Annotated in this window: 61 protein-coding genes and 3 tRNA genes (1 of these 64 only partly in view); 25 read left to right on the top strand and 39 right to left on the bottom strand. The window is 60.8% G+C overall.

Annotated elements, in window-relative coordinates:
- The 4 genes from thrS to ACQKP1_RS09835 form a co-directional block, all read right to left on the bottom strand.
- Positions 1–1,239: the 5' portion of a threonine--tRNA ligase gene (gene thrS, locus ACQKP1_RS09850; RefSeq protein WP_427275090.1), read on the bottom strand. 759 nt of this gene lie to the left of the window's left edge; the window shows 1,239 of its 1,998 coding nt (coding positions 1–1,239); its start codon is at positions 1,237–1,239; the stop codon falls past the left edge of the window.
- Between the two features lie 118 nt (positions 1,240–1,357).
- Complete coding sequence (locus ACQKP1_RS09845; protein WP_427275089.1) at positions 1,358–1,780, bottom strand: DUF2267 domain-containing protein; 423 nt, start codon at positions 1,778–1,780, stop codon at positions 1,358–1,360.
- Between the two features lie 72 nt (positions 1,781–1,852).
- On the bottom strand, positions 1,853–2,221 hold the full coding sequence (yidD, locus tag ACQKP1_RS09840; protein WP_427275088.1) for a membrane protein insertion efficiency factor YidD: 369 nt from the start codon (positions 2,219–2,221) through the stop codon (positions 1,853–1,855).
- Between the two features lie 2 nt (positions 2,222–2,223).
- The gene (locus ACQKP1_RS09835) at positions 2,224–2,670 is read right to left on the bottom strand and encodes an iron-sulfur cluster assembly scaffold protein (protein ID WP_427275087.1); all 447 of its coding nucleotides are present in this window, start codon (positions 2,668–2,670) and stop codon (positions 2,224–2,226) included.
- A 270-nt stretch (positions 2,671–2,940) separates the two neighbouring features.
- Between ACQKP1_RS09835 and folE the strand changes: the two genes are divergently transcribed.
- From folE to ACQKP1_RS09820, 3 genes are all read left to right on the top strand, one after another.
- Positions 2,941–3,546: a GTP cyclohydrolase I FolE gene (gene folE, locus ACQKP1_RS09830; RefSeq protein ID WP_427275086.1), complete on the top strand. Its 606-nt coding sequence runs from the start codon at positions 2,941–2,943 to the stop codon at positions 3,544–3,546.
- A 14-nt stretch (positions 3,547–3,560) separates the two neighbouring features.
- Entirely contained in the window at positions 3,561–4,013 is a 453-nt protein-coding gene (hisI, locus tag ACQKP1_RS09825; RefSeq protein WP_427275085.1) for a phosphoribosyl-AMP cyclohydrolase, read from the top strand.
- 81 nt (positions 4,014–4,094) lie between these two features.
- Entirely contained in the window at positions 4,095–5,051 is a 957-nt protein-coding gene (locus tag ACQKP1_RS09820; protein ID WP_427275084.1) for a patatin-like phospholipase family protein, read from the top strand.
- A 48-nt stretch (positions 5,052–5,099) separates the two neighbouring features.
- On the opposite strand, the gene ACQKP1_RS09815 is transcribed toward ACQKP1_RS09820, so the two are convergent.
- Both ACQKP1_RS09815 and ACQKP1_RS09810 read right to left on the bottom strand, forming a co-directional pair.
- A complete protein-coding gene (locus ACQKP1_RS09815; protein ID WP_427275083.1) occupies positions 5,100–5,534 on the bottom strand; it encodes a CBS domain-containing protein in 435 nt (144 codons plus the stop codon).
- A 102-nt stretch (positions 5,535–5,636) separates the two neighbouring features.
- A complete protein-coding gene (locus ACQKP1_RS09810; protein WP_427275082.1) occupies positions 5,637–6,413 on the bottom strand; it encodes a rhomboid family intramembrane serine protease in 777 nt (258 codons plus the stop codon).
- A 313-nt stretch (positions 6,414–6,726) separates the two neighbouring features.
- Between ACQKP1_RS09810 and ACQKP1_RS09805 the strand changes: the two genes are divergently transcribed.
- From ACQKP1_RS09805 to ACQKP1_RS09780, 6 genes are all read left to right on the top strand, one after another.
- Complete coding sequence (locus ACQKP1_RS09805) at positions 6,727–7,338, top strand: PilZ domain-containing protein (RefSeq protein ID WP_203015947.1); 612 nt, start codon at positions 6,727–6,729, stop codon at positions 7,336–7,338.
- A 483-nt stretch (positions 7,339–7,821) separates the two neighbouring features.
- A complete protein-coding gene (locus tag ACQKP1_RS09800) occupies positions 7,822–8,430 on the top strand; it encodes a transglutaminase-like cysteine peptidase (protein ID WP_427275081.1) in 609 nt (202 codons plus the stop codon).
- Between the two features lie 203 nt (positions 8,431–8,633).
- Positions 8,634–9,428 (top strand): hypothetical protein, encoded by a 795-nt coding sequence (locus ACQKP1_RS09795; RefSeq protein WP_427275080.1) that lies wholly within the window; start codon positions 8,634–8,636, stop codon positions 9,426–9,428.
- A 97-nt stretch (positions 9,429–9,525) separates the two neighbouring features.
- Complete coding sequence (locus ACQKP1_RS09790) at positions 9,526–10,986, top strand: serine hydrolase (RefSeq protein WP_427275079.1); 1,461 nt, start codon at positions 9,526–9,528, stop codon at positions 10,984–10,986.
- Positions 10,987–11,034: 48 nt separating this feature from the next.
- On the top strand, positions 11,035–11,307 hold the full coding sequence (locus ACQKP1_RS09785; protein WP_246753964.1) for a hypothetical protein: 273 nt from the start codon (positions 11,035–11,037) through the stop codon (positions 11,305–11,307).
- Positions 11,308–11,323: 16 nt separating this feature from the next.
- Entirely contained in the window at positions 11,324–11,851 is a 528-nt protein-coding gene (locus ACQKP1_RS09780; RefSeq protein ID WP_203015935.1) for a gamma carbonic anhydrase family protein, read from the top strand.
- A gap of 10 nt (positions 11,852–11,861) precedes the next feature.
- On the opposite strand, the gene ACQKP1_RS09775 is transcribed toward ACQKP1_RS09780, so the two are convergent.
- The 3 genes from ACQKP1_RS09775 to znuC are packed head-to-tail and all read right to left on the bottom strand — an operon-like array spanning position 11,862 to position 14,002.
- On the bottom strand, positions 11,862–12,269 hold the full coding sequence (locus ACQKP1_RS09775; RefSeq protein WP_427275078.1) for a Fur family transcriptional regulator: 408 nt from the start codon (positions 12,267–12,269) through the stop codon (positions 11,862–11,864).
- Position 12,270: 1 nt separating this feature from the next.
- Positions 12,271–13,086, bottom strand: coding sequence for a metal ABC transporter permease (locus ACQKP1_RS09770; RefSeq protein ID WP_427275077.1), 816 nt, complete (start codon positions 13,084–13,086; stop codon positions 12,271–12,273).
- Positions 13,079–14,002, bottom strand: coding sequence for a zinc ABC transporter ATP-binding protein ZnuC (gene znuC / locus ACQKP1_RS09765; RefSeq protein WP_427275076.1), 924 nt, complete (start codon positions 14,000–14,002; stop codon positions 13,079–13,081). The genes ACQKP1_RS09770 and znuC overlap by 8 nt, the downstream gene beginning before the upstream one ends.
- A 100-nt stretch (positions 14,003–14,102) precedes the next feature.
- On the opposite strand from znuC, the gene znuA reads away from it, so the two are divergent.
- Both znuA and ACQKP1_RS09755 read left to right on the top strand, forming a co-directional pair.
- Positions 14,103–15,185 (top strand): zinc ABC transporter substrate-binding protein ZnuA, encoded by a 1,083-nt coding sequence (gene znuA, locus ACQKP1_RS09760; RefSeq protein ID WP_427275075.1) that lies wholly within the window; start codon positions 14,103–14,105, stop codon positions 15,183–15,185.
- Between the two features lie 93 nt (positions 15,186–15,278).
- The gene (locus ACQKP1_RS09755; protein WP_203015924.1) at positions 15,279–16,469 is read left to right on the top strand and encodes a GTP-binding protein; all 1,191 of its coding nucleotides are present in this window, start codon (positions 15,279–15,281) and stop codon (positions 16,467–16,469) included.
- Position 16,470: 1 nt separating this feature from the next.
- On the opposite strand, the gene lpxB is transcribed toward ACQKP1_RS09755, so the two are convergent.
- From lpxB to ACQKP1_RS09685, 14 genes are all read right to left on the bottom strand, one after another.
- On the bottom strand, positions 16,471–17,646 hold the full coding sequence (gene lpxB, locus ACQKP1_RS09750; RefSeq protein ID WP_427275074.1) for a lipid-A-disaccharide synthase: 1,176 nt from the start codon (positions 17,644–17,646) through the stop codon (positions 16,471–16,473).
- Positions 17,647–17,651: 5 nt separating this feature from the next.
- Positions 17,652–18,533 (bottom strand): LpxI family protein, encoded by an 882-nt coding sequence (locus ACQKP1_RS09745; RefSeq protein ID WP_427275073.1) that lies wholly within the window; start codon positions 18,531–18,533, stop codon positions 17,652–17,654.
- A 3-nt stretch (positions 18,534–18,536) separates the two neighbouring features.
- On the bottom strand, positions 18,537–19,352 hold the full coding sequence (lpxA, locus tag ACQKP1_RS09740) for an acyl-ACP--UDP-N-acetylglucosamine O-acyltransferase (protein ID WP_203015913.1): 816 nt from the start codon (positions 19,350–19,352) through the stop codon (positions 18,537–18,539).
- The gene (fabZ, locus tag ACQKP1_RS09735) at positions 19,349–19,816 is read right to left on the bottom strand and encodes a 3-hydroxyacyl-ACP dehydratase FabZ (protein WP_006728455.1); all 468 of its coding nucleotides are present in this window, start codon (positions 19,814–19,816) and stop codon (positions 19,349–19,351) included. Before fabZ ends, lpxA begins: the two co-directional genes overlap by 4 nt.
- The gene (gene lpxD, locus ACQKP1_RS09730) at positions 19,809–20,873 is read right to left on the bottom strand and encodes a UDP-3-O-(3-hydroxymyristoyl)glucosamine N-acyltransferase (protein WP_427275072.1); all 1,065 of its coding nucleotides are present in this window, start codon (positions 20,871–20,873) and stop codon (positions 19,809–19,811) included. The genes fabZ and lpxD overlap by 8 nt, the downstream gene beginning before the upstream one ends.
- A gap of 50 nt (positions 20,874–20,923) precedes the next feature.
- Positions 20,924–23,278 (bottom strand): outer membrane protein assembly factor BamA, encoded by a 2,355-nt coding sequence (gene bamA, locus ACQKP1_RS09725; RefSeq protein ID WP_427275071.1) that lies wholly within the window; start codon positions 23,276–23,278, stop codon positions 20,924–20,926.
- Between the two features lie 194 nt (positions 23,279–23,472).
- Positions 23,473–24,606: an RIP metalloprotease RseP gene (rseP, locus tag ACQKP1_RS09720; protein ID WP_427275070.1), complete on the bottom strand. Its 1,134-nt coding sequence runs from the start codon at positions 24,604–24,606 to the stop codon at positions 23,473–23,475.
- 65 nt (positions 24,607–24,671) lie between these two features.
- Positions 24,672–25,505 carry a phosphatidate cytidylyltransferase gene (locus ACQKP1_RS09715; RefSeq protein ID WP_427275069.1) on the bottom strand — a complete coding sequence of 278 codons (834 nt, stop codon included), beginning with the start codon at positions 25,503–25,505 and terminating at the stop codon, positions 24,672–24,674.
- Between the two features lie 8 nt (positions 25,506–25,513).
- Entirely contained in the window at positions 25,514–26,257 is a 744-nt protein-coding gene (locus tag ACQKP1_RS09710; protein ID WP_427275068.1) for an isoprenyl transferase, read from the bottom strand.
- A gap of 50 nt (positions 26,258–26,307) precedes the next feature.
- Positions 26,308–26,868, bottom strand: a complete 561-nt coding sequence (gene frr, locus ACQKP1_RS09705) for a ribosome recycling factor (RefSeq protein ID WP_076396563.1) — start codon at positions 26,866–26,868, stop codon at positions 26,308–26,310.
- Positions 26,869–26,927: 59 nt separating this feature from the next.
- Positions 26,928–27,650 carry a UMP kinase gene (gene pyrH, locus ACQKP1_RS09700; protein WP_054148019.1) on the bottom strand — a complete coding sequence of 241 codons (723 nt, stop codon included), beginning with the start codon at positions 27,648–27,650 and terminating at the stop codon, positions 26,928–26,930.
- 95 nt (positions 27,651–27,745) lie between these two features.
- Complete coding sequence (gene tsf, locus ACQKP1_RS09695; RefSeq protein ID WP_203015898.1) at positions 27,746–28,672, bottom strand: translation elongation factor Ts; 927 nt, start codon at positions 28,670–28,672, stop codon at positions 27,746–27,748.
- A gap of 258 nt (positions 28,673–28,930) precedes the next feature.
- On the bottom strand, positions 28,931–29,698 hold the full coding sequence (rpsB, locus tag ACQKP1_RS09690) for a 30S ribosomal protein S2 (RefSeq protein WP_427275067.1): 768 nt from the start codon (positions 29,696–29,698) through the stop codon (positions 28,931–28,933).
- A 189-nt stretch (positions 29,699–29,887) separates the two neighbouring features.
- Entirely contained in the window at positions 29,888–30,718 is an 831-nt protein-coding gene (locus tag ACQKP1_RS09685) for a cell envelope integrity EipB family protein (RefSeq protein ID WP_203015894.1), read from the bottom strand.
- Between the two features lie 116 nt (positions 30,719–30,834).
- Between ACQKP1_RS09685 and ACQKP1_RS09680 the strand changes: the two genes are divergently transcribed.
- From ACQKP1_RS09680 to ACQKP1_RS09665, 4 genes are all read left to right on the top strand, one after another.
- Positions 30,835–31,305: a RidA family protein gene (locus ACQKP1_RS09680; RefSeq protein WP_203015892.1), complete on the top strand. Its 471-nt coding sequence runs from the start codon at positions 30,835–30,837 to the stop codon at positions 31,303–31,305.
- Complete coding sequence (locus ACQKP1_RS09675; protein WP_203015890.1) at positions 31,302–32,033, top strand: glycerophosphodiester phosphodiesterase; 732 nt, start codon at positions 31,302–31,304, stop codon at positions 32,031–32,033. The genes ACQKP1_RS09680 and ACQKP1_RS09675 overlap by 4 nt, the downstream gene beginning before the upstream one ends.
- 10 nt (positions 32,034–32,043) lie before the next feature.
- Positions 32,044–33,243 (top strand): GNAT family N-acetyltransferase, encoded by a 1,200-nt coding sequence (locus ACQKP1_RS09670; RefSeq protein WP_427275066.1) that lies wholly within the window; start codon positions 32,044–32,046, stop codon positions 33,241–33,243.
- Positions 33,244–33,314: 71 nt separating this feature from the next.
- A complete protein-coding gene (locus tag ACQKP1_RS09665; protein ID WP_203015886.1) occupies positions 33,315–33,734 on the top strand; it encodes an HIT family protein in 420 nt (139 codons plus the stop codon).
- Between the two features lie 28 nt (positions 33,735–33,762).
- Here the strand turns inward: ACQKP1_RS09665 and ACQKP1_RS09660 are convergent, their stop codons facing one another.
- From ACQKP1_RS09660 to cysE, 8 genes are all read right to left on the bottom strand, one after another.
- Entirely contained in the window at positions 33,763–33,951 is a 189-nt protein-coding gene (locus ACQKP1_RS09660; protein WP_203015884.1) for a hypothetical protein, read from the bottom strand.
- Between the two features lie 90 nt (positions 33,952–34,041).
- Complete coding sequence (locus ACQKP1_RS09655; RefSeq protein ID WP_427275065.1) at positions 34,042–34,371, bottom strand: AzlD domain-containing protein; 330 nt, start codon at positions 34,369–34,371, stop codon at positions 34,042–34,044.
- Positions 34,371–35,153, bottom strand: a complete 783-nt coding sequence (locus ACQKP1_RS09650; protein WP_427275064.1) for an AzlC family ABC transporter permease — start codon at positions 35,151–35,153, stop codon at positions 34,371–34,373. The genes ACQKP1_RS09655 and ACQKP1_RS09650 overlap by 1 nt, the downstream gene beginning before the upstream one ends.
- Positions 35,154–35,226: 73 nt before the next feature.
- Complete coding sequence (gene clpA / locus ACQKP1_RS09645) at positions 35,227–37,704, bottom strand: ATP-dependent Clp protease ATP-binding subunit ClpA (RefSeq protein ID WP_427275063.1); 2,478 nt, start codon at positions 37,702–37,704, stop codon at positions 35,227–35,229.
- Between the two features lie 9 nt (positions 37,705–37,713).
- Positions 37,714–38,061, bottom strand: coding sequence for an ATP-dependent Clp protease adapter ClpS (gene clpS / locus ACQKP1_RS09640; RefSeq protein ID WP_054151297.1), 348 nt, complete (start codon positions 38,059–38,061; stop codon positions 37,714–37,716).
- Between the two features lie 241 nt (positions 38,062–38,302).
- Complete coding sequence (locus ACQKP1_RS09635; RefSeq protein WP_427275062.1) at positions 38,303–38,650, bottom strand: phasin family protein; 348 nt, start codon at positions 38,648–38,650, stop codon at positions 38,303–38,305.
- Positions 38,651–38,857: 207 nt separating this feature from the next.
- Positions 38,858–39,061 (bottom strand): DUF3126 family protein, encoded by a 204-nt coding sequence (locus tag ACQKP1_RS09630; RefSeq protein ID WP_006728476.1) that lies wholly within the window; start codon positions 39,059–39,061, stop codon positions 38,858–38,860.
- 125 nt (positions 39,062–39,186) lie between these two features.
- Positions 39,187–40,011, bottom strand: coding sequence for a serine O-acetyltransferase (cysE, locus tag ACQKP1_RS09625; RefSeq protein ID WP_203015870.1), 825 nt, complete (start codon positions 40,009–40,011; stop codon positions 39,187–39,189).
- A 71-nt stretch (positions 40,012–40,082) separates the two neighbouring features.
- Between cysE and ACQKP1_RS09620 the strand changes: the two genes are divergently transcribed.
- Positions 40,083–40,886, top strand: coding sequence for an enoyl-CoA hydratase-related protein (locus tag ACQKP1_RS09620; RefSeq protein WP_427275061.1), 804 nt, complete (start codon positions 40,083–40,085; stop codon positions 40,884–40,886).
- A 3-nt stretch (positions 40,887–40,889) separates the two neighbouring features.
- Here the strand turns inward: ACQKP1_RS09620 and ACQKP1_RS09615 are convergent, their stop codons facing one another.
- Complete coding sequence (locus ACQKP1_RS09615) at positions 40,890–41,675, bottom strand: alpha/beta fold hydrolase (protein ID WP_427275060.1); 786 nt, start codon at positions 41,673–41,675, stop codon at positions 40,890–40,892.
- A 162-nt stretch (positions 41,676–41,837) separates the two neighbouring features.
- Between ACQKP1_RS09615 and ACQKP1_RS09610 the strand changes: the two genes are divergently transcribed.
- Together ACQKP1_RS09610 and ACQKP1_RS09605 are read left to right on the top strand one after the other, a co-directional pair.
- Positions 41,838–42,083 (top strand): zinc-finger domain-containing protein, encoded by a 246-nt coding sequence (locus ACQKP1_RS09610; RefSeq protein WP_006728480.1) that lies wholly within the window; start codon positions 41,838–41,840, stop codon positions 42,081–42,083.
- A 29-nt stretch (positions 42,084–42,112) separates the two neighbouring features.
- Positions 42,113–43,276: an FAD-dependent monooxygenase gene (locus ACQKP1_RS09605; protein ID WP_427275059.1), complete on the top strand. Its 1,164-nt coding sequence runs from the start codon at positions 42,113–42,115 to the stop codon at positions 43,274–43,276.
- Between the two features lie 12 nt (positions 43,277–43,288).
- Here the strand turns inward: ACQKP1_RS09605 and ACQKP1_RS09600 are convergent, their stop codons facing one another.
- The gene (locus ACQKP1_RS09600) at positions 43,289–44,479 is read right to left on the bottom strand and encodes a cystathionine beta-lyase (RefSeq protein ID WP_427275058.1); all 1,191 of its coding nucleotides are present in this window, start codon (positions 44,477–44,479) and stop codon (positions 43,289–43,291) included.
- Positions 44,480–44,835: 356 nt separating this feature from the next.
- On the opposite strand from ACQKP1_RS09600, the gene ACQKP1_RS09595 reads away from it, so the two are divergent.
- From ACQKP1_RS09595 to ACQKP1_RS09580, 4 genes are all read left to right on the top strand, one after another.
- The gene (locus ACQKP1_RS09595; protein ID WP_427275057.1) at positions 44,836–45,864 is read left to right on the top strand and encodes an amino acid ABC transporter substrate-binding protein; all 1,029 of its coding nucleotides are present in this window, start codon (positions 44,836–44,838) and stop codon (positions 45,862–45,864) included.
- A 166-nt stretch (positions 45,865–46,030) separates the two neighbouring features.
- The gene (locus ACQKP1_RS09590; RefSeq protein WP_427275056.1) at positions 46,031–47,224 is read left to right on the top strand and encodes an amino acid ABC transporter permease; all 1,194 of its coding nucleotides are present in this window, start codon (positions 46,031–46,033) and stop codon (positions 47,222–47,224) included.
- A 2-nt stretch (positions 47,225–47,226) separates the two neighbouring features.
- Positions 47,227–48,378, top strand: coding sequence for an amino acid ABC transporter permease (locus tag ACQKP1_RS09585; RefSeq protein WP_203015856.1), 1,152 nt, complete (start codon positions 47,227–47,229; stop codon positions 48,376–48,378).
- A 17-nt stretch (positions 48,379–48,395) separates the two neighbouring features.
- On the top strand, positions 48,396–49,169 hold the full coding sequence (locus ACQKP1_RS09580; protein ID WP_006728486.1) for an amino acid ABC transporter ATP-binding protein: 774 nt from the start codon (positions 48,396–48,398) through the stop codon (positions 49,167–49,169).
- A gap of 85 nt (positions 49,170–49,254) precedes the next feature.
- Here the strand turns inward: ACQKP1_RS09580 and ACQKP1_RS09575 are convergent, their stop codons facing one another.
- From ACQKP1_RS09575 to ACQKP1_RS09550, 6 genes are all read right to left on the bottom strand, one after another.
- Complete coding sequence (locus ACQKP1_RS09575) at positions 49,255–49,986, bottom strand: nuclease (RefSeq protein ID WP_427275055.1); 732 nt, start codon at positions 49,984–49,986, stop codon at positions 49,255–49,257.
- A gap of 159 nt (positions 49,987–50,145) precedes the next feature.
- Positions 50,146–50,222: transfer RNA gene (locus ACQKP1_RS09570), tRNA-Arg, on the bottom strand.
- Positions 50,223–50,255: 33 nt separating this feature from the next.
- Positions 50,256–50,561, bottom strand: a complete 306-nt coding sequence (locus tag ACQKP1_RS09565; protein WP_069041465.1) for an ETC complex I subunit — start codon at positions 50,559–50,561, stop codon at positions 50,256–50,258.
- An 84-nt stretch (positions 50,562–50,645) separates the two neighbouring features.
- Positions 50,646–50,722 (bottom strand) — tRNA-Pro (locus ACQKP1_RS09560).
- Positions 50,723–50,826: 104 nt separating this feature from the next.
- A complete protein-coding gene (locus tag ACQKP1_RS09555) occupies positions 50,827–51,294 on the bottom strand; it encodes a DUF192 domain-containing protein (protein ID WP_040300882.1) in 468 nt (155 codons plus the stop codon).
- Between the two features lie 13 nt (positions 51,295–51,307).
- Positions 51,308–51,886, bottom strand: coding sequence for a cold-shock protein (locus ACQKP1_RS09550; RefSeq protein ID WP_006728490.1), 579 nt, complete (start codon positions 51,884–51,886; stop codon positions 51,308–51,310).
- 182 nt (positions 51,887–52,068) lie between these two features.
- Here ACQKP1_RS09550 and gloA point away from each other — a divergent pair, with 182 nt between their 5' ends.
- The 3 genes from gloA (at position 52,069) to ACQKP1_RS09535 (ending at position 53,833) form a co-directional block, all read left to right on the top strand.
- On the top strand, positions 52,069–52,509 hold the full coding sequence (gene gloA / locus ACQKP1_RS09545) for a lactoylglutathione lyase (RefSeq protein ID WP_076396231.1): 441 nt from the start codon (positions 52,069–52,071) through the stop codon (positions 52,507–52,509).
- Positions 52,510–52,614: 105 nt separating this feature from the next.
- Positions 52,615–53,598 carry a hypothetical protein gene (locus ACQKP1_RS09540; RefSeq protein ID WP_427275054.1) on the top strand — a complete coding sequence of 328 codons (984 nt, stop codon included), beginning with the start codon at positions 52,615–52,617 and terminating at the stop codon, positions 53,596–53,598.
- Positions 53,599–53,758: 160 nt separating this feature from the next.
- Positions 53,759–53,833: transfer RNA gene (locus ACQKP1_RS09535), tRNA-Glu, on the top strand.
- The last annotated feature ends 154 nt before the right edge of the window (positions 53,834–53,987 follow it).

The raw sequence follows: 53,987 nt of genomic DNA, 5'->3' as shown, positions 1-53,987 counted from the left end.
GATGCGCAGGCATTCGGCCGCCATTTGCTCTTCCGTGCAGAAGACGTGGGCATCGTCCTGGGTGAAGCCGCGCACGCGCATGAGGCCATGCAGAGCGCCGGAGGCTTCATAACGATGGACCGTGCCGAATTCAGCAAGACGGACAGGCAGCTCGCGATAGGATTTGAGGCCGTGCTTGAAGATCTGCACGTGACCCGGGCAGTTCATCGGCTTCAAGGCGAAGACCTTCTGGTCGGCTTCCTCGTCATCGGGGTTCATGAAGGCATGGGCCGATTTCACGGCGAACATGTTTTCCTGATACCAGCCCCAGTGTCCCGAGGTTTCCCAGAGAGACTTGTCGAGGATCTGCGGCGCGTTGACTTCCTGATAGGTGCCTTCGAGACGACGGCGCATGTAGGAGGTCAGCGTCTGGAACATGCGCCAGCCTTTGCCGTGCCAGAAGACGACGCCGGGGCCTTCTTCCTGGAAATGGAATAGATCCATTTCGCGGCCGAGCTTGCGGTGGTCGCGCTTCTCGGCTTCGGCCAGAATGTGCAGATAGTTGTCCAGCTGCTCCTGTTCGGCAAAGGCCGTGCCGTAGATGCGGGTCAACATCGGGTTGTTGCTGTCACCACGCCAATAGGCGCCGGCGACCTTCATCAGCTTGAAGGCCATGCCGATCTGCCCGGTGGATGCCATATGTGGCCCACGGCAGAGGTCGAACCAGTCGCCCTGATAGTAGATCTTGAGGTCCTGGTCGGCCGGGATCGCATCGACCAGCTCGACCTTGTACTTCTCGCCCTTGGAGGCGAAGACGTCCTTCGCCTTGTCGCGCGACCAGATCTCCTTGGTGAACGGCTTGTTGCGCTGGATGATCTCCTTCATCTTCTTTTCGATCTTCGGAAGATCGTCCGGGGTGAAGGGTTCGTCCTTGGCGAAGTCGTAGTAGAATCCGTTCTCGATCACCGGGCCGATGGTCACCTGGGTGCCCGGCCAGAGTTCCTGCACGGCTTCTGCCATGACGTGCGCAGCATCGTGGCGGATGAGTTCCAGCGCACGCGGATCGGTGCGGGTGACGATCTCGATCTTACCCTCGACAACCGGGTCGGAGAGGTCGCGGAGCGTGCCGTCGAGCGCGATGGCGACGGCCTTCTTGGCCAGCGACTTGGAAATGGATTCAGCGACCTCGGCACCGGTCGTGCCGGCTGCGTATTCGCGGATAGAGCCATCGGGGAAAGTGAGAGCTACGGAAGCGGACATAAACGTCTCCTGATCCAGTCCCGCCAACGAATGCGGGTGGTGAAAATTGCGGGGGTCAAAAACCCCGCCACGAACCGGCGCTTGATAGGCCGAAAGTGCTGATGAGTAAAGGATCTTGCTAGGCCGATCCCGTTGACCAGAAACCGCGGGCTTCAGCGGACAAGGTCCTCATAACGCGGTCGAAGGCAACAGGATCGACATGTCGCCTGATCGCTGACGTTACATCTTCGATCGCGGTTTCGGTCGACAAATTATGGTCGTGGCGGAAGGCGCGGACTTCTTTCATCAGCTCATCCCTTTCAGCAAAGGGTGACTTGGGCAGATCGACATCCCAGTCGCTGACGAAGATTGCGCGCAAAACGGGCGGCAGCACATTTGCGAAGGATAGGGCCTCGGCAAAGGTCAGCCGCCGCCGGAAGACCTGCAGCACAGCCTGCAACATCGTGTAGGCCTGATGAGACGATGTGAGCATCGAACTCGCGACCAGATCCTTCATGAAGGCATCAAAGTCGGCGGAGGCCTGGCGATATTCGAGGGGCATGGGTATGCGTCATCTCCCGAGCGATTCGGCATATCGATCCTAAGGCGAATTCCGGCCGCCTTTGAATTGGTATCAGGTCGCCCGCTTGCGTCCGAAGGTCCAGAGGCGCCAAGGGGTGTACCAGGTAAAACGCTGAGCCAAAGTTTCGGGCACGGGATCCGGACCCCAGGTGCCGCCTGGACCGCAGCGGACGACGCGAAAGAGGGTGAGCCAGCCACCCCGCCAGAGACCGTGCCGCGCTACCGCCTCGTAGCCATATTCGGAACAGGTCGGCATATGGCGGCAGGAACTGCCGACGATGCTGGAAAAGGTCAGCTGATAGAAACGGATAAATCCCATGCCGAGCAGCCGGCCCGGGGTCTTGCGAAAGGGGCCCTGCCAATTGCGGCTCTTCAGTCCGCCGCCTGCCGGCTGGTGGCCACAGTCGGGGCTGCCGCACATGATCAGCTTGCCTCGGCGGCGGCAGCCGGCGATTCGATCTGATCCAGACAGTCGACAACCGCATCGAAGGTCAGCATGGTGGAGGCGTGGCGGGCCTTGTAGTCCTTGACGGGCTTCAGGAAGCGCATGTCCTCGAAACGACCCGAAGGTCCCTCCCCGTCTTCCTTCAACATGGCCAGCATGTCCAGCCGCGCCTGACGCAGTTCGGCCGATGTCGCCCCGACCACATGGCGCGCCATGATTCCCGACGAGGCCTGGCCGAGGGCGCAGGCCTTAACCTCATGGGTGAAATCGGTCACCACGCCGTCGCGAACCTTCAGATGGACCCGAACCTTGGAGCCGCAGAGCTTGGAGTGTTTCTCCGAAACGGCATCGGCGTCGGCGAGTACGCCGATGCGACCGATGTTTCCCGCGAATTCGAGGATCTTGGTGTTGTAGATGTCGTCCATGGTCAATCCGGTTCAGCGCCTCTCCCGTATATAGGGAGTGGTTGCGACAATGCAGCCTTCATCATGTCGCAGCAGCCGTCTTTTTGTCGATCTCGCAGGACACTATATCGAAGCGACTGGCGCAGGACAAACGCAGGCCGGCCACGGACGAAACGATCTTCTCGGCTGAAACACCGATAACGGACTTGCATTATGAGCCGCATTACGCCTTTACAATCCGGCATAGCCAAACCAGCGGCTCGCCTCAAGCGGGACCGGGAGACCAAGGCCATGGATGCCATCGTGAAGAAACTGACCGCCGAACCTGCGCGGCCGACGCGCGAGGAAGCCGAACAGGCGGTGCGCACGCTTCTCCTCTGGGCCGGCGACGACCCGGAACGTGAAGGACTCCTCGATACACCAGCGCGGGTTACCAAGGCTTATGGCGAGCTGTTTTCCGGCTACAGCGCCGATATCGAGGACGTACTCGGCCGTACGTTCGAGGAAGTCGGCGGCTACGACGATATGGTCCTCGTTCGTGACATTTCCTTCTTCTCGCATTGCGAGCACCACATGCTCCCAGTCATGGGAAAGGCGCATGTCGCCTATCTGCCGAAAGGACGTGTGCTCGGCTTGTCGAAGATTGCGCGTGTCGTCGACGTCTTCGCCAAGCGTCTCCAGACGCAGGAAAACATGACCGCACAGATTGCCCAGGCGATCGACGAGACCCTGCTGCCACGCGGGGTTGCGGTGTTCCTCGAGGCCGAGCATATGTGCATGGCCATGCGCGGGATCCAGAAGACCGGCTCCACGACGCTCACCACAACTTTCACCGGCGCCTTCAAGGACAATGCCGCCGAGCAGGCGCGCTTCATGTCCATGGTTCGGAGCCGCTAAGACTGCGAGTACCCATGTCCGGTTTTGATTTCGACGCCCCCTCGGTAGACAAGAAGATCCTCGAGGAGGGTCTCTCCTTTACCCCCAAGTTCGATGACCATGGGCTCGTGACCGCCGTCGTCACCGATGCGCGCGACGGAGAGCTGTTGATGGTGGCGCACATGAATGCCGAAGCCATCGCGCTCACGCTTGAGACCGGGATCGGTCATTATTACAGCCGCTCAAGGGCCAAGATCTGGAAGAAGGGTGAAAGCTCCGGCAATCTTCAGACGGTCAAAGAAATCAGGGTCGACTGCGACCAGGACGCAATCTGGCTAAAGGTTGAGGTTGCCGGTCATGATGCGACCTGCCATACCGGGCGACGCTCCTGCTTTTACCGGACTGCCCAGCTTGCGGACGGAAAGCCGTCTCTCAAGATTGCCGACGACCACCGCCACTTCGATCCGGATCACGTCTACGGTCATTGACGTCTGGCGTCTGCATAACGAAATCGTAAGCAGACGATGTCCTAATGGAGCCCTGAGTGTTCAGCTTATGGGGTAGCGGAGATGCTGAACTGGAGCATGATTTCGAACGGCGGCGCGACTGTTTCGCAACCTGCCAAGGACGGCGGCGCGGCGTCGGCGGGGCCCATCGTTCCCGAGAAACGCGCAAAAGCCAAAGTGGCGCTTGCCCTTGGCGGTGGTGCTGCGCGCGGCTGGGCACACATCGGCGTGTTGAGAGCTCTCGACGAGGAAGGCATCGAAGTCGGGATGATTGCGGGCACCTCGATCGGGGCCTTGGTTGGCGGCTGTTACCTCGCTGGCAAGCTCGACGAGTTGGAAGCCTTCGCCCGGTCGCTGACCATGCGCCGGATTGCCTCCTTGCTCGACCTGACCATCGGAGGCGGCGGGCTTCTTGGTGGCATGCGCCTGACCAAGCGGATGCAGGAGCATCTCGAGGGGCTGAATGTCGAAGACTTGCCGAAGCCCTTCGTTGCGGTGGCATCGGAGCTCAACAGCGGCCACGAAGTCTGGATCGACGGCGGCAGCCTGATCACGGCGCTCCGGGCATCCTATGCCCTGCCCGGCATTTTCGAACCCATTCACTGCAACAATCGAACGCTGATCGACGGCGCGCTTGTCAATCCGGTGCCGGTGTCCGTCTGCCGCGCCTATGAGCAGCCGCTGGTGATGGCGGTCAATCTGCATTACGACGTGTTCGGACGGTCTGCGGTGGTAAAGCACAAGGCGTCATCGCCGGACAAGGCGAGCGCAGATACAGCCAGGGCACCGAACAAGGTCGGCCTAACCGGCGTGATGGTGCAGGCCTTCAACATCATTCAGGACCGCATTTCCCGGGCACGTCTCGCCGGCGATCCGCCGGACCTTGCCCTGCACCCGCGCTTGAACGACATAGGCCTTTCCGAGTTTCATCGGGCCGGCGAAGCGATCGATCGCGGCTATGAGGAAGCGAAGGCCCGCGTCACGGAGATCCGCCGCATGCAGGAAGCGGTTCTCCGCTAGGCGCGGTGTCCGCCGCACCCTATGCTGGGCCTTCGCACAGCTTCGAAATCAGCCGGCGATATAGGCCTTGATGTGTTCGGCTTCCTGCTCGATCTCGCGGATGCGCGACTTCACCACGTCACCGATCGAGATGATGCCTGAAAGCTTGCCGTTATCCTCGACGGGCACGTGGCGGAAACGCCGGCTGGACATCATCTCCATCAATTCATTGACGCCGGTCTCTTCGCGGCAACGATAGACATTTGCGGTCATGAAGGCCGAAACCGGCTGGTCGAAAGCATCTTTACCGCCCGTCCCGATAGCACGAACAACGTCACGTTCGGTGAAGATGCCGACGATGCGGCTTTCCATGCCGACGACGACGACGGCACCGATCTTGTGTTCTTCCAGCACCCGGGCCGCCTCGCCCAAGCTGACGTTGGGGCTGATGGTGATGACGTTGCGGCCCTTCTGTTCGAGTATGCTTCTGGCTGATGCAGGCATAAGTTCCTCCTCGCATAGAACACTCGCGCGGCGGCCCAACCCTCCTCGGACCGCCAGGACGAAGGGTGCCCTTTATTCAAGGAGAATGCAATAAGTCCGGCATCACGCCCTTGTGTGACGGCCCGTATGGGGATCGAAGGCTGCAAATCCGAAGAAGCCGAGCAGGAAGCCGCCGATATGTGCATCCCAGGCAATCGAAGCGGAACCACCCCCGAGCATCGGAACGCCAAAGGCGATGGCAATATTGCCGAGAAACCAGACGATGACGAAGACTCGGACGGTACGGTCGGCCAGGGCCTGCCCGACCGACAGCAAGGGAGGTTGCCATCCGGACAATCGGGCCAGGCTGCGCTGCCGTTCGCCGAAAGCGGATCGGCACGCGGCCCCCATCAGGGCGGAAATCACCCCGGACGCGCCGACCATCAAGGATGGCTCTCCCCAGTTGACGAATGCATGCAATGCGGCCGCAGCCACTGAAGACACCACCCACAGCAACAGGAATCTGACTTCGCCGATGCGACGACAGACGGGCGTCCCGAATGCGGCAAGCCAAAGACCGTTGAAGGCGAGATGCTCGAAGCTGCCATGCAGCAGCGAATAACTCACCGGCGTCCATAACCAGGCCAGCGACTGTTCGTCGAGCGGATAGAGATAGCGGATTGGCGAGAAACCGAATTCGACGGCGACCCACTGGTTGAGTGCCGGCGAAAGAAGGAATTCCTGGATCGCGTAGATCCCGCAGATCAGTGCGAGCGCAACAAGGATGCCGGTCGGCAGATTGAAGACAGGCGGATTTTCCTCGGACCGCGCGCCGCGCTCGGGCACAAGCTCATCGTTGTCCCGGCGATCTTCGCCTCGCGATCCAACCTCATCCTGCATCTGCACTTCCTTCTGTTGCGCAACCATCAGGTAATGCAGGCCGCAGATAAAAAAAAGGCCGCCCGGAAACCGAGTGGCCTTGCTGGCGCTAGGCGGATCGTTGCGCCGACTGGAGTTGGTGCCGAAGGAAGCCCTTCGCGTATGGTAGAACCCTCATGCCATGAGCAAGCGACGCCCACAACCGAAAGCCTTCCTTAACCTTAATCCTGCGGCGATATCGTTCCGTCTGGAAAAAGCGCGCCCAAAAGCAAACACTATATTAACGGCTCTCCCCCTAATGTCGAGCCATAGAGAAACAGACAGAATCTCCGAGATGTACTCAACGCAGGCAAGCCATACGAACACGATCGCTTCGCCGGGACAGCAACGCGCATTTCAGCGCGTCGCCGTCAGCCTGCAGGGTCGCCTCATGCTTGCCAGCTATGAGGAGTATGTCTGCAAGGTTATCGACATGTCGCCAGGCGACGTGCGCTTCGCTTGTGCCGGCATGCCGCGTCCGGGCGAACGTGTGATTGCTTATATCGATCATCTCGGGCGCATCGAGGGCACCGTGGTCAAGTTGACCGATGACGGTTTCGTCATCTCCATCAACGCCACCGTTCGAAAGCGTGAAAAGCTTGCGGCACAGCTGACCTGGATCGCCAACAAACACGAGCTCGGACTGCCGGAGGATCGTCGTCACGATCGCCTGACGCCGCGCCAGACCAGAACCGAACTGACGCTCGAAGACGGCAAGACCTATCCTTGCCGCCTGATGGACTTGTCGCTTTCGGGTGCGGCCGTCGATATCGATATTCGTCCGCCGATCGGCACGGCCGTGCGCCTCGGCAACATGCGGGGACGCGTGGTTCGCCATTTCATGGAAGGCGTCGCCATCGAGTTCCTGACCCTGCAGTCGAAGGAAGCGCTCACCGAATTCCTGTGAGGGCCCAACATCCCTCCCCCGACAAGGCGCCTGCGGACACCGCAAGGCGCCTTTTTCTATGCCGAAACGACAATCGTCCCAGACCGGCACAGTTTTTTTCCAAAAATTTCGGGCCAGAAATTGCCGCCTGAACGGCATTGCCGGCCAATGACAGGAGGAAACTGGAGCATCCTAGACGATTGTGAATGCCGCAATTGGCAGCCGAAATGCCTTCACCGCAACGATCAACCCGATACTCCATCTCCCGACTATCACATTGTATTTATGAACTTTTTCACGCCATTGGGGCGTTGGAGTCGCGTCAAAAGTAGAATTAAGTTCAAATTTTCATCAAATTTTCCACAAAGTTTATTCAAATATAATTCGAATAATGATCAATATAGATTCTCTTTTTCGTCGACTTAAGCTTATATCTTAGCACTAATATTCGCAGGCCATCAAAATCTCTCTGTCATTGCTATCTCCATTACCGGGAGACAACCAATGACAACAAAGAAAAATCTGGGTATTGGAACTCTGGCCGCCGTCATCGCTGGCGCACTGGCCTTTCAAGTCTCGGCCATGCCGGCCAACATGCAGGTCGTCGGCAAAGCCAATCCGCCGATCGGGCACTATGAATTCTGCCAAACCTATAAGGGCGAATGCTCAGGCAGCCAGACCGACCGCGGCCCGATGCTACTCACGGAGCAGCTCTGGAAGACGATCCTCGACGTCAATTACACCGTCAACAGCTCGATCACGCCGCTGACCGACCTCGAGATCTATGGCGTGGAGGAACGCTGGGCCTATCCCCGTACCGTCGGCGATTGCGAAGACTTTGCACTGCTGAAGCGCAAGATGCTGATTGATCGCGGCCTCGATCCTTCCGATCTCCTGATGACGGTGGTCCTGCAGCCGAATGGCGAAGGGCATGCCGTGCTCACCGTCCGGACCGACCACGGCGACTTCATTCTCGACAACATGCGCAACAAGGTGCTGCTGTGGTCCGAGACCGAATACACTTATCTAAAGCGCCAGTCTTCGACCCACCCGGCGCGCTGGGTGAAGCTTCAGGACGGTCGCGCAAGCTACGTCGGCAGCGTATCTCAATAACCGCGCTGCCGCCGCCTTCTGGCCCGGTCTGTCCCCGCCTACCCGTCCCCCGACCGGAGCCAATGAGCCGGTCCCGTCCAACCGGGACCGGCTCTCTTTTTGCCCGCACAATGGAAAACCTTAACCCGAATTTAACCACGTTCACCGAAGTCTGATCTCGCGGCCGCACTCAATCAGGGCCGCGTCGAGAGGATCAGGGCGAGATGCGAGGCGACGGCAAAGGCCTGCAGGCGGAAGACGAGCGTGCACCGCTCATCTCGACGCGCTTCCTGATCATCGCCACGAGCACCATTCTAATCCTTGCGGCCGCTTCGATCGCCATCAGCTGGTTTGGCCGCGCCTACGGCGCGCGACTATCACTCGCAGGCCACAGCGAAAGCACCGAGATCGTCGACATCACGATCGGCCGCGACCGGCTCGCCTTTCCCGCAAACACCATCCGCTTCGAGCACCAGCGCCGCAGCGGCGTCGCCGAGCGGGTTGACCTGTACCTGCTCTGGCCGGAAATGACCGGCTATTCCAGCGTAGAGCGACGCCGTTTCGACGATCTGCCGCTATCGCAGTCGCTTGTCTTTCTGCAGATCTCGCAAAGCACGATGTCCAAGGACATGTCCGGGCGCGTCGAGCCGATCTACACGAGCCTTCTTGAACCAGAAATCGCCGAAGGACCCGCCGGCTTGCAAAGCCAGGTCTTCAGGGTTGGAACGGGCTACGAGGGCGAAAGCCTGCTCACGGCCACAGCGCCTGACGGAACGACGTACGCGATCCGCTGCCTCCTGCCGTTGGCCGCAGACAAGGCCACCAGCAGCGATTGCCAGCGCGACATCCATGTCGGAGAGGATCTAACGGTTCTCTACAGGTTTTCGAGCCGAATGCTCGACGACTGGCAAGCGATCGATGAGGCCGTTCGCGCCTATGTGTCAGGGCGCGCGGGTCCGGCGGCGGCAACCACGACGCTTAAAAATCAATCCAAAACGTCAACCGACCGTTCATCATAAACCTCTTGGTAAGGCTAATTCCGTAGGGTCCACCCGAGATGGTCGCGATTGGGGGAGAGCGTCCGGTCGTCAATGGTGAGATTTAAAGAGTATCGTGGTGCATAAAGTTTTCGGAAGCTCCAACTTCGCAGCCGCAATCCGTCGGCTTGTCATCGCGGCGTTTGCGGTCTTTGTGACGAGTGTCGCTGCCGTCGGCTCTGCCCAGGCAAATCCCAAATATGCCGGCATCGTCATCGACGCCAAGACGGGCAAAGTTCTTTACAGCGAAAACGCCGACAGCCTGCGCTATCCGGCCTCGCTGACGAAAATGATGACGCTTTACATGGTCTTCGAGGCGCTGGAGGCCGGTCGCATTTCGCTCAATAGCAAGGTGCCGTTTTCCGCCAATGCCGCCAAGGAGCCCCCATCAAAGCTCGGCGTCGGCACTGGCCGCAGCATTACCGTCGAGCAGGCGATCCTGGCGCTTGTTACTCGCTCCGCCAATGACGTCGCCACAGCCCTTGCGGAATATGTCGGTGGGTCCGAGCAGCGATTTGCCCAGATGATGACGGCCAAGGCTCGCAGCCTCGGCATGACCAAGACCACCTATCGCAACGCCCACGGCCTGCCGAACACCGCGCAGATGACCACGGCGCGTGACCAGGCTCGTCTCAGCATCGCACTCCGCCAGCACTTCCCGCAGTATTACGGCTACTTCTCCACCCGCAGCTTCCAGTTCGGCAAGCAGACGATCGGCAATCACAACCGTCTGCTTGGCCAGGTCCGCGGCGTCGACGGCATCAAGACCGGCTACACCCGTGCTGCGGGTTACAACCTTGCGACATCTGCCGAGGCGGACGGCCGCTCCATCGTCGCTGTTGTGCTGGGTGCAACTTCCGGCGCACGGCGCAACGCGCAGATGACCAGCCTGGTTCAGCGCTACATGCCGGCGGCCTCCAGTTCGCGCGGCGGCAGCAATCTGATCGCCAAGAACAACACGTCGGTCGCACCCGCAGGCGCCGCCACTGCGACGGCGGGCGGTCTGCCGCAACTGCCGCAGACCGGTCCGATGCCTGATGTCCGTTATACGGGCGTTGCCCAGGCCTATGCAGCGCCGTCGGCCGGTAATGCTGCAAGTGCAGCGCTCAACAGCATGCCTGCGGCTGCTCCGTCGGCTACGGCGCCGCCAGTTCCGGTCCCGCAGCCCGCGCCGGCTTATCTGCCGAACGAAGGGGCCGCGGTCGCACCAGTAACCGCTGCACAGTCCGTCGCCTCGTCCGCGACAACGCCTCCTGACGTCGACTCCATGACCACGGCTTCGACGGTTCCAACCGGCGGTTGGGTCGTGCAAATCGGCACATCGCCGGACCAGCAGATGGCTATGGATCTCCTGCGAGACGCGCAGGCGAAAGGCGGACAGGTATTGCGTTCCGCCACCCCCTTCACCGTTGCTTACGGCGACGGCTCCAAGAAGATTTTCCGCGCACGATTTGGCGGCTTCGGCGAGCAAAAGGAGGCAGTCAACGCCTGTAACGCGCTCAAGAAGAAGGGAATCGGCTGCTGGGCCGCCGCCCAGTAACGCGATCGCCCGAAACCCTCGATTTGTATTGTTTACGAGGATCACGAAATGGCATCGAAAGACTTCCACTACGGCTTGGTCGAGGATCAGGATAATGGCGGCTTCACATCCGCCAGCAGTGTCCTGCATCCTCTCCACGAAGCTGCCTACCGTCTGGCCGATCTTGGCTTGCGCGAAAAGCGCTCCAAGACCAAGGATCTGATCGGTTTGCTGCTCAGCCATGGCGCGCGCGCCTGGCGCTATTCGCAGCCGGAGGCCAACATCCATCTGCACGTCTCGGCACAGTCCGGCCGGTTCCCCGTCATCCTGCGGCTCCGCTGACGGAAAGGAGCCTGAGATGCCGCTTTATCGCCTCGGAGACAAGGCACCCGTTCTTCCCTCCGCCGACCGGTTCTGGTTGGCACCCGATGCGCAGGTCATCGGTGACGTGCATCTGGGTGAGGATGTCGGCATCTGGTTCGGGGCGGTCCTGCGCGGCGACAATGATCCAATCGTGATTGGCGCAGGCACCAATGTCCAGGATGGTGTGATGGTGCATACTGACCCCGGCAAGGGTGTCACGATTGGCGACGGATGTACGATCGGCCACCACGCGATCATTCACGGCTGCACGATCGGCAACAATTCTCTTGTCGGCATGGGAGCAACTGTCCTCAATGGCGCGCGCATCGGCGCTAACTGCCTCGTTGGCGCGAACGCCCTGATTACCGAGGGCAAGATCTTCCCGGACAACTCACTGATCGTCGGCTCCCCGGCACGGGTGATCAGAGAGCTTGACGCCGCTGCTATTGCGGGGCTTCGGCTGTCAGCCGAAAACTATGTGCGCAACTGGCGCCGCTTTGCACGCGATCTGCATCCACTCTGAGACTACCGATCTAGGCCGCGATCTCCGTGCATTGAGCACAAAGCCCTCTAATTTCAATCGTCGTCTTTTCCGGCTTGAAGCTGCGGCCACGGGTAACCGTTTCCAGACGGTGATCGACTTCGTGGTCGTGGAATTCTGTCACATGGCCACACTTGTTGCAGATCATGAAGGCGACGGTGCCATGGCCGCTGCAACCGTCATGCGGATGGGCGCAGGCGACGAAGGCGTTCAGGCTTTCGAGGCGATGGACCATGCCGAACTCGACCAGTTTGTCGAGCGCACGGTAGACCTGCAAGGGGGCACGAAAGCCGTGTTCGCGCAACTTGTCGAGCAAGGTATAGGCCGAAAGGGGCCCTTCGGACTGCATGAGCGCATCGAAGACGAGCGACTGATTGCGAGTGAGATCGGTCTTGGTCATGTCATGCCCTCGTGCTGATGTCGCGAGCCTTGCTGCCAGGACGCGGCAGAAGGCTGACGAGGAAGAGAAGAAGTGCGGCAACGACGATCGACGGTCCCGACGGCGTGTCGTAGGTCAGTGAGCCGAAGAGCCCCATGACAACAGCAATGGCGCCGATCAGCGAGGCGAGGACCGCCATGATTTCCGGCGTCGAGGCGAAACGGCGTGCGGCGGCGGCCGGAATGATCAGCAAGGATGTAATCAGCAGGATGCCGACGATCTTCATGGCAATCGCAATGACCAGCGCCATCAGCAACATGAAGATCAGGCGGGCGCGTTCGGGCTGCATGCCCTCGGCCTCGGCCAATTCAACATTAACGGTGCCGGCGAGCAGCGGCCGCCAGAGCCATGCAATGACGCAGACGACAAACAGTCCGCCGATCCAGACGATGGCGACATCGGTCGGCGTGACCGCGAGAATGTCACCGAACAGGAAGGCGATGAGGTCGAAGCGCACCCAGGTCATGAAGGCGACCATGACGAGGCCGATGGCAAGCGTTGCGTGGCTAAGGATACCGAGCAGGGCATCCGCCGACAGTCCCTGACGCTTTTGCAGGACGATCAGGATCAGCGAGACCATTGAGGCGACGACGAAAACGCTGACCATCAAATTGAGCGAGAAGAACAGCGACAGAGCGACGCCGAGCAAGGCGGAATGGGCCATGGTATCGCCGAAATAGGCCATGCGACGCCAGATCACGAAGCAGCCGAGCGGGCCCGTCGTCAAAGCGAGGCCGATGCCGGCGAGGATGGCGCGCACGAAGAAATCATCAAGCATGGCCGTGCTCCCGGTCCTTCACCGACGTTGCCGCAGGCGGCACATTGTGATGATCATGGCCGTCATGGTGGTGATCATGACCGTGATGATCGTGATCGTGGCCGTGATGGTCGTGATGGCCATCATCCGGGTGGCAGTGGTCGGTGACGCTGCCATCGGCATGCAGCACGCGCCCGTCCGGCAGATGGGTGTGGTCATGGTCGTGGCTGTAGACGGCGAGCGTCCGCGCTGCCTTGGCGCCGAAGAGTTGCATATATTCCGGGCTCTGGCTGACGGCCGCCGGCGTCCCGCGACAGCAGACATGGCCGTTGAGACAGATCACCGTATCCGTTTCGGCCATGACGACATGCAGGTCATGCGAGATCAGCAGGATGCCACAGCCCGTCGAGTTGCGGATCGAAGTAATCAGATCATAGAGCGCGATTTCGCCGGAGAAATCGACGCCTTGCACGGGTTCGTCGAGAACAAGGATATCGGGCTTGCGGGCCATGGCGCGCGCCAGCAGAGCACGCTGGAATTCGCCGCCAGAGAGGTGCTGCACCTCGGCACCCGCGAGGTGGCCGATGCCCACAGCCTCGAGAGCCGCCTCCACCTCTGTATTCGACAAAGGGGAGGTCAGCGTCATCAGACGGCGAACCGTGAGCGGCATGGTCCAGTCGACGCTCAGGCGCTGCGGCACGTATCCGACGCGCAGGCCGGGCTTGCGCTCCACCCTGCCCTCGTCTGCCTTGATCACGCCGATCGCCATCTTGGCGCTCGTCGACTTACCCGAGCCATTCGGGCCGATCAGGGTGACGATCTCGCCGGGACGGACGGAAAAGTCGACCCCGCGGACCAGCCAGCGTCCGTTTCGGTAGACACCGGCGCCGGTGAGGGACACCAGCGGTGCGGCCTCCCGTGATTTCATCGCATTCATGGAGATCTCAAGATTTTGATGTTGCCTCCCCCTATGCCACACGTTATAGCATAACGCAACTTGGGTAATATTATTACATAACCACCCTCAGGAGCTGTGCATGACCCGCTATCGCCTCGGACTGGCCGCCTCGACGGCGTTCCTCATTCTGTCTCCGACACTCGCCGCGGCCGCTCCGGATGTCGTCGTCTCGATCAAGCCGGTTCATTCGCTCGTCGCCTCGATTATGAAGGGTGTCGGCGAGCCATCGCTGATCGTCGAGGGCGCAGCATCGCCGCATACCTATTCGCTGAAACCGTCCAATGCGCGTGCACTGGAAAACGCAGACTTGGTCTTCTGGATCGGCCCCGGGCTCGAAGCCTTCCTCGAGAAGCCGCTTGAGGCGCTGCCGAAGAATGCCAAGGTCATCGAGCTTGAAGATGCGCCCGGCCTCATCAAGCTTCCGTTCCGTGAAGGTGGGGCATTCGAGGCGCATGACCATGGCGAGGATGGTGAAGAGGGCCATGCCCACGGGCATGACGACCATGATCACGGGAAAACCGCTGAGGCCGGCCATGATCATGATCATGATCATGGACAAGATCACGGGCATGGGCACGGGCACGGGCACGAAGAGGAAGCCGCCGAGGCTGGCCATGAACACGCGCATGACGACCACGCGCATGGCAGCATGGACATGCATCTCTGGCTCGATCCGGCCAACGCGAAAGCCATGGCCGCTGAGATCACCAAGAGCCTTGTAGACGTCGATCCGGCGAACAAGAGCGCATACGAAGCCAATCTGATGGCCGTCAACGCCGAGATCGACGCTCTCGACACGGAGATTGCCGCCCAGCTGAAGCCGGTACTCGAGAAGCCCTTCATCGTCTTCCACGACGCCTATCAGTATTTTGAGAAGCACTACGGCGTGCGCGTTGCCGGTTCGGTGACGGTCAGCCCGGAGACCATGCCGGGTGCAGAACGCCTGTCCACCATCCGCGCAAAGATCGAGGAGCTCGGAGCGGCCTGCGTCTTCGCCGAGCCGCAGTTCGAACCCAAGCTGATCGGCGTCGTGACGGAGGGCACCGAAGCCAAGTCCGGCGTTCTCGATCCCGAAGGTGGCGCGCTGGATGCCGGCCCTGCCCTGTATGGCCAGCTGATGCGCAATCTGGCGACGTCGATGAGCACCTGCCTGTCTCAGTAATCCCATCCCTCCCCCCGAGCCAGAAAGGCGGGACTTCGGTTCCGCCTTTTTCAGACCCGCAACTGTTATGTTATTACATTAACTAGGAGCCTCATGAAAAAGCTACCTGTCACTGTTCTCTCCGGGTTTCTCGGCGCCGGAAAAACGACGCTGCTCAATCACGTACTCGCAAACCGCGATGGGTTGCGCGTTGCCGTCATCGTCAACGACATGAGCGAGGTCAACATCGACGCTGCACTGGTGCGCGGCGGTGATGCGGCCCTGTCGCGGACGCAGGAACAACTGGTCGAAATGAGCAATGGCTGCATCTGTTGCACGCTGCGCGATGATCTTTTGAACGAAGTCCGCGGCCTCGCCGAGCAGGGGCGCTTCGACTATCTGCTGATTGAGGCGACAGGCATTGCGGAGCCCTTGCCGATCGCCACCACCTTCGATTTCCGCGACGAGGAGGGCCGCAGTCTTTCGGATATCGCGCAGCTCGACACGATGGTGACCGTCGTTGATGCCGCCAATCTGATCGGAGACTATTCCTCCAGCGATTTCCTCGCCGATCGTGGAGAAACGGCTGGCGACAACGACAACCGGACGCTCGTCGATCTGCTTGTCGAGCAGATCGAATTCGCCGATGTCATTATCCTCAACAAGGTCGGCACAGCGACCCCGGATCAGCTCGACGCGGCACGCAAGATCATTGCTGGTCTCAATGCCGATGCCCGGGTGATCGAAACCGATTTCGCCGAAGTGGCGGCGAAGGACATCCTTGGAACCGGGCTCTTCGACCTCGCCAAGGCGGAGACCCATCCGCTGTGGTTCCAGGAGTTGCACGGCTTCCGGGATCATGTCCCGGAAACCGAGGAGTATGGCATCCGTTCCTTCGTCTACCGGGCACGAGCACCGTTCGATCCGACACGCTTCCGCGCCTTTCTCGATCGCCCCTGGCCGGGCGTCATTCGCGCCAAGGGCTTCTTCTGGCTTGCCACCCGTCCGCATCATGTCGGCGAGATGAGCCAGGCGGGGCCGCTTGTCCGGACAACGAAGATGGGGCTTTGGTGGGCATCTGTGCCGAAGTCACGCTGGCCAGACGATCCCGGCTTCCTAGATGCGATGGCGCCCTATCTCGACCCGGAATGGGGCGACCGCCGACAGGAACTCGTCTTCATCGGCGCCGATCCCATGGATCAGCGCAGGATCGAAGCCGAGCTCGATGCGTGCCTTGTGGCGGAAAAGAACTTCACGCCATCGGCCTGGGAAAGCCTTGCCGATCCCTTTGTGCGATGGGCTTGAGTCAGAGCCTGCCGCGCTTTTGAAGCACCGACAGAACCACGGCCGCGCCGGCTTCGCCCGCCGGCCTTTCCGTCTGCAGCCTTTGCCAAACGTCATCGTAGCCGTGCAGCATGGCAGCCCGCTGCGGCGTGTCCGCCGATAGCCGTTCCGCCCAACGGACGAGGCTTGCGGGGCGCAAGACATCGTTGAAATATTCCGGAATGACCGCATAGTCGGCGATCAGGTTCGGAAGCGCTCCCGTCCAGATCTTGATACGGTGGCTGAGCATTCTGATGATCCAGTCGCCCTTGTAGGTCGAGACCACGGGCACATGCGCGAGTGCCAGTTCCAGGATCACGGTTCCGGATGCGGCGATCGCGGCATCTGCCTCTTCGAAGGCGCGCCACTTCGCCTCGTCGCCGAGCAAGATCTCGGGTCTCAATGCCCAACTCTTCGTGATTTCACGGACGCGTGCTTCCTGACGCGGCACGGTGGGGAGCACGAAACGCGTTTCGCCATTGCGTGCGACGAATTCCTTCATCGCTTCCGCAAATACCGGCAGAAGCTGCGTGATTTCGCCACCGCGCGAACCGGGCAGGAGGAGGATGGTCAGCTTGTCGCCCGCAGCCCTCACGCCCCTCGCCTTGCGTGCCTCGCGTACGCGCAGAATGTCGGCATTGCTTGCGAGCCGATGACCTACGAAATGGGTCTCCGGACCGCCGAGACGCTGCATCACCGCCGGCTCGAAGGGCAGGACAGCGAGAACGGCATCGACATAGGCGAGCATCGCCTTGGCGCGGTATTCCTTCCACGCCCAGACGCTGGGGCAGACATAGTTCACGACCGGCAGATCCGGCAGCTTCTGTCGAACCTTCTTAGCCACGCGATGGGTGAAATCGGGACTATCGACGATCAGGAGCAAGTCCGGTCTGGCCGCGACAATGGAATCGGCTGTCCAGGAGATCAGCTTTATCAGCCGCGGCAGCTTCGACAGAACCTGGGTAACGCCCATGATCGAGAGCTCGGAGAAGTCGAAGAGCGACTTCAATCCTTGAGCCTCAAGCGCCTCACCGCCGACGCCGACGAGTTCGACAGGCCCTTCATGCATCGTCCTCAGATGCGCGATCAGATCTGCCCCCAGGAGATCGCCTGAGACCTCACCGGCGATGACGGCAATCTTCAAGGGTTTGTCCGACATGCTGCCTACTCCTTGCGCGAACGATCCAGGCCGACAACGAAAAGACCGGCGGCATTGGCCGCCGCGATCATCGCCTCACGCTCGACGACCAGCGCGCGGCCGGCTTCAACGGCAATGCCGGCAAGCCCTGCGGCCTTGGCATTTTCGACGGTCGAGACGCCGATGGTCGGCAGATCGGCGCGCAGATCCTGCTGAGGTTTGCAGAGCTTGACCAGAACGCCTCTGCGGCGTCTGGAGATCCGTCCCTCGGCACGCAGGCCCTCGACGCGGGCAAGCATCGCGTCGGTGCCCTCGACACCCTCCAGCGCCACGATGCGGCCGCCGACGGCAACAGCACCCTGCCCGACATCCAGCCGGCCCAGGGCTTCCGCGGCCTCTGCCGCCTTTTCGATGTCACGCTCGTCATCGGTATCGGGAAATACCGCACCGAGAGGTCCGACCGTCGCCAGCAAGCCCGGCAGGATCTCGTGGGCGCCCAGCACTTCGCAACCCTGTGCTTCGATCAACGAAATGACCATGCGAAGCACGGCATCGTCGCCGCCGGCCATGAGCGTTTTCAGCGCCATCGGCAACTTCAGCAAGGATTTCAGATTGACCCGAATTTCGCCGAAAGCCGGGCGGCGCTTGACCGCACCGGACATGACGACCCGGCGAATGTCGTGCTGGCGAAACAGGGACGACAGGCCGGCCATGTCGCCGACGCCGATAACGGCGTTGTCAAAGCCCTGCCAGATATCGTCCGCCTCGTTCTTCAGCCTGAGAACAAAGGGGTCTTCGCCTGCGGCGCGTGCTGCTTCCGCCAGGAAAAGCGGCAGCTTTCCGCTGCCGGCAATAATGGCCAGGCGACCGGTCCGTGGCAGGCCGTCCGATTGAGCGGCCGCCGTCATCACTCAGTTCTTGCCGCGATTGGGCGAGGACAGTGCCCGATCGCTTTCAGCGGCGATGAAGTCGAGGATCTCGATCACCGGCGCGCAGTCCAGATATTCGTCGCGAATGGCGGCCGCATTCGTCCGCGCCGATCCTTCGCTTTCGAAGATCTGCTTGAAGGCGCGACGGACCTGGTGGATTACCGAGCGCTCGATCCCGGCGCGTGTCATGCCGACCACGTTCAGGCCGCCGAGAATGCCGGGATTGCCGTTCAGCATGCCATAGGGAATGACATCGTAAGCAACGGCGGACAGACCACCGATGAATGCCTGACGGCCGATACGGGTGAACTGGTGCACGGCGCAGCCACCGCTGAGAATCGCCTTGTCTCCAACGTGAACATGACCGGCCAGCATGACATTGTTGGACAGGATGATGTCATTGCCGAGAATGCAGTCATGGGCGACATGGGAATTCGCCAGGAACAGGCAGTTGTCGCCGACGCGGGTGATACCGCCACCGCCGACCGTGCCGCAGTTCATCGTCACGCCTTCGCGCATGGTGCAGTTTGCACCGACAACCAGCGTGGAATCCTCGCCCGCCTCGTGCAGGCTTTGCGAGACACCGCCGATCACGGCCATCGGGTGGATCTTCGTGCCCGCGCCGATTTCGGTCAGACCGGTGACAACAGCATTCGAAATCAGTTCGACGCCGTCTTTCAGCGTCACGCGCGCACCAACCCGGCAGAAGGGCCCAATCTTCACATTCTCGCCGATCACCGCGCCGTCTTCGACCACGGCCATCGGATGGATGACGGCGCTTGCGGCGATCTGGCTCATTTCTGATCCTTGCGCATGATCATGGCACCAATGTCGGCCTCGGCGACCAGTGCACCGTCGACCTTGGCGTCGCAATGGAACTTCCAGATATTGCCGCGCTGCTTCTGCTTGACGACGTGGAATTCGACGCGGTCACCCGGCACAACAGGCTTGCGAAAACGGGCATTATCAATGGTCATGAAGTAGACGAGATTGCCACCCTCGCCCTGAAGCCGAGCACAGATGGCGCCGGCGGTCTGGGCCATGCCTTCGATCAAAAGGACGCCCGGCATGATCGGGCTTTCCGGGAAGTGTCCGGTGAAATGCGGTTCATTCGCCGTGACATTCTTGATGCCGATGGCAGAGTTGTCGCCGTCAATCTCGATGATCTTATCCACCAGCAGGAAGGGATAGCGGTGGGGCAGAAGCTTCATGATCTCGAGGATATCAGCCGATCCCAATTCGCTCTTCGCGAGTTCAGTCATTGCTGGCTCCTTTTTCCTTGGCGCGGCTATCGTAGCGGCTGAGCGTATCGGCCACCTCGCGCAGATAATCTTTCAACGGGCGGGCTGGAACGCCGCCGTATTTCTCACCGGGCGGCACCTCGGCCAGGACGCCGCTCATGGCGGCGATCTGGGCGCCGTCACCAATCTTGATATGGCCGTTGATGCCGGCGGCACCGCCGATCATCACGCCGTCGCCGATGACAGTGCTGCCGGCGATGCCGACCTGACTGACGATACCGCAATGGCGGCCGATGCGAACGTTGTGGCCGACCTGCACGAGGTTGTCGATCTTCGTCCCCTCGCCGATCACCGTATCGTCCATCGTGCCGCGATCGATCGTAGTGTTGGCGCCGATCTCGACATGGTCCTGGATGATCACGCGGCCGATCTGCACGATCTTCAGCATGCCGCGCGGACCCGGTGCATAGCCGAAACCGTCCTGCCCGATACGCGCGCCGTTATGAATGATGACATTGTTGCCGACAAGGGCGACCTGGATCGTGGCGCCACCGGCAATCACGCAGTCGCGACCGATGCGAACACCAGGACCGATCACCGCACCCGGGCCGATCCGCGTACCACTGCCGATTTCGACATCGGCACCGATGACCGCCATGGGCTCGACTTCGACGCCATCTTCGAGCTTTGCCGTCGGATCGACATAGGCTGCCGGTGAGATACGAGCCGGCTCGGTCGTCATCCGTATGGGCTTCAAGCCCGTCGGATGCAGGATTGCGCCTGCAAGAGCAAAGGCCGTCTGCGCGCTCTTGGTGAGAAGAACGGGAATATGGTCGGGAATGAGAGAGAGAAGAGGCTTTTCGCAGAAGATTGCAGCCGCCTGGCAGGTCGCCAGTTCTTCCTTGTTGCGACGAGAGAGGATGTAGCAGACATCCCCTTCCTTCGCCCTTGAGACAGGCGAAACTGACCTTACGACCCGTTCGCCCTGGCTCTCGTCCTGCAATTCCGCCCCCGTCTGGGCTGCAAGCGCAGCCAGGGTAACCCCGACATGGGGCGGAAAGAAATGATTATGGTCCATCAGCAAACGCTCCAGAACGTCAACCTGTCAGCAGTTCTGGACAGCCAGTCTTAGAACTGGTTCGCCATGCTGAAACGGAATTCCTGGGTATCGTCGAAGTCTTCCTTGGCGACCGGGACCGCGTAGTCGACACGAAGCGCACCGAAGGGCGAATTCCAGATCACGCCTGCACCGACCGATGCACGGAGCGACATGTCGGTACCGACGACGCCAGACTGACTCCGCAGGTCGCTGCCGTAGAGCGTGCCGGCATCTGCGAATACTGCGCCGCGGAAACCGAGGTCCTGGGGAACGAGAGGAAGCGGGAACGTCGCTTCAGCCGAGGCCGTGAAATAGGTCGTGCCGCCGATGGAGTCGCCATTGATGCGAGGACCGATACCGCTGTTGTCGAAACCGCGGATTTCCTTGCCGCCAATCTTGAACTGATCGAAGACGTTCAGGTTGTCACCGAGGGCAACGACATGACCAGCCGAACCCGCGAGCGAGCCGACGATATCGAATTCGTCCGACAGCGTGTGGTAGACGCGAGCACGGACAAAGGCCTTGTAGTATTCGGAATCGCCACCGAGACCGGCATATTCATGCGTGAAGCTCGCATAGATGCCTTCATGCGGGTTCTGGCGGTCATCGACGGTGTTGTATACGATCGAGTGACCAAGGATCGACTGCTTCCAGGTGCTGCCCGTGATTGCATCGATGTACGGATCAGCCACACGGTCATCACCGCCACCGGCAACACCATTCGCACCAAAGGCGCCATCGTTGATATAGTCGAGGGTCTTGTAGGTGTAACGCAGCGTCGTCGCCAGATCTTCCGTGATCGGCGCAGTGACGCGGATCGTACCGCCCTGCTCTTCGTAGTCATAGTAGGAATTCGCGCTGGTCGAGCTCTTGAACAGATCGAAGCCGGCAGCCAGGCGATAACCGAGGAAGTAGGGCTCGGTGAAGGAGAAGTTGTAGGTCTGCGTTTCATCGAAACCACCACCGGCGGCAACGCGGATGAACTGACCACGACCGAGGAAGTTCTTCTCTTCGACGGAGGCTTCCAGAACCAGGCCACCGTCACCGACGGAGTAGCCGGCGCCGATACCGAACGAGCCGGTCGGCTGATCCTGAACGTCGACGATCACGACAACGCGGTCCGGCGAGCTGCCAGCCTGGGTCGAGATGTTGACTGCCGAGAAGAAGCCGAGAGCTTCCAGACGACGCTTGGCACGCGAGATGGTCTCCTGGTTGAAGGCATCGCCTTCGGAGATATCGAATTCGCGGCGGATGACGTAATCGCGAGTACGGGTGTTACCACGCACTTCGATGCGCTCGACATAAGCGCGCTCGCCCTGATCAACCAGATAGGTCACGCCAATGGTGTTGGTTTCGAAGTTGCGGTCCCCGCGCGGAACAACGCGAGCGAAGGGATAGCCGGCCGACGACACGCGACGGGAAATGGCTTCCATCGACTTCTGAATGTCGCGAGCGCTGTAGGTCTGACCTTCGCGGGTTTCGAGAAGCCCCTGGAGCTCCGAACCATCGATGCCGTCAACAGTCGATTCGACCGAGACTGCGCCGAAGCGATAGCGCTGACCTTCATCAACGGTGATGTTGATCGTGTATTCGTTGCCGGTCTCATTGAGGACAGCTTCGGACGAGATCACGCGGAAGTCGGCGTAACCGTGGTTGTAGTAGAACTGGCGCAGCGCTTCTTCGTCAGCGCGCAGCTTGTCCTCGTTGTAGACGTCCTTACGGGTCAGGAAGGACAGAATACCCGATTCCTTGGTCTGCAGAACGGCAGCCAGACGGCCATCGGAATAAGCCCTGTTGCCGACAAAATTGATCGAGCTGATCTTGGTGCGCTCACCCTCGTTGATCACGAAGGCCAGGTTCACGCGACCTTCGGCGACCGGAACGACCTGCGTCGTCACTTCGACATCGGAACGACCGATGGCGGAATAGGCTTCGCGGATGCGCTGGATGTCGGCGCTGATCAGGCTATCGCTGTAAGGACCCTGGGACTGCGTCTGAACGATACCCTGGAGCTTGTCGTCCTTGATCTTGCGGTTGCCGTTGAAGACCACCTGATTGATCAGCTGGTTTTCAGCAACCGTGACCACCAGCGTGCCGCCGGAAACGGAAATCTGGACATCGGAGAAGAAGCCGGTCGCGTACAGACGCTTGACCGATTCATCGATGTCGGCGTTGGAGAAAGTCCGACCCGGCTGGATCGAAAGGTTGGAGCGCACAGCTTCCGGACCAACACGCTGAGCTCCGCGTACGTCGATACGCTGAACCACTGCGGCTTCGGCAGCAATTGCCGATGCAAGAACGGCAATACCTGCGCCCGAAGACACGACACCAGCAGACAGCGCGACCGCCGATACTGCGTTCAAAAACTTTGAACCAGCCTTCATGTGTATACTATACCTTCTTCCATTGCCCCGTAGTCGGCACCCGACTCCGGCCCGTGTGTGGTTTTAACGGGTTTTACCCTACAAGCAAGTGCGCGCGTTAATTTCTGTTTACTTCATTTCAACGCGTGGCCCAATCGCCACTATCAATTTGAAACAGCGTAAACAAATCCTTTCGCAGCTTACAGGATCCCGCCTTAGCCAATCAAACGGCTGATATCATTCCAAGTGGCGAAGACCATCAGAGACAGGATCATCGCCATACCGATCCGGAACGCGATTTCCTGTGCGCCCTGCCCCATCGGCTTCCCCCGCACTGCCTCAATCGCGTAGAGAACGAGATGGCCGCCGTCAAGGACCGGAACTGGGAACAAGTTCAAAAGCCCCAGGGAAACGGAGAGAACCGCTGCCAGATTTAACAGAGCGATAACGCCGAGCGTCGCCATCTGCCCGGATGCCTGGACCACGCGAACCGGGCCGCCGAGCTGATCGGCATTCATGCGGCCGGCGATCATGTTGCCGATATAGTCGAAGGTCCCGGTGATGATGTGCCCGGTCTGGCGCACGCCTTCCCACACCGCCTGGACCGGCGACAGCTCCACGATTCGGAAATTGCCCGCCTGCTGGTCGGTGATGATTCCGATCTGCCCGACTTCCATCTCATTGCCGAAGCGGTCGCTGGTTACGGCGCGCTTGGGGGTCAGGGCAAAATCGATCTCCTGCCCATCACGCCGCACCGTGACTTCCACCGGGATTTCCGGACGCATGGTGATGTAGCGGACGACATCGTCGAAGGTCTCGATCATACGGCCGTCCAGAGCCAGCAGAACATCGCCGCGCTGGATGCCGGCTTCTTCAGCCGCACTGCCTGCCTTGATGTCCGCAACGACGGGATCCGAAACCGGCTTGCCCATAAAGGCGAACATGCCGGCGAAGATGACGATGGCCAGCAGGAAGTTTGCAAGGGGGCCCGCGGCGACGGTGACGGCTCGCTTCCAGAGCTTGGCGCCGTTTAGGGTCTGGGCACGCTCTTCTTCGGTCAACTCTTCTGCGAAGGAGCCGTCCGGACGGCTCGCAGCATCAGCATCGCCGAAGAACCGGACATAACCGCCCAAGGGAATCGCCGAGATTTTCCAGCGTGTCCCGTGCTTGTCGGTGTAGCCAACGAGCTCAGGGCCGAAGCCAACGGAGAACGCCAGAATACGAATGCCAGACCAGCGCCCGGCCAGATAGTGACCCATCTCATGAATGAAGACGAGCAGGGACAGAATGAGAATGTAAGGCAGGATGTATCCGCCGAGAAAGCCGAAGACTGCGCTGATGTGATCCATCTGTCCGTTTCCTGCACTCGCTTCAGCGAGAGTTTATACCCGTCACCTGACGCCAGCTACCCGCCTCAGAGACCGAAGAGGAAGGCGCCCATCGAGACGACGGTACCGACACCGCCGGCAGAACTGCCGATCGCCAAGAAGAACGCGGCAAAACAGGCAAATACAAGGCCGTCCACACGGTCCATGACGCCGCCATGCCCCGGTATGAGGCGGCTCGAATCCTTGACGCCGAAACGGCGCTTGATGAACGATTCGAAGAGGTCGCCGATCTGGCTCGCGACCGACAAGGCGAAGGCAACGATTGCAACCCAAAGCCCAACGTCCTGGAAATGCGCCATCGCAATCAGGAGCCCGCCGATTACGCCGGCCACAGTCCCCCCGATCGCGCCGGACCAGGTCTTGCCGGGAGAGATTTTCGGTGCAAGCTTCGGCCCACCGATCGCTCGTCCGACAAAATACGCAAGAATGTCAGTCGACCACACGACGATGAACACGAAGAGCATGGCGATGAAACCGAGCGAATCTTCGCCGCGAATGGCGGAGAGCGAGATTGCGCTCAGCCCTGCGTAAAACAGTCCGCCCGGCTGCCACCAGCTGACGCGGCGCAAAAAGGCCGGGATTGCAGCCGTGACGACCAGGCCCGCAAACAGCGGCACGGTCAATTCCGCCCGCCCGAACAACATGTTGAGACTGATCACTGCCATCGAGAACCAGCCGAAGGCATTGGCCCGGATGCTGTTTTCCGCGAGTCGCGTGATCGTCGACCATTCGTAGTAGATCAGCAGACCGATGCCGGCAGCCAGGACCTTGAAAGCCAGACCGCCAAACCAGGTTGCCGCCAGAACCACCGCAATCATCACGATGGCGGAAACGATTCTAAGCTGAAGTTCTCGCGACATTGTGAGCGTCATGAGCCGACGGCCACGGCTTTGGCCGAGAGGCCGCCGAAGCGACGGTCGCGGGCGGCATATCGTTCGAGCACGGAATCAAAAAGTGCCGGCGTGAAGTCTGGCCAGAAGTCGGGCACGAACATTAGTTCGGCATAGGCTGCCTGCCAGAGAAGGAAATTCGACAGACGTTCCTCTCCGCTGGTGCGGATCACCAGATCGGGATCGGGGATGCCGGCGGTATCCAGGCAGTCATTGAGCTTGCTTGCATCGATCTGCGACGGATCAAGCCGGCCAGCCTTCACGTCGGCCGCCAGGCGTGCGGCGGCGCGTGCGATCTCGTCGCGGGACCCGTAGTTGAAGGCGATGACGAGCGTCATGCCGGTGTTGTTTGTCGTGGTTTCTTCTGCTTCCAGGAGCAGTGAGCGGATGTCGTCCCGCAGGTTGACACGATCGCCAATGATCCGAATACGGATACCGGCCCTATGCAGATCGGCGAGGTCTCGACGAATGAATGCCTTGAGCAGGCCGAACAGTTCGTTGATCTCAGCTTCCGGCCGCCGCCAGTTCTCCGAGGAGAAGGCAAAAAGCGTCAGAAAACCGACGCCTGCCTCGCCGGCAGCCTTCACGGTCTCACGGACAGTCTCAACGCCCTTGCGATGGCCGAACGTCCGGGGAAGCCCCCGGGCGTTTGCCCAGCGACCATTGCCATCCATGATGATCGCAACATGCTGCGGAACGATGCGATGTTGAACTGTCGACATTGGCGAGGATCCAGGCGGCGTTGAGAGTGCTTGAAAGAAACGACTCCGCCTTAAACCTGCATGATTTCCTTTTCCTTGTCCGCGAGCAAGCGGTCGACTTCGACAATCGTCTCGTCGGTCATCTTCTGCACCCGCTCCGACTGGCTGCGGCTGTCATCCTGACCGATCGTGCCGTCCTTTTCCGCCTTCTTCAGGCCGTCCATGCCGTCGCGGCGTACGTGCCGGATCGCGACCTTGGCCTTTTCGGCGTAGTCGTGTGCCACCTTGACCAGCGACTTGCGGCGCTCCTCGTTGAGCTCAGGCAACGGAATACGCAGGTTCTGGCCGTCAACGATCGGATTGAGGCCGAGATTGGCTTCGCGGATCGCACGGTCGACGGCACCCACCATCGACTTGTCCCAGATCGACACGCCGAGCATTCGCGGCTCCGGCACCGTGACGTTGGCGACCTGGTTCAACGGCACGCGCGAACCATAGGCTTCGACCACGACCGGATCGAGGACGTTGGCGGAGGCCCGGCCGGTGCGCAGCGATGCGATGTCGTTCTTGAACGCGTTGATCGCGCCGTCCATGCGGCGCTTGATGTCGTTGAGATCAACCCCTGCGGTCATCATGGTTCTCCCATTGCTCTGTCAGTCGGCGGCATCAGATCGCCGCCATTCATGTGAAATCAGTTGTCGGTAACGATCGTCATACGGCCGGCGCCGGAGAGGATTTCACCGAAACCACCCTTCTCGTGGATCGAGAAGACGATGATTGGAATATGGTTTTCGCGTGCGAGCGCAACGGCGGCGACGTCCATGACGGCAAGTCCCTTCTGCAGGACTTCGTCATGGGTCAGGCTGTCGAAGCGGGTTGCGGCCGGGTCCTTCTTGGGGTCGGCCGAATAGATGCCGTCCACCTGGGTGCCCTTGAAAATGGCCTGTGCGCCAATTTCGGCGGCGCGCAAGGCAGCGGCAGAATCGGTCGTGAAGAACGGATTGCCTGTGCCGCCGGCGAAGATCACCACTCTGCCCTGAGCCAGGTGGTGCAAGGCAGCGCGCTGGGAGAAGCTTTCGCAAATCTCGGGCATGGCGATGGCCGAGAGAACCACGGTGTCGATGTCGAGCTTGCGGAGTGAGGTCGCGAGAGCGAGCGCGTTGATCACCGTTGCCAGCATGCCCATGTGGTCGCCGGTGACGCGATCGCCACCCTTCGATGCGACGGCCACGCCACGGAAGATGTTGCCACCACCGACTACGACGCCGACTTCCACGCCCATGCGGCGGGCTTCGGCGATGTCTCCGGCGATCCGGTCGGCCACTGCCACATCGATCCCGAATCCCTGGCTACCCATGAGGGCTTCGCCCGAAGCCTTGAGGAGGACGCGCTTGAACAATGGCTTGGCTGACATGAATACTCCCGAGATCAATTCTGTGCCGGATACACGAAGGGCATCGCGTTGTCACGCGATGCCCGATGTTTTCCCTCGAAGAAGGGTAACAGCAATCAGCCCTTGGCAGCGGCTGCGACTTCGGCAGCGAAGTCGGATTCCTCCTTCTCGATGCCTTCGCCGAGCAGCAGGCGAGCCATGCCGGTGACTTCGATCGGAGCGCCGGCTTCCTTTTCGGCAGCCTTGATGGCGTCGCCGACAGTCACTTCCGGGTTGATGACGAAAGCCTGCGAGAGAAGGGCGACTTCCTCGAAGAACTTGCGCATGCGGCCTTCAACCATCTTTTCGATGATGGCGTCCGGCTTGCCCGAAGCGCGGGACTGCTCGATGAAGACGTTGCGCTCGCGCTCGGCAACAGCGGCGTCGACTTCTTCCGAACGGATGGCGAGCGGGTTCGTCGCGGCAATGTGCATGGCGACCTGACGGCCGATGGCAGCCAGAACGTCCTTGTTGCCGGTCGACTTGAGCGCGACGAGAACGCCGAGCTTGCCGAGGCCGTCAGCAACGGCATTGTGGATGTAGGTCGCGACGACACCGTCTTCGACCGAGAGCTTGACGGCGCGGCGCAGCGTCATGTTCTCGCCGATATGGGCGATCGCATCCTTGATGGTGTCGGTAACGGTCTTGCCGGTGGCCGGATAGGTGGCCGCGCCGATCGCCTCGACGGAACCGTCGGTGCCGATGGCTACCGAAGCCACACCGCGGACGAGGTCCTGGAAGGCGTCGTTGCGGGCGACGAAGTCGGTTTCGGAGTTGACTTCGACGACCACGGCCGAGGTGCCGGCGCCGTTGATGCCGATCAGGCCTTCAGCAGCCGTGCGGCCCGACTTCTTGTCGGCCTTGGCGATACCCTTGGCGCGCAGCCAGTCGATGGCGGCTTCGATGTCACCGTTGTTTTCGGTCAGAGCCTTCTTGCAATCCATCATGCCTGCGCCGGACTTTTCGCGCAGTTCTTTTACCAGTGCTGCAGTGATTTCAGCCATTGTGTGCCTCTTGTCTGTTCAGGCGGACGATCCGTGGCTTTGGGCGAACGGAGGACCGCTGTGTTGGGGACGAAATGTACCCGGATGTATGACAACGTGATGAAGCAGGTCACCACGGAAACAATCGGCCGTCTTCGAGGCCCTCTCGCCTATGGCAAGCGGCATCCGGAAGAACGGAGGCCGCCTGCTGCTCGAAGAGCGCACAGGCGGCCATTCCCTTGACGGGAAAAGCGGCGGGGAGCCCGCCGCTATACGCGATTATGCGTCGGCTTCGGTTTCGAGAGCCGGCTCGATCGGAGCTTCGGCAGAGGCGCCGATGTCACGACCGGAAGCGCCCTGCTGGCGAGCAATGCCGTCGATGGCAGCGCGCGAGATCAGGTCGCAGTAGAGAGCGATGGCGCGCGAAGCGTCGTCATTGCCCGGGATCGGATAGTCGATCAGGTCCGGATCGCAGTTCGAGTCGATGACAGCAACAACCGGGATACCGAGGCGCTTGGCTTCGTCGATCGCGATCTTTTCCTTGTTGGTGTCGATGATGAACATCAGGTCCGGGGTGCCGCCCATGTCGCGGATACCGCCGAGAGCCTTTTCAAGCTTCTCGCGTTCGCGCTCGAGGTTCAGGCGCTCCTTCTTGGAGTAGCCAGACACTTCCGAGGCCAGGATCTCGTCAAGCTTGCGCAGACGGGCGATCGAGTTCGAAATGGTCTTCCAGTTGGTCATCATGCCGCCGAGCCAGCGGGAGTTGACGTAATACTGGGCCGAACGCTTGGCGCTGTCAGCGATGATTTCCGAAGCCTGACGCTTGGTGCCGACGAACAGAACGCGGCCGCCACGAGCGACGGTGTCGGACACGACCTGAAGGGCGCGCGACAGCATCGGAACGGTCTGAGCCAGGTCGATGATGTGGATGTTGTTACGATCGCCGAAGATGTACGGCTTCATCTTCGGGTTCCAGCGGTGCGTCTGGTGACCGAAGTGAATGCCAGCTTCCAGAAGCTGACGCATGCTAAAATCAGGCAATGCCATGCCTTTTTCTCCTTTTCCGGTTGAACCCCCGTGAAGCAAACAGCAGACCTTTCGGCCTGCCACCGGGCGGAAGCGGCAGGATTTCTCCCTGTCGATCCCAAGCCTCACGTGTGGAATAAGGCCGGCCATACAGGGGCGCCGGTCAAAAATCAAGGGTAAAACAAACGATTCCCAGGCGGGCAGGCAGCTTTACGGGCAACCAACGTCTGGCTTGCCGAGAACTTCGAGCTTGGTCAGCTTGCCGGCAAGGACGAAATCGCCATAGTCCAGCGTCAGGTCGCGTGTGACGCCGTTATCATACAGCTTGAAAGACTGACTGTAGATCGGCTCCTGATCGCCCCTGGTCTTCTCGTCGAAATAGGCGATCGACACGGGCCAGTAGTCCTGGGCGCCGAGCGATTCCAGGGCCTTGGCTTCCGGATCTGTGTCGCTCGACTTCGTCGGGCCACCAACGATGGTGGTGGTCAGGTAGGTCTGGTCGCCATCCTCGGAGCCGTCGAAGATCCGCGATTCGAACACCTGCTCTCCCTTTCGCGCCCGGGCGATCACCTCGAGCATGTGCTCGGCCGGAAAGCGGCTGTCGGCAAGCTCGAGCGCCCGCTTGTCGGGGCCTGTCAGCTCGATCTTGACCTTGCCGCCGGCCTCGGCTGCGGCGCCGCTGACATCCTTGTCGAGCTGATCGTCGGTGAAGGACTTGTTCTCAAAGCGAAATGTGCCGGCCGCGACATCTTCGAAGGTGGAAGAACGCTGGTCGGTAACACGCACGCCCTCGCCTACATCGATGCGGGTGACGAAACGAAACTGGGTGTTGAAGCCCTTGCAGGCCGAACCGCTGAATTCATAGACCATGCGGCCGCGTACCGATTCGATACCGGAGCGGTCGGACGCTTCCTTCAGCCCGATCTCGTAGACGGCGCGATGCGGCACGAGGCCGACGGTCGCCGCGGATGCAACCTGCCCGGTCGCACTCAAGGCAGCCAGGGAAAGCGTCGCACGGACCGCCATTCGCAAAGGAAACATCGACACCCTCCTGTTGGACTCGTCATCGATGTTATAAGAACACATCCGGCAAAAGCGAGACATGCTTTTCGTCGCCACAACTTTCTCAACTTTTATCAACAGACCGGGAATCGACCATGTCCGACACAATCGACGGCCGCCTTGCAGCGCTGGGCATCAGCCTGCCGGAAGCCGCAGCCCCCGCCGCCAATTACGTGCCCTATGTGATCAGCGGAAACCTGCTGTTCCTCTCGGGACAGTTGCCGATTGAAGGCGGAAAAGTGGCAGTGATCGGTCTGGTCGGCGGTGACGTTGCGCTGCCGGAGGCGCAGCGAGCCGCCGAACTCTGCGCCATCAATATCCTGGCGCAGGCCAAGGCAGCGCTCGCCGGCGATCTCTCGCGGATCACCCGCATCGTTAAGCTCAACGGCTTCGTCGCTTCGGCACCCGGCTTCGTCGAGCAGCACCTCGTCATCAACGGTGCCTCGAACCTGATCGCAAACGTGCTGGGTGACGCCGGCAAACATGCACGCGCGGCCGTGGGCGTTGCGCAGCTGCCACTGAATGCCGCCGTCGAAATCGACGCCATCCTGGAGATTGCCCTGTGAGCCATATCGACTGGATCAAGGACGTGCCCGTCGCGCATCGCGGCTATCACGACATGAACAGAGAGATCTGGGAAAACACGCTTTCGGCTTTCAGCCGGGCGATCGAGGCAGGCTTTGCCATCGAATGCGACATCCAGCTCTCCTCCGACAGCGTCCCGATGGTCTTCCACGACCACGACCTGCAGCGGCTCTGCAACATGACCGGTGAGGTGCGTGAGCGCACGGCCGGCGAGTTACGGATGCTGTCGATCGGCGGCACCAAGGACAAGATCCCGACGCTTCGCCAGATGCTCGACCTCGTGAAGGGCCAGGTGCCGCTTGTGATCGAACTCAAGGGCCTGGACGCCGAGCAGGACGACGGTTTCGTCGAGGCCGTGCTCGAAGTGCTCGAGGGTTACGAAGGCAAGGTCGCGCTGATGAGCTTCGACTATCACCTGCTACGGGCATTGAAGATCGCCGAATGCCCCTGGCCTGTCGGCCTGACTGCGGAAGGCGTGAAGCCCGAAAACTTTGCGGCGCATCGCGAAGCCATGGATCTCGGCCTCGATTTCACGTCGTATTGCGTCGCGCATCTGCCGAATGACTTCGTCAGCGGCCTGCGTGACAAGGGCACACCCGTGATTACCTGGACCGTCAGGGATGAAATCATGCGGGCACAGACCTATAAATATGCAGACCAGATGACATTCGAAGGCTTCGACCCGCGCCAGTCGCCGGCGATCGCCTGACGGGAGATCCATGGCAGACGAGGTGACGATCCGTGTAGTGCGCTCCTTCAAGGAGATCGCTTCCGCCGAATGGGGAGAGCTCACTGGAGCGTCCCGCTCCGCCCCAGGCTACAACCCCTTCACCTCGTTTGCCTTTCTCTCGTCCGTCGAGGAATCGGGTTCAGCAACCGCCGAGACAGGTTGGATGGGCCACCATCTGCTGCTCGAAGAGGAACGGCGCCTCATCGGCGCCATTCCCTGCTACCTGAAGAGCCACAGCCAGGGCGAATATGTCTTCGACCACGGCTGGGCGGACGCCTTTCACCGTGCGGGTGGGAGCTATTACCCCAAGCTTCAGGCTTCTATTCCCTTCACACCGGCCACCGGGCCCCGGCTGCTCGTCCGACAGGGCGAGGACGTGGGAAGGGTCCAGAGCCTGCTTGCACAAGGGCTGGAACAGGTATGCCGTGAACTCGGGACATCATCAGCGCATGTGACCTTCCTGCCGCAAGGTGAGCTCCCTGCCCTTAAGGGAGCCGGCTTTCTGCAGCGCACGGACCAACAGTTCCATTTCATCAATCGCGGCTATGCCGATCACGAGGCATTTCTCGCCGAACTCTCCTCGTCGAAACGCAAGAACCTGCGCAAGGAAAGGCGCAACGCGCTCGAGAACGGCATCAGCATCGACTGGCTGACGGGCAGCGATCTGACGGAGGAGATCTGGGATCAGTTCTTCCGGTTCTACATCGACACAGGTAGCCGCAAATGGGGCCGGCCTTACCTGACACGCCAGTTCTACTCGCTGGTCGGCGAACGAATGCCGGACGACATCCTGCTCGTCATGGCAAAGCGTGACGGTCGCTATGTGGCGGGTGCCATCAACTTCATCGGTTCGGACGCGCTTTACGGCCGCCACTGGGGCTGCGCCGAGGACCACCCCTTTCTGCATTTCGAAGTCTGCTACCACCAGGCAATCGACTTCGCCCTTCACAGGGGCCTTGCCCGTGTCGAAGCCGGCGCGCAGGGCGAACACAAGCTCGCGCGCGGCTACGAACCCGTCACCACGCATTCAGCCCACTTCATCGCTCATCCCGGGCTGCGCCGGGCGGTCGCCGACTATCTCGAACACGAGCAGCGCGAAGTGGCCCAGATCGGCGAGTATCTCGGGGAACACACGCCCTTCCGCAAGGGCGAGCGCCAACCACGCGAAGGCGAGGAATTCGACGGTTGAGAGCTGCAAGCTCAGGCTTGAAGCGCAGCCTGCCTTGCCGTTAAGTGGCCGCAGAAATCGAGGAGAGCACCATGACCGCCTATGATCCCAACAACATCTTCGCCAAGATCCTGGCCGGCGACATTCCTTCGGTGAAACTCTACGAGGATGACGACACGCTGGCCTTCATGGATGTCATGCCGCAAGCGCCGGGGCATCTGTTGGTCATCCCGAAGACCGGCTCGCGCAACCTGCTCGACGCCGATCCGGCGGTGCTGGCGAAGCTTATTCCGGTGGTGCAGAAGCTTGCCAACGCCGCGAAGGACGCCTTCGACGCCGATGGCGTCTATGTCGCCCAGTTCAACGAACCGGCAGCCGGGCAGACCGTCTTCCACCTGCACTTCCATGTTATCCCGCGCCACGAAGGCGTGCCGCTCAAGCCGCATGCGGGCGGCATGGCCGATGTGGAGATGTTGAAGGCCCAGGCCGAGAAGATCAAGGCGGCGCTCTAAGGCGAGCGCACGCCTGGCTTGCTACAAATCAGCCGATGACGCCGCCAACGACCAGAACGGCGGCAAAACCGATGAGCGCAAGAACCATCAGCGGGAACGAGCCAGTCGAACTCCAACCGCCATCGCGGGACGCAGTCTTGCGTAGGTCATCTGGCAAGACCTTGAAACGGGGCGGGTCCCCGTGCTTCAGCTTTCGGAAGCGTACTACCTTTGACATTTCGCTATCCTCCGGTTGATCGGACACCCGATTTGGGAAGCGAAATGTGGCAATACCAGCGATCACACGTGTCTGTGAACGGACATGATGTCAGAGCCAGAGCAGGCCGGCACCCAGGATCGCCAGGGGAACCAGGACTCCGACGATGACGCGCTGACCGGCCAGCAGGAAGGCCGCAAAGCCGAGTGCAGCCGCAACCAGCCTCAGCCAGAGCGGTGAGGTTTCGAGCGTGCCTGTCGGGAAGACGATGAGTTTTGCCGTCACTGCCATCACTAAAGCCGTCGCGACCGCCCTCACCCAGTTCAGCGCTTCGGATCCCTCCTGCAGCCGATTTCCGGCCAGGACACCGAGCCAGCGCCAGATGTCCGTGGCAAGCCAGCCCGCGACGATGATGACGATATAAGGCCAGTAGTCCTGCATCAGACCACCTCCTCGACCTGGCTTGTTGGCTCGGCGCTATCCGCGATCGCCTGCTTCTGTTCTGCCCGGATCACGTAGCGGTCAAAGAGGTAGGCCAGCGTGCCGCCGCCGAGACCGGCAACCAGGATGTCGAAACCGGGCATGACCAGCGCCAGGAGCGGGCCGGAGACCGCACCGACGATAAAGCCCACCTTGACGACGGACTGGCGGCCCGTCGCCCAGATCGACGCGATGAAATAGACCGGCGTCAGGAAGAAGAGCAGACCGGCGACCACAGGCGGGAACTTGGCCACCAGCCCGTAGCAGACCCCGACGAGGATCATGTTGATCGTCACCAGGGTGATGCCGAAGCCGGCGAAGTAGGCAACCCGCCCTTCCCTCGGCACAGTCTTGAAGCTGCCCATGGCAAAGACCCAGGCAGTGATCGCGATGAAATGCGACAAGAAGAGCAAGAGCCATGTCGGCGTGCGTTCGGTGCGCATTTCCGGCACGAGCGAGGCGACCATGGGCATCATGCGGATGGAGGAGAGCGATACGGCCAGGAAGATCGCCAGCAGGTTGGCGCCGCTGGTCATGGTGCCGATCAGGATCATCTTGGCGGGCAAAGCCCAGACGGCAACCGTCATGAACATCGCTTCCGCGCGGCTGACGCCCGATTCGAGGGCGAAGGCGGAGAAGCCGACGAAGGAAATCATCAGGATGATCGCAGGCAGGCTGAAGAGGCCGCGCATGCCGGTGAAAAACCACCGTGTATGGGAAATATCGGAAGTGGCCGAAGACATCTGAAAATCCGGATCGGCAAAAAGAAAGTGCCGGGCAGAACGCCCGGCACGGGTCTCTCAAAGCGTTGGGTGCTTACTTCTTTTTCGGCACCTTCGGCACAGCTGAGCGCTTCGGCTGCTTCGGTGCCTCGTCGATGACAGCGACATCCCCTTCATCGACAATCGCCGTCGCCTTGGCCGCCGGCTTGCGCTTCGCCTTCACAGGCTTTGCGGAGGCCACTTCGGCTTCCGGCTTCGGCTTGACGGCGGGCACTTCGGCAATTGACTCCAGATCGAGCACTTCGGCGCCGGTGTCGTCGGTCTTGGTGCCGACCTTGACGACGCCACCCTTCTTCAGCTTGCCAAAGAGTATCTCGTTGGCGAGCGGCTTCTTGATGTGCTCCTGGATGACACGTGCCAGCGGACGGGCACCCATCTTCTCGTCGTAGCCGTTTTTCGCCAGCCAGGCGATTGCGGGCTCGGACAGATCGAAGGTGACGTTGCGTTCCGAGAGCTGCGCTTCCAGCTGCATGACGAACTTCTGCACCACCTGATGGATGACTTCCGTCGGCAGCGGCGCAAACGGGATCGTCGCATCGAGGCGGTTGCGGAATTCCGGCGTGAACAGGCGATTGAGCGCCTCCTCGTCTTCGCCTGTCCGCTTGGACGAACCGAAGCCGATCGCAGACTTCGCCATTTCCGAAGCGCCCGCGTTCGTCGTCATGATCAGGATGACGTTGCGGAAGTCGATCTTCTTGCCGTTGTGGTCGGTCAGCTGGCCATGGTCCATGACCTGCAGCAGGATGTTGTAGATATCCGGATGCGCCTTTTCGATTTCATCGAGCAGCACGACCGAATGCGGATGCTGGTCGACGCCATCGGTCAGCAGGCCGCCCTGGTCGAAGCCGACATAGCCGGGAGGCGCACCGAGCAGACGCGAGACCGTGTGCCGTTCCATGTATTCCGACATGTCGAAACGCAGGAGTTCGACACCGAGCGACGAGGCAAGCTGCTTGGCCACTTCCGTCTTGCCGACGCCCGTCGGGCCGGAGAAGACATAAGAGCCGATCGGCTTGTTCGGTTCGCGCAGGCCGGCGCGGGCGAGCTTGATCGAGGTGGAGAGGGCTTCGATTGCCTTGTCCTGGCCGTAGACGACGGAACGCAGTTCCTTTTCGAGATTGGCAAGCACCATCTCGTCGTCCTTAGACACCGTCTTCGGGGGAATACGGGCCATGGTCGCAATGGTTGCCTCAATCTCCCTCTCGGTGATCAGCTTGCGGCGCCGCGAGGCCGGCAGCAGCATCTGGGCCGCACCCGTCTCGTCGATCACATCGATCGCCTTGTCCGGAAGCTTGCGGTCGGAGATGTAGCGGGCCGACAGCTCGACAGCCGACTTGATCGCCTCGTTCGTGTAACGAAGCTTGTGGTAGTCTTCGAAATAGGGCTTCAGGCCCTTCATGATCTCGATCGCATCATCAATCGACGGCTCGTTGACGTCGATCTTCTGGAAGCGGCGGACGAGTGCCCGGTCCTTTTCGAAGAACTGGCGATATTCCTTGTAGGTGGTCGAACCAATGCAGCGGATCGCACCAGACGACAATGCTGGCTTCAAGAGGTTCGAAGCGTCCATGGCGCCGCCCGAGGTGGCACCCGCACCGATCACGGTGTGGATCTCGTCGATGAAGAGCACGGCACCCGGATAATCCTCGAGTTCCTTGACCACCTGCTTCAGGCGCTCCTCGAAGTCACCGCGATAGCGGGTGCCGGCGAGCAGCGTGCCCATGTCCAGCGAGAAGATCGTGGCATCTGAGAGCGCTTCCGGCACCTTGCCCTCGACGATGCGCTTGGCAAGGCCTTCGGCGATTGCGGTCTTGCCGACGCCGGGATCACCCACGTAAAGCGGATTGTTCTTCGAACGACGGCACAGAACCTGGATCGTGCGGTTCACTTCGTCGTGGCGACCGATGAGGGGATCGATGCGACCGGTCTTCGCCTTTTCGTTGAGGTTGACGCAATAGGCCTTCAGAGCCTCCTGCTTGCCCTTGGCGGAGGCTTCATCCGGCTCACGGCCCTGCTTGGCCTCGGGCTCGCCTTCATCCGAGCCGCGCGGGCTGCGAACCTGCGACGCACCCGGACGCTTGCCGATGCCGTGGGAGATGTAATTGACCGCATCGTAGCGGGTCATTTCCTGCTCCTGCAGGAAATAGGCGGCATTGCTTTCGCGCTCGGCGAAGATTGCGACGAGAACGTTGGCGCCGGTCACTTCCTCGCGACCCGAGGACTGGACATGGATCACGGCCCGCTGGATAACGCGCTGGAAGCTCGAAGTCGGCTTCGAATCCTCGTCGTAACCGGTGATGAGATTGGCGAGATCGTTGTCGACGAAATCGGCGACAGTCTTTCGCAAGGCATCGAGGTTGACGTTGCAGGCCCCCATGACGGCGGCGGCATCAGCGTCGTCGATCAGAGCGAGCAGCAGGTGCTCCAGCGTCGCATATTCATGGTGACGCTCGTTTGCGTAGGTCAGGGCCTGATGCAGCGCTTTTTCGAGGCTGGGTGAAAATGTTGGCACGTCTGATCCTCACTTCTTTTCCATGACGCATTGAAGCGGATGTTCATGTTGCCTGGCGAAATCCATCACCTGTGAGACTTTGGTTTCGGCGACTTCGTAGGTGAAGACACCACATTCCCCGACACCATGATTGTGGACATGCAACATGATGCGGGTGGCGGCTTCCCTGTCCTTCTGGAAGAAGCGCTCCAGGATATGGATCACGAATTCCATCGGGGTGTAGTCGTCGTTCAGAAGCAGGACGCGATACAGGTTAGGCTTCTTCGTCTTCGGCTTGGTGCGGGTGATCACCGAGGTGCCGCGATTGGCATTGTCCCCGTCACCCTGGCTCTGCATGAAGACCGGCTTGGCAGTCATTTCAGTTCATTCTCCGTTGTCCGGCCGGTTTGCCGTTACACATCGGTGCGGACGAACACTCAGCACAGTAAGGTAGTTCATTATGCGGTGATTTTAAGCCCCCCGGACAGCGGTGACGACAATTTGTCACGAAGCCCCGAAAAGCGAGGAAATTGAAGGGATAGGTTATACCAGCAGCCACAAATGACAAGACCGGCCGTGCAGGGCACGACCGGTCTCGCAGGTTCCACGCAAGCTTGGATCAGGCAGCCGACGACATCGGCGCCATGGCCTTGTTGATTGTGCCCTCATAAGGCTTGTAAGCGATTTTCGCGAGATCGGCATACAATTCGCCCATCTTGGTCGCTTCTGCGACAAAGCTCTCGTAGGAGGACTTCATGAAGGACGTCTGGAGCTCGAAGGCAGCCTCAACGCTCTTGACCGAAGTCATGGCTTCCATGAAGGACGCGAGATCCTGGAACGACTTCTTGGAGTAGTCCGTTGCCTCGGTGGCGATGGCCTGAAAACCCTTGGTCACTTCCGAATAATTCTTCAGCATGGTGTCCATGGCTTCCTTGCTCTTCTTGCTGGCGTCATCGATGTTGAACATGCGAGCATCCTCCTTCTGTCCGGCATATCAGATAGCCGAAACATAGCAGTCGCACAAAAACGGTCAAGTGAATTTGTGCGGCGCACAACAATCGTCAATTGTAAGCCGGATAAGGAAACGGGGCCACACCAACAGGCGCAGCCCCATCCTCATGATACTTCTTTTGAAGCGCTGGCGAACTTCAGCCCGCAGCGACCATTCCTGCTATCACAGATCGACGTCGAGGATCGCCATGGAGAAGTTGTACGAGAGGTCACCGTCTTCGTCGTCCTTGAAGACAACGCCGAGGAACTCGTCACCAACATACACTTCAGCGGAATCGTCCTTGCGGGGACGGGCCTTCACACTCATCGTCGGGTTGAAGGTGCGCTTGAAATAGGCGTCGAGCTTCTTCAGTTCTTCGGGCTTCACACTGCGTCTCCGTGGACTGTTTCTTGGGTGCGCGCTTGTCGCACGGGCATTCCGGACCTGTAAAGACTCGAAGTGAAGTTTGCCCAGGGAACCGGGCAAGCCTTGCCGTTCACGTTCTCGTGCCGTCAGTCGTCCGAAGCGATCATCTGGTCCATGGACCGTGCCGGTTCGGCACACCCCGCCTCTCCGACCACGCGTGCGGGGACGCCCGCGACGGTCGTGCATTTCGGCACGGGCTTCAGAACGACGGATCCTGCAGCGATGCGCGAGCAGCTGCCCACTTCAATGTTGCCCAGAACCTTGGCCCCTGCCCCGATCATCACGCCATCACCGATCTTCGGATGCCGATCCGCGCCTTCCTTGCCGGTACCACCCAGGGTAACACCATGAAGAATGGAAACATTGTCTCCGATGCGTGCGGTTTCGCCAACGACGAGACCGGTGGCATGGTCGAGGAAGATGCCCTTGCCGATCCGCGCCGCCGGGTTGATGTCGGTCTGGAACATGTTGGACGAACGGCTTTGCAGGTAAAGCGCAAAGTCCTTTCGGCCATTGTTCCACAGCCAATGGGCCAGACGGTGGGTCTGGATCGCGTGGAACCCCTTGAAATAGAGGACCGGCTCGAGGAAGCGCGTGCAGGCCGGGTCACGGTCGTAGACCGCCTGGATGTCGACGCGGAGGATCCCGGTCCATTCCGGCCAGTCCGCCATCATGGCCTCGAAGGCCTGGCGCAACACGATCGCGGGCACGTCGGAGTGATCGAGCCGCTCGCAGATCCGGTAGATCACACAGTCTTCCAGCGAGCGGTGGCTCAGCACCGTCGAGTGGAAGAAGGCTGCCAGCATGGGATCGCGATCGGCGGCCACGCGGGCTTCTTGCCGCAGGCTGTCCCAGATCGGGTCCATGGACTTGACAGTCTCGGTCTTGAGGACGTCGTTGTGTGCGACCATTGCCGGTCTCCTCATTCGTCGTGAAGACGCATTATATAGTCCAAGACCGGATGAACTCAAATGGGGGCCGCATGAAACAGTCGATGAGCTTCGCCAATGGCTTTATCAAAGCTTTCCGTGAAGGCGGAACGGGGCTGTTGATCCTCGACAATCCGCACCGCAAGAATGCCGTAACGGCGGCGATGTGGCGGGCGATCCCCGAGGCCATCCATTGGCTCCATGTTGAAGCACAGGCCCGCGTGATCGTGATCTCCGGGGGCGGCGCTGCGGATTTCAGCGCAGGCGCAGACATTTCGGAATTTACCGAATTACGCAAGGACGCTCAGACCGCGCGCGTCTACGAGGCCTCGAACAGCCGCGCGTTTGCAGCCATTCGGGAGGCACCGGTTCCGATCATCGCTGCCATCAGGGGCGTCTGCTACGGCGGCGGGTTCGGCGTCGCGGCGGCGGCAGATCTGAGGATTGCGGCTTCAGACGCGGTGTTTGCGGTCCCGGCCGCGAGACTTGGCCTCGCCTACCCGGCTGATGCAGTCCAGGATTTCGTGCGCGGTCTCGGCAGCCAGATGGCGCGACGCGCGCTCTACACCGGTGCGGCCATGAAGGCCTCAGACCTCATCGGCTGCGGCTTCCTCTCCGAAGTCACAGAGCCCGACGAGCTGGAACAGCGTGTGCAGATCCTGGCGGACACCATCGCCGCCAATGCGCCTCTGTCGCTGCGCGCATCGAAGCTCGCCTTGCGCGCCGTCGAACAGGCCGACGACGACCTGCTGCGGGAAGCCGAGATCATTGGTGCAACGACCTTCGAAAGCGCCGACTATCGCGAGGGCCGCTCAGCCTTCGCCGAACGCCGACGGCCTGTTTTCACCGGTCGCTGAGCGTCAGCCAGCCGCCAGCTCCATATAGAAGTCGAGGGCCGCCTTCTTGAACACGCGGTCGCCAACCGCCAGCATGTGGTCACGATTGGGGATATCGAGCGCCACGGCCCGCGGCATGAGTTCGGCCAGTTCATGCGGGGATCCGGCAATGTCATCCTTGGTACCCACGCCAATCAGGGTCGGGATCTCGACCCTGGCAATATCCTCCCGGCGCACCAGGTCGCGCGAGGTACGAATGCAGGCGGCAAGCGCCAGACGGTCTGACTTCGTCTGGTCGGCGAAGGCGCGGAACATCCGGCCCCGCTCGTGGGACACGTCATCGAGCGAGGGCGCAAGCAGCGCATCGGCGATCGGATCCCAGTCGCCCACACCGTCACACATGCCGATGCCAAGCCCGCCGAAGACCAGCGAGCGGACGCGATCGGGATGTTCGATCGCCAGAAAGGCCGAAATTCGGGCCCCCATCGAATAGCCCATGACATGGGCATCGGGGATCCCGAGATGGCTGAGCAAAGCGGCAGCATCAGCCGCCATCGCGGTCGGGTGATAGGCTTCCGGATCATGCGGCTTGGCACTTCCGCCATGGCCGCGATTGTCGATGCCGATCACCCGATAGCCGGCATCGCCCAGCGTGCGCAGCCAGCCGGGATAGACCCAGTTGACGCTTGCCGAGGATGCAAAGCCATGAATCAGCAGCACCGGGTCGCCGGCCGGATCACCATCGTCGAAATAGGCGAGGTCGAGGCCATCGTTGCGGAAGGAGGAAAACGGCGGCGCGTCGAGATTCATCGATCAGTCCTTGTGTGCACGGGCGGGCAACATAGCCATCGGGACGATGACATCAATTGCCGCAGGCAGATTTTCTGTGACTTTTGCGCTCCGCCGGCTCTACACATTTGGCGACGACGGCGCTAATGTCCGCGCAAATTCGCACAGCATTCGGAGCAAGTCATGGCCGGCCACACCATTCCCCATTTTCAGAACGACGGCGGTCACCGCGTGATCGAAGTCGGCGTGAAGGAATTCATGTGCACCGGCGCGTCCGTGCCCTTCGACCATCCGCACATCTTTATCGACATGGGACATGACAACGAAAAGGTCTGCTCCTACTGCTCGACGCTCTACCGCTACAATCCGAGCCTGAAGGCTGAACAGACCAACCCGCCAGGCTGCGTCTTCCACATCAAGGCGGCGTGACCGCGGCGTCACGATCGGCATCGATATCCATGTCCATCAAGCACGCCGCCATCGTCGGAGCCGGGGTGGCGGGGCTGACTGCTGCCCTGTCGCTCGCCGCCAAGGGCATTTCCTCCGATATCATCGAGCAGGCGCCGCAACTCGGAGAAGTCGGCGCCGGGCTGCAGCTGTCGCCCAATGCGACGCGCGTCCTCGACGCGCTTGGCGTACTCCCCGAACTCGAGCGTCACTGGGTGGAGCCGACGGCAATCAGCCTGGTTTCAGGCAGGGACCTGCGCCCACTGGCATCGGTACCCGCCGGTCAATTCGCCAGGAAGCGCTGGGGTCATCCTTACGGCGTTCTGCATCGTTCGACCCTTCAGCAAGGACTTCTGCGGGCTGTGCTCAACCAACCGCTCTGCCGGCTGCATCTCGGCCATCGAATACAGGGCGTTGGGGGCGATGCCCTCGCCTCGATCACCCATCGCAAACCTGATCTGGTCATCGGCGCCGATGGCGCCTGGTCAGTCGCCCGCGATGCGATCGTCGGTGCGCCGAGCGTCAGTTTTTCCGGCAACATCGCCTGGCGCTTCACCGTCAGCCAGGCTGCTGCGCCGGGCTTTCTGTCCCGAACGGGTGTGACCGCCTATCTCGGCGCCAAGGCGCATCTCGTCAGCTATCCATTGAACGAGATAGAGGGCTTCAACCTGGTTGCCATTGCTGCCGGAACGAGGAGCGACGAGAGCTGGGCGATCGATGCGGATGCGGCGCGGCGCGCCATGCTGCTCGAACAGTTTTCGGGCTGGCATCGTGACATCAGAACCATTCTGGCCGGCGCGGAGCGCCCCACCTTTTGGCCACTCTATCAGGCCTCCGAGGGCAACTGGCACAATGGGCGCGATACGATCCTGATCGGGGATGCGGCGCATGCGATGATGCCTTTTTCCGCACAGGGTGCAGCCATGGCCATCGAGGATGCATTTGCGCTGGCGGCCCATGTCGCGCGGGCCCCCCTGCCCTCGGCTGTTGCTACCTTCACGACCGAACGCAAGGCACGCGCCGCGCGGGTCAAGGCCCGCGGCGACTTCAACCGCTTCGCCTACCATGCACGTGGTCCTTTTCGCCTCGGGCGCGACATCGTGTTGTCGCTGCGCTCACCCGAGACACTCGCCGCCGACCTGGACTGGCTCTACGGCCACCGGATCGACGGCTGAGCGATTTCGTCGTCAGACTGCGGCTGCCGCTGCAAATCCGCGCTCGAGATCAGCGTAGATATCCTCGACATTCTCCAGGCCGATCTGAAGCCTGATCACCGCGCCGTCGGTCGGCCCCTTACGGATCTTGCGGTCTTCGAGATTGACCAGAACCGCGAGGCTCTCGTAGCCACCCCAGGACCAGCCGAGGCCGAAAAGCTGCAAGGCGTCGAGGAAGGCATGCGCCTTGGACTTGATCTTGTCCCTGGAGGCTGCCGGAAGGACGAAGGAGAAGACGCCACTCGCGCCCTTAAAATCCCGTTTCCAGATGGCGTGGCCGGGAAAGCTTTCGAGCGCCGGATGCAGGACCCGGTCGACGTCACTGCGTGCTTCCAGCCAGCGGGCGACCGATAGCGCACTCGTGTAATGGTGCTCCAGACGCAGACCCATCGTGCGCAGGCCGCGCAGGATCTGATAGCTGTCGTCAGGAGCGCCGCAGATGCCGAGCGTGATATTCGCTTCCTTCAGCACAGGCCAGTGCTTGGCATTGGCCGAGACTGTCCCCATCAGGATATCGGAATGGCCCGACGGATATTTCGTGGCGGCGTGGATGGAGATGTCGGCACCAAAATCCAGGGCGCGGAAATAGAGCGGCGTCGCCCAGGTGTTGTCGATCGTGACGACACAGCCGTGCTTGTGCGCCGCGTCGGAAATCGCCCTGATATCCTGCATTTCCATGGTGTTGGAGCCCGGCGCTTCGGTGTGCACAAGCTTGGTGTTCGGGCGGATAAGACGTTCGATTTCCGATCCGATCTCGGGATCGTAATACTCCACCTCGACACCGAGGCGCGTCAGCATCGTGTCGCAGAAATGGCGGCAGGGCGAATAGACGGAATCGACGATCAGCGCGTGATCGCCCGCCGAGAGAAAGGCAAGAAAGGGAACCGTGATCGCGGCAAGGCCCGACGGCACGAGGATGGTTCCGGCAGACCCTTCCAGTTCATCGATCGCCCTGCACAGAGCGTCCGTCGTCGGCGTGCCTCGCGTACCATAGGTGTAGGGCTGCGTGCGCGTTTCCATGGCCCGCGCATTCGGAAAGAGGACCGTGGAGGCATGCACCACCGGTGGATTGACGAAGCCGTGGTAATCGGCCGGATCATAGCCGATATGGCACAGTTTCGTGTCGGTGCCGGCAGATGCCAGCCAGTCTTTGGATTTGCTCATGGATTGACGATTCCTCAGGCTCGGATGCCGTGGTTTTCGCGCCTCCTTGCGGGGCGGTCAAGTTGCACAATTCTGTGATCCGCGGCGCAAGTCTTGCAGTTCGAGCATATCAGAACAGTCAAAAAGATGAGATTTTCATCACTTCAGGCTAAAAACCACACATTTTTGCCTATTTGGAGGGCGAATTTGGCAAATTAGCGCTTTTGTGGCCGTTCTGCGGCATAAAGACTTGACCCTGCCTGAATTTACGAATGGAATGTGAAGGTTCGCACCGGGAGGCTGCGAACCGACGTACGCTGCTGAATTCGGCTGGTGGCCGTCGCTGGCATACAACAAGAGAAAAAAGGTTGGGAAAAATGAACAACAAGTTCCTGTCAGCTGCCATCGGCGCTGCGGTCCTGGGTTTTGGCGCGTCCGCAGCTTCCGCCGCGACGCTTGACGACGTAAAGGCCAAGGGTTTCGTCCAGTGCGGCGTGAACACGGGTCTTGCCGGCTTCGCTTCGCCGGATGCTGCCGGCAACTGGACCGGCTTCGACGTCGATTACTGCAAGGCCGTCGCTGCCGCCGTTTTTGGTGATGCGACCAAAGTCAGATACACGCCGACCACCGCCCAGAGCCGTTTCACGGCACTGCAGTCTGGCGAAGTCGACATGCTCGCACGCAACACCACCTGGACCATCAGCCGCGACACCGCGCTCGGCTTCAACTTCCGCACCGTCAACTACTATGACGGCCAGGGCTTCATGGTCACCAAGGGCCTTAACGTAAGCTCCGCTCTCGAGCTCTCGGGCGCCGCCGTCTGCGTTCAGTCGGGCACGACAACCGAACTGAACCTCGCAGACTACTTCCGGGCCAACAACCTCGAATATAGGCCGGTTGTCTTCGAAAAGCTTGAAGAAGTGAACGCAGCCTACGCAGCCGGTCGTTGCGACGTCTACACGACCGACCAGTCGGGTCTCTATTCGATCCGCCTGACGCTGACCAACCCGGACGATCACATCGTTCTGCCGGAAATCATCTCGAAGGAGCCGCTTGGCCCGGCCGTTCGCCAGGGTGACGACCAGTGGTTCGACATCGTTTCGTGGACTCACTACGCTCTGGTACAGGCTGAAGAATTCGGCATCACCCAGGCCAATGTCGACGAGATCAAGTCTTCGACGACCAACCCAGACATCCGCCGTTTCCTGGGCGCCGAAGCTGACTCCAAGATCGGTACCGACCTCGGCCTCTCCAATGACTGGGCCTACAACATCATCAAGGGCGTCGGTAACTACGGCGAAGTCTTTGAGCGCAACATCGGCGCCAGCACCCCGCTCAAGATCGAGCGCGGCGTGAACGCCCTGTGGACCAACGGTGGCCTGCAGTACGCACCGCCGATCCGCTAAGATCAGGCTGGACTTTGCGAGGCGGCGAAAGCCGCCTCGCGCTTATCGGGACTACGTGTTCAGACCGGCACGCGCGCTGCGGTCAGCGGCGACATCAGAGAATGCCGGCTGTCTCGAAAAACAATAACATTGAGGGCTCACAGAAGCCTCGGGGATTTGGCACAGCATGACAGATCACGCCACCAGTTTGCCCGCCGAAGGGCGGAGCTTTGGCTCGCTGATCTACGATCCGAAAGTAAGATCGATCTTCTTTCAGATCGCTACGATCGCCGTCATGACGTTTATCGTCTGGACCATTGCAAACAACACCATCGCAAACCTTGCCCGTAGCAACACTGCAACGGGCTACGGCTTCTTGAATGGCCGCGCCGGATTCGATATCGGGCAGAGCCTCATCGACTACAGTGCAGACTCGACCTATGGACGCGCCATCCTGGTTGGCCTGCTGAACACTCTGCTGGTCGCTGCAACCGGTATCGTCACAGCGACCGTGATCGGCTTTCTCATCGGTATCGGCCGCCTGTCGCGGAACTGGCTGATTGCCAAGCTCTGCACCGTCTATGTGGAAGCCTTCCGCAACCTGCCGCCGCTGCTCGTGATCTTTTTCTGGTATTCGGGCGTGCTTGCGACCCTGCCGCAGCCACGTGACTCGCTCGAATTGCCGTTCTCGACCTTCCTCAACAATCGTGGTCTCGCCTTCCCGAAGCCGATCTGGGGTGACGGGGCAAGCGTGATCCCGATCGCCTTGCTCGTCGGCATCGTGCTGGCCATCGTCATCGCACGCTTCGCCAAGGCACGGCAGATGCGGACCGGGCAGATCTTCCCGAGCGGTTGGGTCGGCCTCGGCCTGATCGTCGGCCTGCCCGTTGTCGCCTTTTTGGCGGCCGGCTCGCCGTTGACCTTCGATTATCCGGTCGCAAGCCGCTTTAACATGTCCGGCGGCGCCGTCATCGCACCGGAATTCGTTGCGCTCTATCTCGCGCTGTCCTTCTACACGGCGGCCTTCATCGCGGAAATCATCCGGGCCGGTATCAAGGGCGTCTCGAAAGGGCAGACCGAGGCTGCGTCCGCGCTTGGCCTGCAGCCGTCGACCACGACGCGTCTCGTGGTGGTACCGCAGGCGATGCGCATCATCATTCCGCCGCTCACCAGCCAGTATCTCAACCTGACGAAGAACTCGTCTCTCGGTGTCGCCGTCGGCTTCCCCGAACTGGTCTCGACGGGCGGAACCACCCTCAACCAGACCGGCCAGGCCATCGAGATCGTGTCGATCTGGCTCGTGGTCTATCTCTCCATCAGCATTGTGACCTCGCTCTTCATGAACTGGTTCAATGCAAGAATGGCCCTGGTGGAGCGTTGATCATGGCGTATGAACATACTTATGTCCGCCAGGAAATGCTGGCCCCTCTGCCCCCGCCGACCTCGGAAGCGAGCGTCGTGGGCTGGATTCGAAAGAATCTTCTGGCAACCCCGAAGGATGTCGTCCTGACCATCATCGGGCTTGCCGTTCTGGCTCTTACCCTGCCCGGCGCCCTGAACTTCCTGTTCTTCGACGCTGCGTGGTTCGGCACCGATCGCTCGGTCTGCGCGACGATCGCCCAGGGCGGCACCCAGCCTGACGGCTGGAAAGGTGCCTGCTGGGCCTTTGTCGAGAGCCGCTTCTCGCAGTTCATCTTCGGGCGCTACCCGCTCGACGAACGCTGGCGCGTCATTCTCGTCGGCGTGATGTTCGTGGCCCTTCTGATACCGATGCTGATCCCGAAGGCGCCGCGAAAGGGCCTCAACGCCCTTCTGCTGTTCATCATCTTCCCGATCGTGGCCTTCTTCCTGCTGCATGGCGGCTTCGGCCTGCGAGTGGTTGAAACCCCGCTCTGGGGCGGCCTGATGGTGACGCTGATCCTGTCCTTCGTCGGCATCGCCGTCTCGCTACCGCTCGGCATCCTGCTGGCACTCGGACGCCGTTCGGACATGCCTGTCATCAAGATGATCTGCGTTGTCTTCATCGAAGTCGTTCGCGGCGTGCCGCTGATCACCGTGCTGTTCATGGCCAATGTGATGTTGCCGCTCTTTATGCCGACGGGCTGGACCATCGACAACTTCCTACGCGCGCTGGTCGGCGTGTCGCTGTTTGCCTCTGCCTATATGGCGGAAGTCGTGCGCGGCGGCCTGCAGGCGATCCCGAAAGGTCAGTATGAGGGCGCAGACTCGCTCGGCCTCTCCTATTGGCAGAAGACCCGCCTGATCATCCTGCCTCAGGCGGTCAAGCTGGTCATTCCGGGCATCGTCAACACCTTCATCGGTCTGTTCAAGGATACCTCGCTCGTGTCGATCATCGGCATGTTCGACCTCCTCGGCATCGTCCGTCTAAACTTCACCGATGCCACCTGGGCCACACCTGTGACACCGCTCACGGGTCTGATCTTCGCAGGCTTCGTATTCTGGATATTCTGCTTCGGCATGTCGCGCTATTCCGCCTTCATGGAGCGGCACCTCGACACCGGCCACAAGCGATAAAGACAAGGGGAACAACAATGGCTGAAGCCAACTCCGCAAAAAAGACCGCGTCGGGCACCGATGTGGCGGTCGAACTGATCAACATGAACAAGTGGTACGGGGATTTCCACGTGCTGCGAGACATCAACCTCAAGGTGATGAAAGGCGAACGCATCGTCGTCGCCGGCCCGTCAGGCTCCGGCAAGTCCACGATGATCCGCTGCATCAACCGACTGGAAGAACACCAGACGGGCAATATCATCGTCGACAATATCGAACTGACCAACGACCTGAAGAAGATCGACGAAGTGCGCCGTGAAGTCGGCATGGTGTTCCAGCACTTCAATCTGTTCCCGCATCTGACCATCCTCGAAAACTGCACGCTGGCACCGATCTGGGTGCGCAAGATGCCAAAGAAGGATGCGGAGGAAGTGGCGATGCACTTCCTGAAGCGCGTCAAGATCCCGGAACAGGCCAACAAGTATCCGGGCCAGCTGTCCGGTGGTCAGCAGCAGCGCGTGGCGATTGCGCGCGCGCTGTGCATGAAGCCGAAGATCATGCTGTTCGACGAGCCGACCTCGGCGCTCGACCCGGAAATGGTCAAGGAAGTGCTCGATACCATGGTCGGCCTTGCCGAAGAAGGCATGACCATGATCTGCGTCACCCATGAAATGGGCTTTGCCCGTCAGGTTGCCGACCGCGTGATCTTCATGGACCAGGGCCAGATCGTCGAGCAGAACTCGCCCGCCGAGTTTTTCGATAATCCGCAGCACGAGCGCACCCGGCTGTTCCTCAGCCAGATCCTGCACTGAGCTGCCGTTCAGACACGAAACACGAGAGCCCGCCGCGACACCGTGGCGGGCTCTTCTGCATTGAGGGAAAGTTATCTATCTCCCGTCAGGGGCACCAGCTCTGCTGACGGGCCATGCGCGGCTTGGCCAGACCTTCCGAGACCAGGATGGAGCCCAGCGAGCGACCGTCGCGGGTCGCCACCCGCATCACTCCGGGTGCAGCGCCAGCTGATTGCACCTTCAGCGTCTCCAGATCGAATCGGCCGGAACTCAGGAGGTCCTTGAGCCGGACCTTGGCTGCGAAGCCACGGTCGCGCTCCTGCTGGCAAGCGGCACCATCGGTGCGTGGGGCGGCAATATCCGCCAGCACGATCTTTGTCTTGCGATACCAGAAGGTGTCACCGCTCATGACGCAGTTGTCGAGACCGGACGTGCCGCAGAAATAGAATTTGCCGGAGAAATTCTCGCCCGTCAGCTGAGCCGTCTCGGTCGCGCCCGTGGCTGGACGTACCGGAGGCACGGCCGCCTTGACGACACCGACCGCGGCCGGCGGCACGGGTGCCTTTGCGGTGGCCGCTTGCGTCTTGGACTGGGGCTGGGGCTGCTTTTCTCGGCTGCTATCCGATTTCGGCTTCGGGTTTGCCGCGACGGATCGCTCCTTCGACAGCAAAGGCGACACTTGCTTCATGACGACGGCCCTGTTGTCATAGAGCGCGATACCACCGGCCACCACCGCGAGGATGGCGAGCCAGGATGTCATACCCTGACCGGCGGAAGAACGGCTCGACTTGCGGCGCTTTGCCGGCGCGCGGCGGGAAGAAGCGGTGCGACTGGACATGGTTAACCTCTCGTGAGCGGCATCATGACGCCCAAGGGTTTCCGAAAGGTTGGCGGACATGAAAAAACGTCGCACTGTTTCGTTTCTGCACAGGTCAATTGAGCTGGGAGACATCGATGCTCGGCGGCCTGAGATGTCGGCAGACATGATGGCAGAGTTTGGCGATCCCTGTAGGGCTCGAACCTACGACCTAGTGCTTAGAAGGCACTTGCTCTATCCAGCTGAGCTAAGGGACCGTCTGAGGACTGCAGAAAGCGGTTAAAGCCGGTTCAGTGCGTCCAGGGCTGCAGACGATTGTAGCGGAAGTTGTCGGTGTAGGAGACGACCTGGCGCTTGGCTTCCTTCGGCAGAAGCACGCGATAGTCAATGCCTTCGCGAGTGGCATAGGCTTCGGCCTGCTCCAGCGTTTCGAAGGTCAGCTTGACCTGCTGGCGGGTGTCTCCGGAGGTCGTGTAACCCATCATCGGATCGATCTTGCGCGGCGCGGACTGGTCGAATTCCAGGACCCAGAGATGGGTCTTTGCCTTGCCAGACTGCATGGCGGTTTTCGCGGGGCGGTAGATCTTTGCAGACATGGGTCTCATCCATCTCCAAGACTTCAACGGCAAGGCAGCCTGCCGAACACTTCCCGACCGCCTTAGCCGGCGGCCTTTGATTGCTGGTCGGAGTGGAGAGATTCGAACTCCCGACCCTCTGGTCCCAAACCAGATGCGCTACCAGGCTGCGCTACACTCCGTTCCAGCAATGTTGCCGGAATACACGGTTCACCCTGCCCCCGCAACAGTAAAAAAGCGGTTTTACCGGCACTGAATTTTCAGGCGGCAGAGAGCGGAGACTTCGTCATTTCGGCAGATCGAGCGGCAAGACCAGGCGTGCGGATGTATCGAGCCCGAGTTCGGCCGCATGACCGCCGCGAATCTCGAGGGCATAGCGGACCGGCTCGCCTGAGGACACGATCGATTCGGACAGGGGCGTGGTGCGCTCTGCGATGCGAACGATGCGGCCGGTTTCGTCGATGAAGATCATGTCCAGGGAGGATGGCGTGTTGGCCATCCACATCGTGACCATGCGGGTATCACCGAAATCGAACAACATGCCGGTGCGATCGGGAAGCGGCGGCCGTTCCATCAGCCCCCTCGCCCGCTGTTCGGCCGTCAGGGCCCATTCCACGTCGATCGTGATGGTGCCGCCAGCCGTCGTTTCGAAGGCGAGCTGACCGCGTTCGAAGGTCACATCGCTCATGGCCGAAGCGACAGGAGCGAAAAACAGCAAAAGCGCCGCAAGGGCGCTTCTGAGAAGATTTGGCATAGGCACCACGGGCTCAATGCGCCCGCGCTGCGGGGCCGGGATTGTCCGGATGGATTTCCGCCGCCATCAGCCCCTTGTCTCCGGGTCCGAAGCGCACGAGCACTGTCTGCCCCGGACGGAGTTCGGTCAGGCCGAACCGGCGAAGGGTTTCCATATGCACGAAGATGTCTTCCGTGCCCTCGCCGCGGGTCAAGAAGCCGAAGCCCTTGGTACGGTTGAACCACTTGACCAAAGCGCGCTCAAGCCCGCTGGTTGGGGTGACCTGAACATGGGTGCGGACCGGCGGCATCTGCGACGGATGGATCGCGGTCGACTGGTCCATCGACAGTATGCGGAAGGCCTGGTAACCGCGATCGCGCTTCTGGATGAGCGCCACAATACGCGTGCCTTCGAGAATGGTCTGGTAGCCGTCACGGCGCAGGCAGGTCACGTGCAGGAGGACATCCTGCATGCCGTTGTCGGGAACGATGAAGCCGAAACCCTTGGCGACGTCAAACCATTTGACGACGCCGGTGATCTCGATCAGGTCTACGGCTTCTCCGGACAGCTCTTCGAACTCGCCGAGCCCCTTCGATGATATCCTGTCCGCCATTTCCCCAAGCCCCTCGAAAACGCGTCACATTGCTTAGTTAACTGATTCTTGAGATTCAGATTAACATTTGGTCAACGGATCTGCGCAAGCCCTAGTTTTACATTTCACCAATTGCTTTTGCACCACAGCCTTGCTCGAAGCTGACTGCTGTTCCATATCGTCCGGGTCAAAGGAGAACACCCATGCGCTACCTACACACCATGGTCCGAGTGAAGGATCTCGAGGCTTCCCTGCACTTCTATTGCGAGCTTTTCGGCCTGACTGAAATCCGCCGCTATGAAAACGAGAAGGGCCGCTTCACGCTGGTCTTCCTGACCGCCGAGAAGGATCTCGACAAGGCCAAGGCCGACATGTCGCCCTGCCTGGAGCTCACCTACAACTGGGATACCGAAGACTATACGGGCGGCCGCAATTTCGGCCACCTCGCCTATGAGGTCGACGATATCTATGCGATCTGCCAGAAGCTGATGGACAATGGCGTCACCATCAACCGTCCGCCGCGCGACGGCCACATGGCCTTTGTCCGCTCGCCGGATGGCATCTCGATCGAGATCCTGCAGAAGGGCGAAAACCTGGCGCCTGCCGAGCCCTGGGCCTCGATGCCGAATACCGGCGCCTGGTAAGCCCACCGCCTCGCGCAAGTTTGCGCACCTAGTCTCCGCATCAGACGAGGGCCGCCTTGGCGGCCCTCCCTGCTTCCCCGATGGGAGCGATGACGGAGACCTGCCATGACCAGCAATTCCCATTCCTGCAGACCGACACTCGGCATTCTGGCCGTCGTCAGCGGCGTGATGCTCGCCTCCTGCCAGACGAGCGCGGACGAAGTGCTCTCGCTCGGAGAAGCCTCGGCCGCGGAAGAAGCGTCCGGCACGTCTGCCGGCAAGAAGGCGTTCCGCGATCCCTATGTGAGTGCCGTTTCGGGACAGGTTGCCGACGCATCGGCGTCAAGGCCGTCCCAGAACGAGACGGATCCCGCGCGCCTGAAGCGCAAGCCGGTGCCGATGGCTGCTGCCTATAGCGACATCGCCGAACCGCCGCCGGAAGTTCTCGCCCTGCAGCAGCAGGCGATACAAGGTGATTCCCGCCAGGCCGCTGCCGCCCAGTCCTCCGCCGATCTCGGCGACCTCACCATGCAGCCGACCAATGCCGCGCCGAAGAGCAACAGCCTCTTTTCTGCCGGTCAGAGGCCGCAGACGGCAGCCGTGCAGGCCATCGAGCCAGCCTCCGTTCAGGCCTCAGTCGGTGGACCCGCACCGCGCGGCAGCCTCGTGCCGAGCGAAATGCCGACACTCGGCGTCAATGCGGTGAGCAAGAGCCTGTTCAGTCCGTCTGCCGAACAGCAGATGCTGATGCAGCAACGGGCGCTGGAGGAGCAGGCGCGCGCGGAAGCCGCGGCTCAAGCCCCGCTTACTGAGACTGCAGCCGTCGGCAGCGAAGAACCGATGCTGAAGAAACTCTCCGATCCCCGTCCGAAACGAAAGATGCTTTCGCTACGCGAGCCCACCGGGTCGGTGCCCGATCGGGTTCAACTGACGTCCGATCAGTTGCAGGCCATGGGTGCCATCGAGGAAGCCGATCCGACCGAGCCGCTCTCGGCCGAGGAACTGATGGCGGATGCCGAGGCCGCAAAGAAGAGGAAGGGATGGCTGCCATCCTTTTCGGATCTCTTGAAGGGCGGTAAGAAATCATCGCCGGCGACTGCGGAGCCTTGATTTCGCCGGCAAGCGACGCGGGCGCCAAGTCCTTCCAAAGACAGGGATTATCCGCAAATTCCGGGGCCTTCGCGGCCCCTGTCACATTTTTTGCATGAAAGGCGAAAATGCCGCTTGCGGTCTTCAAACAGCCTGACTATAAGGGCGCCACGAAGCAGACGCGCCCTTCGTCTATCGGTTAGGACACCAGATTTTCATTCTGGGAAGAGGGGTTCGACTCCCCTAGGGCGTGCCACTTCGTTTCTCTTTCCACGACATAACAGACATATTCGCAGCACTGCTCGTGCTGCCTGGACCCATCTGTTCCACGTCTCCATGCGTCCGAAACTTTCCGCTTGGGATCGTCAAATTTCCGCTTGCGGTCGTCAGGAGGCCTGACTATAAGGGCG

The organism is Allorhizobium sp. NPDC080224 (genome assembly GCF_050281005.1).
GTDB lineage: Bacteria > Pseudomonadota > Alphaproteobacteria > Rhizobiales > Rhizobiaceae > Allorhizobium.
The sequence above is the reverse complement of the archived record's forward strand: the minus strand, read 5'-3'. Positions and strand labels throughout refer to the sequence as shown.

Excerpts from the sequence above, each read along its gene's own strand:
- ACQKP1_RS09845 (WP_427275089.1), bottom strand. The coding sequence starts at position 1,780 with ATGCCCCTCGAATATCGCCAGGCCTCCGCCGACTTTGATGCCTTCATG.
- yidD (WP_427275088.1), bottom strand. The coding sequence starts at position 2,221 with ATGTGCGGCAGCCCCGACTGTGGCCACCAGCCGGCAGGCGGCGGACTG.
- ACQKP1_RS09835 (WP_427275087.1), bottom strand. The coding sequence starts at position 2,670 with ATGGACGACATCTACAACACCAAGATCCTCGAATTCGCGGGAAACATC.
- folE (WP_427275086.1), top strand. The coding sequence starts at position 2,941 with ATGGATGCCATCGTGAAGAAACTGACCGCCGAACCTGCGCGGCCGACG.
- hisI (WP_427275085.1), top strand. The coding sequence starts at position 3,561 with ATGTCCGGTTTTGATTTCGACGCCCCCTCGGTAGACAAGAAGATCCTC.
- ACQKP1_RS09820 (WP_427275084.1), top strand. The coding sequence starts at position 4,095 with ATGCTGAACTGGAGCATGATTTCGAACGGCGGCGCGACTGTTTCGCAA.
- ACQKP1_RS09815 (WP_427275083.1), bottom strand. The coding sequence starts at position 5,534 with ATGCCTGCATCAGCCAGAAGCATACTCGAACAGAAGGGCCGCAACGTC.
- ACQKP1_RS09810 (WP_427275082.1), bottom strand. The coding sequence starts at position 6,413 with ATGCAGGATGAGGTTGGATCGCGAGGCGAAGATCGCCGGGACAACGAT.
- ACQKP1_RS09805 (WP_203015947.1), top strand. The coding sequence starts at position 6,727 with ATGTACTCAACGCAGGCAAGCCATACGAACACGATCGCTTCGCCGGGA.
- ACQKP1_RS09800 (WP_427275081.1), top strand. The coding sequence starts at position 7,822 with ATGACAACAAAGAAAAATCTGGGTATTGGAACTCTGGCCGCCGTCATC.
- ACQKP1_RS09795 (WP_427275080.1), top strand. The coding sequence starts at position 8,634 with ATGCGAGGCGACGGCAAAGGCCTGCAGGCGGAAGACGAGCGTGCACCG.
- ACQKP1_RS09785 (WP_246753964.1), top strand. The coding sequence starts at position 11,035 with ATGGCATCGAAAGACTTCCACTACGGCTTGGTCGAGGATCAGGATAAT.
- ACQKP1_RS09780 (WP_203015935.1), top strand. The coding sequence starts at position 11,324 with ATGCCGCTTTATCGCCTCGGAGACAAGGCACCCGTTCTTCCCTCCGCC.
- ACQKP1_RS09775 (WP_427275078.1), bottom strand. The coding sequence starts at position 12,269 with ATGACCAAGACCGATCTCACTCGCAATCAGTCGCTCGTCTTCGATGCG.
- ACQKP1_RS09770 (WP_427275077.1), bottom strand. The coding sequence starts at position 13,086 with ATGCTTGATGATTTCTTCGTGCGCGCCATCCTCGCCGGCATCGGCCTC.
- znuC (WP_427275076.1), bottom strand. The coding sequence starts at position 14,002 with ATGAATGCGATGAAATCACGGGAGGCCGCACCGCTGGTGTCCCTCACC.
- znuA (WP_427275075.1), top strand. The coding sequence starts at position 14,103 with ATGACCCGCTATCGCCTCGGACTGGCCGCCTCGACGGCGTTCCTCATT.
- ACQKP1_RS09755 (WP_203015924.1), top strand. The coding sequence starts at position 15,279 with ATGAAAAAGCTACCTGTCACTGTTCTCTCCGGGTTTCTCGGCGCCGGA.
- lpxB (WP_427275074.1), bottom strand. The coding sequence starts at position 17,646 with ATGTCGGACAAACCCTTGAAGATTGCCGTCATCGCCGGTGAGGTCTCA.
- ACQKP1_RS09745 (WP_427275073.1), bottom strand. The coding sequence starts at position 18,533 with ATGACGGCGGCCGCTCAATCGGACGGCCTGCCACGGACCGGTCGCCTG.
- lpxA (WP_203015913.1), bottom strand. The coding sequence starts at position 19,352 with ATGAGCCAGATCGCCGCAAGCGCCGTCATCCATCCGATGGCCGTGGTC.
- fabZ (WP_006728455.1), bottom strand. The coding sequence starts at position 19,816 with ATGACTGAACTCGCGAAGAGCGAATTGGGATCGGCTGATATCCTCGAG.
- lpxD (WP_427275072.1), bottom strand. The coding sequence starts at position 20,873 with ATGGACCATAATCATTTCTTTCCGCCCCATGTCGGGGTTACCCTGGCT.
- bamA (WP_427275071.1), bottom strand. The coding sequence starts at position 23,278 with ATGAAGGCTGGTTCAAAGTTTTTGAACGCAGTATCGGCGGTCGCGCTG.
- rseP (WP_427275070.1), bottom strand. The coding sequence starts at position 24,606 with ATGGATCACATCAGCGCAGTCTTCGGCTTTCTCGGCGGATACATCCTG.
- ACQKP1_RS09715 (WP_427275069.1), bottom strand. The coding sequence starts at position 25,505 with ATGTCGCGAGAACTTCAGCTTAGAATCGTTTCCGCCATCGTGATGATT.
- ACQKP1_RS09710 (WP_427275068.1), bottom strand. The coding sequence starts at position 26,257 with ATGTCGACAGTTCAACATCGCATCGTTCCGCAGCATGTTGCGATCATC.
- frr (WP_076396563.1), bottom strand. The coding sequence starts at position 26,868 with ATGACCGCAGGGGTTGATCTCAACGACATCAAGCGCCGCATGGACGGC.
- pyrH (WP_054148019.1), bottom strand. The coding sequence starts at position 27,650 with ATGTCAGCCAAGCCATTGTTCAAGCGCGTCCTCCTCAAGGCTTCGGGC.
- tsf (WP_203015898.1), bottom strand. The coding sequence starts at position 28,672 with ATGGCTGAAATCACTGCAGCACTGGTAAAAGAACTGCGCGAAAAGTCC.
- rpsB (WP_427275067.1), bottom strand. The coding sequence starts at position 29,698 with ATGGCATTGCCTGATTTTAGCATGCGTCAGCTTCTGGAAGCTGGCATT.
- ACQKP1_RS09685 (WP_203015894.1), bottom strand. The coding sequence starts at position 30,718 with ATGTTTCCTTTGCGAATGGCGGTCCGTGCGACGCTTTCCCTGGCTGCC.
- ACQKP1_RS09680 (WP_203015892.1), top strand. The coding sequence starts at position 30,835 with ATGTCCGACACAATCGACGGCCGCCTTGCAGCGCTGGGCATCAGCCTG.
- ACQKP1_RS09670 (WP_427275066.1), top strand. The coding sequence starts at position 32,044 with ATGGCAGACGAGGTGACGATCCGTGTAGTGCGCTCCTTCAAGGAGATC.
- ACQKP1_RS09665 (WP_203015886.1), top strand. The coding sequence starts at position 33,315 with ATGACCGCCTATGATCCCAACAACATCTTCGCCAAGATCCTGGCCGGC.
- ACQKP1_RS09660 (WP_203015884.1), bottom strand. The coding sequence starts at position 33,951 with ATGTCAAAGGTAGTACGCTTCCGAAAGCTGAAGCACGGGGACCCGCCC.
- ACQKP1_RS09655 (WP_427275065.1), bottom strand. The coding sequence starts at position 34,371 with ATGCAGGACTACTGGCCTTATATCGTCATCATCGTCGCGGGCTGGCTT.
- ACQKP1_RS09650 (WP_427275064.1), bottom strand. The coding sequence starts at position 35,153 with ATGTCTTCGGCCACTTCCGATATTTCCCATACACGGTGGTTTTTCACC.
- clpS (WP_054151297.1), bottom strand. The coding sequence starts at position 38,061 with ATGACTGCCAAGCCGGTCTTCATGCAGAGCCAGGGTGACGGGGACAAT.
- ACQKP1_RS09635 (WP_427275062.1), bottom strand. The coding sequence starts at position 38,650 with ATGTTCAACATCGATGACGCCAGCAAGAAGAGCAAGGAAGCCATGGAC.
- cysE (WP_203015870.1), bottom strand. The coding sequence starts at position 40,011 with ATGGTCGCACACAACGACGTCCTCAAGACCGAGACTGTCAAGTCCATG.
- ACQKP1_RS09620 (WP_427275061.1), top strand. The coding sequence starts at position 40,083 with ATGAAACAGTCGATGAGCTTCGCCAATGGCTTTATCAAAGCTTTCCGT.
- ACQKP1_RS09615 (WP_427275060.1), bottom strand. The coding sequence starts at position 41,675 with ATGAATCTCGACGCGCCGCCGTTTTCCTCCTTCCGCAACGATGGCCTC.
- ACQKP1_RS09610 (WP_006728480.1), top strand. The coding sequence starts at position 41,838 with ATGGCCGGCCACACCATTCCCCATTTTCAGAACGACGGCGGTCACCGC.
- ACQKP1_RS09605 (WP_427275059.1), top strand. The coding sequence starts at position 42,113 with ATGTCCATCAAGCACGCCGCCATCGTCGGAGCCGGGGTGGCGGGGCTG.
- ACQKP1_RS09600 (WP_427275058.1), bottom strand. The coding sequence starts at position 44,479 with ATGAGCAAATCCAAAGACTGGCTGGCATCTGCCGGCACCGACACGAAA.
- ACQKP1_RS09595 (WP_427275057.1), top strand. The coding sequence starts at position 44,836 with ATGAACAACAAGTTCCTGTCAGCTGCCATCGGCGCTGCGGTCCTGGGT.
- ACQKP1_RS09590 (WP_427275056.1), top strand. The coding sequence starts at position 46,031 with ATGACAGATCACGCCACCAGTTTGCCCGCCGAAGGGCGGAGCTTTGGC.
- ACQKP1_RS09585 (WP_203015856.1), top strand. The coding sequence starts at position 47,227 with ATGGCGTATGAACATACTTATGTCCGCCAGGAAATGCTGGCCCCTCTG.
- ACQKP1_RS09580 (WP_006728486.1), top strand. The coding sequence starts at position 48,396 with ATGGCTGAAGCCAACTCCGCAAAAAAGACCGCGTCGGGCACCGATGTG.
- ACQKP1_RS09575 (WP_427275055.1), bottom strand. The coding sequence starts at position 49,986 with ATGTCCAGTCGCACCGCTTCTTCCCGCCGCGCGCCGGCAAAGCGCCGC.
- ACQKP1_RS09565 (WP_069041465.1), bottom strand. The coding sequence starts at position 50,561 with ATGTCTGCAAAGATCTACCGCCCCGCGAAAACCGCCATGCAGTCTGGC.
- ACQKP1_RS09555 (WP_040300882.1), bottom strand. The coding sequence starts at position 51,294 with ATGCCAAATCTTCTCAGAAGCGCCCTTGCGGCGCTTTTGCTGTTTTTC.
- ACQKP1_RS09550 (WP_006728490.1), bottom strand. The coding sequence starts at position 51,886 with ATGGCGGACAGGATATCATCGAAGGGGCTCGGCGAGTTCGAAGAGCTG.
- gloA (WP_076396231.1), top strand. The coding sequence starts at position 52,069 with ATGCGCTACCTACACACCATGGTCCGAGTGAAGGATCTCGAGGCTTCC.
- ACQKP1_RS09540 (WP_427275054.1), top strand. The coding sequence starts at position 52,615 with ATGACCAGCAATTCCCATTCCTGCAGACCGACACTCGGCATTCTGGCC.